The organism is Paenibacillus pabuli NBRC 13638 (assembly GCF_001514495.1).
Classification (GTDB): Bacteria; Bacillota; Bacilli; order Paenibacillales; family Paenibacillaceae; genus Paenibacillus; species Paenibacillus pabuli.
Window position 1 is genome coordinate 173,015 of record NZ_BCNM01000011.1, and the last position, 56,999, is coordinate 230,013.

The 56,999-nt window shown below is 47.5% G+C and carries 64 protein-coding genes and 1 pseudogene (2 of these 65 running past the window's edge); 57 read left to right on the forward strand and 8 right to left on the reverse strand.

What is annotated here, in order from left to right; genetic code table 11:
- From PPA03S_RS16310 to PPA03S_RS16330, 5 genes are all read left to right on the forward strand, one after another.
- Positions 1-564 carry the 3' portion of a YqhR family membrane protein gene (locus tag PPA03S_RS16310; RefSeq protein ID WP_082704180.1) on the forward strand. It extends 15 nt beyond the left edge of the window, so the window shows 564 of its 579 coding nt (coding positions 16-579); its start codon lies off the left edge, out of view; the stop codon is at positions 562-564.
- 76 nt (positions 565-640) lie between these two features.
- Entirely contained in the window at positions 641-1,084 is a 444-nt protein-coding gene (aroQ, locus tag PPA03S_RS16315) for a type II 3-dehydroquinate dehydratase (RefSeq protein ID WP_062324352.1), read from the forward strand.
- Between the two features lie 39 nt (positions 1,085-1,123).
- Positions 1,124-2,197, forward strand: a complete 1,074-nt coding sequence (locus PPA03S_RS16320) for a M24 family metallopeptidase (RefSeq protein WP_062324353.1) — start codon at positions 1,124-1,126, stop codon at positions 2,195-2,197.
- Between the two features lie 297 nt (positions 2,198-2,494).
- Entirely contained in the window at positions 2,495-3,052 is a 558-nt protein-coding gene (gene efp, locus PPA03S_RS16325; RefSeq protein WP_024631007.1) for an elongation factor P, read from the forward strand.
- A gap of 192 nt (positions 3,053-3,244) precedes the next feature.
- The gene (locus PPA03S_RS16330; RefSeq protein ID WP_062324354.1) at positions 3,245-4,498 is read left to right on the forward strand and encodes an aspartate kinase; all 1,254 of its coding nucleotides are present in this window, start codon (positions 3,245-3,247) and stop codon (positions 4,496-4,498) included.
- Positions 4,499-4,573: 75 nt separating this feature from the next.
- Here PPA03S_RS16330 and PPA03S_RS16335 read toward each other — a convergent pair whose 3' ends face one another.
- Complete coding sequence (locus PPA03S_RS16335) at positions 4,574-5,323, reverse strand: 2-phosphosulfolactate phosphatase (RefSeq protein ID WP_062324355.1); 750 nt, start codon at positions 5,321-5,323, stop codon at positions 4,574-4,576.
- A gap of 278 nt (positions 5,324-5,601) precedes the next feature.
- Here PPA03S_RS16335 and spoIIIAA point away from each other — a divergent pair, with 278 nt between their 5' ends.
- From spoIIIAA to spo0A, 25 genes are all read left to right on the forward strand, one after another.
- Positions 5,602-6,606 carry a stage III sporulation protein AA gene (spoIIIAA, locus tag PPA03S_RS16340; RefSeq protein WP_062324356.1) on the forward strand — a complete coding sequence of 335 codons (1,005 nt, stop codon included), beginning with the start codon at positions 5,602-5,604 and terminating at the stop codon, positions 6,604-6,606.
- Positions 6,599-7,117: a stage III sporulation protein SpoIIIAB gene (gene spoIIIAB, locus PPA03S_RS16345; RefSeq protein ID WP_062324357.1), complete on the forward strand. Its 519-nt coding sequence runs from the start codon at positions 6,599-6,601 to the stop codon at positions 7,115-7,117. The genes spoIIIAA and spoIIIAB overlap by 8 nt, the downstream gene beginning before the upstream one ends.
- Positions 7,118-7,146: 29 nt before the next feature.
- On the forward strand, positions 7,147-7,350 hold the full coding sequence (spoIIIAC, locus tag PPA03S_RS16350) for a stage III sporulation protein AC (RefSeq protein ID WP_017687585.1): 204 nt from the start codon (positions 7,147-7,149) through the stop codon (positions 7,348-7,350).
- A gap of 32 nt (positions 7,351-7,382) precedes the next feature.
- Positions 7,383-7,772, forward strand: coding sequence for a stage III sporulation protein AD (gene spoIIIAD, locus PPA03S_RS16355; RefSeq protein WP_062324358.1), 390 nt, complete (start codon positions 7,383-7,385; stop codon positions 7,770-7,772).
- A gap of 24 nt (positions 7,773-7,796) precedes the next feature.
- Positions 7,797-8,987 (forward strand): stage III sporulation protein AE, encoded by a 1,191-nt coding sequence (gene spoIIIAE, locus PPA03S_RS16360; protein WP_062324359.1) that lies wholly within the window; start codon positions 7,797-7,799, stop codon positions 8,985-8,987.
- A 31-nt stretch (positions 8,988-9,018) separates the two neighbouring features.
- Positions 9,019-9,897, forward strand: a complete 879-nt coding sequence (spoIIIAF, locus tag PPA03S_RS16365) for a stage III sporulation protein AF (protein ID WP_062324360.1) — start codon at positions 9,019-9,021, stop codon at positions 9,895-9,897.
- 15 nt (positions 9,898-9,912) lie between these two features.
- Positions 9,913-10,551, forward strand: a complete 639-nt coding sequence (gene spoIIIAG / locus PPA03S_RS16370) for a stage III sporulation protein AG (protein WP_062324361.1) — start codon at positions 9,913-9,915, stop codon at positions 10,549-10,551.
- Positions 10,552-10,635: 84 nt separating this feature from the next.
- Positions 10,636-11,475, forward strand: a complete 840-nt coding sequence (locus PPA03S_RS16375) for a SpoIIIAH-like family protein (RefSeq protein WP_062324362.1) — start codon at positions 10,636-10,638, stop codon at positions 11,473-11,475.
- A 139-nt stretch (positions 11,476-11,614) separates the two neighbouring features.
- The gene (accB, locus tag PPA03S_RS16380) at positions 11,615-12,079 is read left to right on the forward strand and encodes an acetyl-CoA carboxylase biotin carboxyl carrier protein (protein ID WP_062324438.1); all 465 of its coding nucleotides are present in this window, start codon (positions 11,615-11,617) and stop codon (positions 12,077-12,079) included.
- A 54-nt stretch (positions 12,080-12,133) separates the two neighbouring features.
- The gene (gene accC / locus PPA03S_RS16385; RefSeq protein WP_062324363.1) at positions 12,134-13,477 is read left to right on the forward strand and encodes an acetyl-CoA carboxylase biotin carboxylase subunit; all 1,344 of its coding nucleotides are present in this window, start codon (positions 12,134-12,136) and stop codon (positions 13,475-13,477) included.
- 224 nt (positions 13,478-13,701) lie between these two features.
- The gene (locus tag PPA03S_RS16390) at positions 13,702-14,112 is read left to right on the forward strand and encodes an Asp23/Gls24 family envelope stress response protein (protein WP_024630996.1); all 411 of its coding nucleotides are present in this window, start codon (positions 13,702-13,704) and stop codon (positions 14,110-14,112) included.
- A 147-nt stretch (positions 14,113-14,259) separates the two neighbouring features.
- Positions 14,260-14,799, forward strand: coding sequence for an alkaline shock response membrane anchor protein AmaP (gene amaP / locus PPA03S_RS16395; RefSeq protein ID WP_062324364.1), 540 nt, complete (start codon positions 14,260-14,262; stop codon positions 14,797-14,799).
- A gap of 14 nt (positions 14,800-14,813) precedes the next feature.
- Positions 14,814-15,047 carry a DUF2273 domain-containing protein gene (locus PPA03S_RS16400; protein ID WP_062324365.1) on the forward strand — a complete coding sequence of 78 codons (234 nt, stop codon included), beginning with the start codon at positions 14,814-14,816 and terminating at the stop codon, positions 15,045-15,047.
- 197 nt (positions 15,048-15,244) lie between these two features.
- On the forward strand, positions 15,245-15,697 hold the full coding sequence (nusB, locus tag PPA03S_RS16405; RefSeq protein ID WP_062324366.1) for a transcription antitermination factor NusB: 453 nt from the start codon (positions 15,245-15,247) through the stop codon (positions 15,695-15,697).
- 229 nt (positions 15,698-15,926) lie between these two features.
- Positions 15,927-16,784: a bifunctional methylenetetrahydrofolate dehydrogenase/methenyltetrahydrofolate cyclohydrolase FolD gene (gene folD, locus PPA03S_RS16410; RefSeq protein ID WP_062324367.1), complete on the forward strand. Its 858-nt coding sequence runs from the start codon at positions 15,927-15,929 to the stop codon at positions 16,782-16,784.
- A gap of 10 nt (positions 16,785-16,794) precedes the next feature.
- Entirely contained in the window at positions 16,795-18,159 is a 1,365-nt protein-coding gene (gene xseA, locus PPA03S_RS16415) for an exodeoxyribonuclease VII large subunit (RefSeq protein WP_082704181.1), read from the forward strand.
- Positions 18,149-18,406 (forward strand): exodeoxyribonuclease VII small subunit, encoded by a 258-nt coding sequence (xseB, locus tag PPA03S_RS16420; RefSeq protein ID WP_062324368.1) that lies wholly within the window; start codon positions 18,149-18,151, stop codon positions 18,404-18,406. The genes xseA and xseB overlap by 11 nt, the downstream gene beginning before the upstream one ends.
- A complete protein-coding gene (locus PPA03S_RS16425; protein WP_062324369.1) occupies positions 18,399-19,304 on the forward strand; it encodes a polyprenyl synthetase family protein in 906 nt (301 codons plus the stop codon). The genes xseB and PPA03S_RS16425 overlap by 8 nt, the downstream gene beginning before the upstream one ends.
- Positions 19,305-19,591: 287 nt before the next feature.
- Positions 19,592-21,499 carry a 1-deoxy-D-xylulose-5-phosphate synthase gene (gene dxs / locus PPA03S_RS16430; RefSeq protein ID WP_062324370.1) on the forward strand — a complete coding sequence of 636 codons (1,908 nt, stop codon included), beginning with the start codon at positions 19,592-19,594 and terminating at the stop codon, positions 21,497-21,499.
- 49 nt (positions 21,500-21,548) lie between these two features.
- Positions 21,549-22,394 (forward strand): TlyA family RNA methyltransferase, encoded by an 846-nt coding sequence (locus tag PPA03S_RS16435; protein WP_062324371.1) that lies wholly within the window; start codon positions 21,549-21,551, stop codon positions 22,392-22,394.
- A gap of 81 nt (positions 22,395-22,475) precedes the next feature.
- Complete coding sequence (locus PPA03S_RS16440) at positions 22,476-22,964, forward strand: hypothetical protein (RefSeq protein ID WP_245683640.1); 489 nt, start codon at positions 22,476-22,478, stop codon at positions 22,962-22,964.
- A 119-nt stretch (positions 22,965-23,083) separates the two neighbouring features.
- Entirely contained in the window at positions 23,084-23,533 is a 450-nt protein-coding gene (gene ahrC, locus PPA03S_RS16445) for a transcriptional regulator AhrC/ArgR (protein WP_062324373.1), read from the forward strand.
- A gap of 57 nt (positions 23,534-23,590) precedes the next feature.
- Positions 23,591-25,309: a DNA repair protein RecN gene (recN, locus tag PPA03S_RS16450; protein WP_062324374.1), complete on the forward strand. Its 1,719-nt coding sequence runs from the start codon at positions 23,591-23,593 to the stop codon at positions 25,307-25,309.
- 120 nt (positions 25,310-25,429) lie between these two features.
- Positions 25,430-26,761 carry a SpoIVB peptidase gene (gene spoIVB / locus PPA03S_RS16455; RefSeq protein ID WP_062324375.1) on the forward strand — a complete coding sequence of 444 codons (1,332 nt, stop codon included), beginning with the start codon at positions 25,430-25,432 and terminating at the stop codon, positions 26,759-26,761.
- Between the two features lie 192 nt (positions 26,762-26,953).
- Positions 26,954-27,769: a sporulation transcription factor Spo0A gene (gene spo0A, locus PPA03S_RS16460; RefSeq protein ID WP_062324440.1), complete on the forward strand. Its 816-nt coding sequence runs from the start codon at positions 26,954-26,956 to the stop codon at positions 27,767-27,769.
- Between the two features lie 184 nt (positions 27,770-27,953).
- Here spo0A and PPA03S_RS16465 read toward each other — a convergent pair whose 3' ends face one another.
- The gene (locus PPA03S_RS16465; protein WP_157284202.1) at positions 27,954-28,763 is read right to left on the reverse strand and encodes a FlxA-like family protein; all 810 of its coding nucleotides are present in this window, start codon (positions 28,761-28,763) and stop codon (positions 27,954-27,956) included.
- A gap of 362 nt (positions 28,764-29,125) precedes the next feature.
- Between PPA03S_RS16465 and PPA03S_RS16470 the strand changes: the two genes are divergently transcribed.
- From PPA03S_RS16470 to PPA03S_RS16485, 4 genes are all read left to right on the forward strand, one after another.
- Positions 29,126-31,102 (forward strand): AraC family transcriptional regulator, encoded by a 1,977-nt coding sequence (locus PPA03S_RS16470; protein WP_062324377.1) that lies wholly within the window; start codon positions 29,126-29,128, stop codon positions 31,100-31,102.
- A 157-nt stretch (positions 31,103-31,259) separates the two neighbouring features.
- On the forward strand, positions 31,260-32,297 hold the full coding sequence (locus tag PPA03S_RS16475) for an NAD(P)/FAD-dependent oxidoreductase (RefSeq protein WP_062324378.1): 1,038 nt from the start codon (positions 31,260-31,262) through the stop codon (positions 32,295-32,297).
- Between the two features lie 210 nt (positions 32,298-32,507).
- Positions 32,508-33,152: a hypothetical protein gene (locus tag PPA03S_RS16480; protein WP_062324379.1), complete on the forward strand. Its 645-nt coding sequence runs from the start codon at positions 32,508-32,510 to the stop codon at positions 33,150-33,152.
- A 542-nt stretch (positions 33,153-33,694) separates the two neighbouring features.
- Positions 33,695-34,171: a hypothetical protein gene (locus PPA03S_RS16485; RefSeq protein WP_062324380.1), complete on the forward strand. Its 477-nt coding sequence runs from the start codon at positions 33,695-33,697 to the stop codon at positions 34,169-34,171.
- A 225-nt stretch (positions 34,172-34,396) separates the two neighbouring features.
- On the opposite strand, the gene PPA03S_RS16490 is transcribed toward PPA03S_RS16485, so the two are convergent.
- Positions 34,397-34,990: a thymidine kinase gene (locus PPA03S_RS16490; protein WP_062324381.1), complete on the reverse strand. Its 594-nt coding sequence runs from the start codon at positions 34,988-34,990 to the stop codon at positions 34,397-34,399.
- A gap of 178 nt (positions 34,991-35,168) precedes the next feature.
- Between PPA03S_RS16490 and PPA03S_RS16495 the strand changes: the two genes are divergently transcribed.
- Positions 35,169-35,381, forward strand: coding sequence for a hypothetical protein (locus tag PPA03S_RS16495; RefSeq protein ID WP_062324382.1), 213 nt, complete (start codon positions 35,169-35,171; stop codon positions 35,379-35,381).
- 8 nt (positions 35,382-35,389) lie between these two features.
- Here PPA03S_RS16495 and PPA03S_RS16500 read toward each other — a convergent pair whose 3' ends face one another.
- Together PPA03S_RS16500 and PPA03S_RS16505 are read right to left on the reverse strand one after the other, a co-directional pair.
- On the reverse strand, positions 35,390-35,737 hold the full coding sequence (locus tag PPA03S_RS16500) for a potassium channel family protein (RefSeq protein WP_062324383.1): 348 nt from the start codon (positions 35,735-35,737) through the stop codon (positions 35,390-35,392).
- Positions 35,738-35,921: 184 nt separating this feature from the next.
- Positions 35,922-36,239 carry a DUF2627 domain-containing protein gene (locus tag PPA03S_RS16505; protein ID WP_062324384.1) on the reverse strand — a complete coding sequence of 106 codons (318 nt, stop codon included), beginning with the start codon at positions 36,237-36,239 and terminating at the stop codon, positions 35,922-35,924.
- Positions 36,240-36,483: 244 nt separating this feature from the next.
- On the opposite strand from PPA03S_RS16505, the gene lpdA reads away from it, so the two are divergent.
- From lpdA to lipB, 5 genes are all read left to right on the forward strand, one after another.
- Entirely contained in the window at positions 36,484-37,908 is a 1,425-nt protein-coding gene (gene lpdA / locus PPA03S_RS16510) for a dihydrolipoyl dehydrogenase (protein ID WP_062324385.1), read from the forward strand.
- 139 nt (positions 37,909-38,047) lie between these two features.
- Positions 38,048-39,076: a thiamine pyrophosphate-dependent dehydrogenase E1 component subunit alpha gene (locus PPA03S_RS16515; RefSeq protein ID WP_062324386.1), complete on the forward strand. Its 1,029-nt coding sequence runs from the start codon at positions 38,048-38,050 to the stop codon at positions 39,074-39,076.
- Positions 39,077-39,078: 2 nt separating this feature from the next.
- Positions 39,079-40,065: an alpha-ketoacid dehydrogenase subunit beta gene (locus tag PPA03S_RS16520; protein ID WP_053784434.1), complete on the forward strand. Its 987-nt coding sequence runs from the start codon at positions 39,079-39,081 to the stop codon at positions 40,063-40,065.
- Positions 40,066-40,113: 48 nt separating this feature from the next.
- Entirely contained in the window at positions 40,114-41,553 is a 1,440-nt protein-coding gene (locus tag PPA03S_RS16525; protein WP_062324387.1) for a dihydrolipoamide acetyltransferase family protein, read from the forward strand.
- Positions 41,554-41,716: 163 nt separating this feature from the next.
- Positions 41,717-42,424: a lipoyl(octanoyl) transferase LipB gene (gene lipB / locus PPA03S_RS16530; protein WP_062324388.1), complete on the forward strand. Its 708-nt coding sequence runs from the start codon at positions 41,717-41,719 to the stop codon at positions 42,422-42,424.
- A 26-nt stretch (positions 42,425-42,450) separates the two neighbouring features.
- Here lipB and prli42 read toward each other — a convergent pair whose 3' ends face one another.
- Complete coding sequence (gene prli42, locus PPA03S_RS32925; RefSeq protein ID WP_157284205.1) at positions 42,451-42,552, reverse strand: stressosome-associated protein Prli42; 102 nt, start codon at positions 42,550-42,552, stop codon at positions 42,451-42,453.
- Positions 42,553-42,634: 82 nt separating this feature from the next.
- Between prli42 and PPA03S_RS16535 the strand changes: the two genes are divergently transcribed.
- Positions 42,635-43,768, forward strand: a complete 1,134-nt coding sequence (locus PPA03S_RS16535) for a M20/M25/M40 family metallo-hydrolase (RefSeq protein WP_062324389.1) — start codon at positions 42,635-42,637, stop codon at positions 43,766-43,768.
- Positions 43,769-43,914: 146 nt separating this feature from the next.
- Here the strand turns inward: PPA03S_RS16535 and mciZ are convergent, their stop codons facing one another.
- The gene (mciZ, locus tag PPA03S_RS32930; protein ID WP_157284208.1) at positions 43,915-44,049 is read right to left on the reverse strand and encodes a Z-ring formation inhibitor MciZ; all 135 of its coding nucleotides are present in this window, start codon (positions 44,047-44,049) and stop codon (positions 43,915-43,917) included.
- 119 nt (positions 44,050-44,168) lie between these two features.
- Between mciZ and PPA03S_RS16540 the strand changes: the two genes are divergently transcribed.
- From PPA03S_RS16540 to sigF, 11 genes are all read left to right on the forward strand, one after another.
- Entirely contained in the window at positions 44,169-44,753 is a 585-nt protein-coding gene (locus PPA03S_RS16540) for an NUDIX domain-containing protein (protein ID WP_062324390.1), read from the forward strand.
- Positions 44,753-45,973 carry an endonuclease Q family protein gene (locus PPA03S_RS16545; protein ID WP_062324391.1) on the forward strand — a complete coding sequence of 407 codons (1,221 nt, stop codon included), beginning with the start codon at positions 44,753-44,755 and terminating at the stop codon, positions 45,971-45,973. Before PPA03S_RS16540 ends, PPA03S_RS16545 begins: the two co-directional genes overlap by 1 nt.
- Positions 45,974-46,161: 188 nt before the next feature.
- Positions 46,162-46,791, forward strand: a complete 630-nt coding sequence (gene spoIIM, locus PPA03S_RS16550; RefSeq protein WP_062324392.1) for a stage II sporulation protein M — start codon at positions 46,162-46,164, stop codon at positions 46,789-46,791.
- 107 nt (positions 46,792-46,898) lie between these two features.
- Complete coding sequence (gene fur, locus PPA03S_RS16555) at positions 46,899-47,366, forward strand: ferric iron uptake transcriptional regulator (RefSeq protein ID WP_024630961.1); 468 nt, start codon at positions 46,899-46,901, stop codon at positions 47,364-47,366.
- Between the two features lie 157 nt (positions 47,367-47,523).
- Complete coding sequence (locus tag PPA03S_RS16560; protein ID WP_062324393.1) at positions 47,524-47,766, forward strand: DUF4227 family protein; 243 nt, start codon at positions 47,524-47,526, stop codon at positions 47,764-47,766.
- Between the two features lie 74 nt (positions 47,767-47,840).
- Positions 47,841-48,731: a tyrosine recombinase gene (locus PPA03S_RS16565; protein WP_062324394.1), complete on the forward strand. Its 891-nt coding sequence runs from the start codon at positions 47,841-47,843 to the stop codon at positions 48,729-48,731.
- A 180-nt stretch (positions 48,732-48,911) separates the two neighbouring features.
- Entirely contained in the window at positions 48,912-49,736 is an 825-nt protein-coding gene (locus PPA03S_RS16570) for a purine-nucleoside phosphorylase (RefSeq protein WP_062324395.1), read from the forward strand.
- A gap of 303 nt (positions 49,737-50,039) precedes the next feature.
- Positions 50,040-51,161, forward strand: coding sequence for a D-alanyl-D-alanine carboxypeptidase family protein (locus PPA03S_RS16575; RefSeq protein ID WP_245683641.1), 1,122 nt, complete (start codon positions 50,040-50,042; stop codon positions 51,159-51,161).
- Between the two features lie 140 nt (positions 51,162-51,301).
- Positions 51,302-51,655: an anti-sigma F factor antagonist gene (spoIIAA, locus tag PPA03S_RS16580; RefSeq protein WP_036663380.1), complete on the forward strand. Its 354-nt coding sequence runs from the start codon at positions 51,302-51,304 to the stop codon at positions 51,653-51,655.
- Entirely contained in the window at positions 51,652-52,107 is a 456-nt protein-coding gene (gene spoIIAB / locus PPA03S_RS16585) for an anti-sigma F factor (RefSeq protein ID WP_062324397.1), read from the forward strand. The genes spoIIAA and spoIIAB overlap by 4 nt, the downstream gene beginning before the upstream one ends.
- Positions 52,108-52,121: 14 nt before the next feature.
- A complete protein-coding gene (sigF, locus tag PPA03S_RS16590) occupies positions 52,122-52,877 on the forward strand; it encodes an RNA polymerase sporulation sigma factor SigF (RefSeq protein WP_062324398.1) in 756 nt (251 codons plus the stop codon).
- A gap of 88 nt (positions 52,878-52,965) precedes the next feature.
- On the opposite strand, the pseudogene PPA03S_RS33960 reads toward sigF, so the two are convergent.
- Positions 52,966-53,118, reverse strand: a pseudogene (locus PPA03S_RS33960) (EamA family transporter); the annotation flags it as partial.
- On the opposite strand from PPA03S_RS33960, the gene PPA03S_RS16595 reads away from it, so the two are divergent.
- From PPA03S_RS16595 to PPA03S_RS16620, 5 genes are all read left to right on the forward strand, one after another.
- Positions 53,057-53,491 carry a helix-turn-helix domain-containing protein gene (locus tag PPA03S_RS16595; RefSeq protein ID WP_062324441.1) on the forward strand — a complete coding sequence of 145 codons (435 nt, stop codon included), beginning with the start codon at positions 53,057-53,059 and terminating at the stop codon, positions 53,489-53,491. The pseudogene PPA03S_RS33960 and the gene PPA03S_RS16595 sit on opposite strands and share 62 nt — an antisense overlap.
- The gene (locus tag PPA03S_RS16600; RefSeq protein WP_062324399.1) at positions 53,488-53,724 is read left to right on the forward strand and encodes a hypothetical protein; all 237 of its coding nucleotides are present in this window, start codon (positions 53,488-53,490) and stop codon (positions 53,722-53,724) included. Before PPA03S_RS16595 ends, PPA03S_RS16600 begins: the two co-directional genes overlap by 4 nt.
- Before the next feature lie 669 nt (positions 53,725-54,393).
- Entirely contained in the window at positions 54,394-55,050 is a 657-nt protein-coding gene (locus PPA03S_RS16610) for a stage V sporulation protein AA (RefSeq protein WP_062324401.1), read from the forward strand.
- Positions 55,031-55,459, forward strand: coding sequence for a stage V sporulation protein AB (locus PPA03S_RS16615; RefSeq protein ID WP_167666053.1), 429 nt, complete (start codon positions 55,031-55,033; stop codon positions 55,457-55,459). The genes PPA03S_RS16610 and PPA03S_RS16615 overlap by 20 nt, the downstream gene beginning before the upstream one ends.
- An 83-nt stretch (positions 55,460-55,542) precedes the next feature.
- Positions 55,543-56,999, forward strand: the 5' portion of a protein-coding gene (locus PPA03S_RS16620) for a spore germination protein (protein ID WP_157284214.1). It continues 154 nt past the right edge of the window; only the first 1,457 of its 1,611 coding nucleotides appear in the window; the start codon lies at positions 55,543-55,545; its stop codon lies off the right edge, out of view.

Here is a 56,999-nt window from a genome sequence, read left to right on the forward strand (position 1 = left end):
GATGAACGCACATCACGTATGGAAAATAAACGTTCTGATGAACGGAATCAAAAGGATCGGGGCAGCCGCCCTACCCAGCGTCAAGGCCAGGCCCATTACTTCACCAAGCCGTTTCCCTTTGCAGTGGAGCTCGGTTTTTTTGCAGGTTTTATCTGGGGAGGTCTGCACTGGTTATTCTATTTGCTCCATTTTACGATTGTGCCATTGGGTTTTTTGGCTGAACCTTTTTTTAAACATAAATTTATATACACTGCGGCAGGGCATCTGACCGGGTGGCTGTTTTTTATTGTATTTTCAGTCCTCGCATCCTTGATCTACACCTTCACGTTAAAAAAATGGGATGGCCCGCTTCCAGGCATGGGTTACGGAATTTTTTGGTGGCTCATTGTCTTTGTTCTGGTAGGTCCCAAACTGGATATGGTGAAACCCTTGAACCGTTTGACCTGGGATTCAATCATTACTGAAATTTGTTTCTTTTTGCTGTGGGGACTGTTTATTGGCTATACCGTGGCCATGGAGTTCACAGATGAACGGAAACGTGAGCCGGAGAAAGCGGGAGTATAGCGCAAAAAAGCTTCTCAATCCGGCAATGGCTGTGTTAAAATAGCAGATGGTTATTTGCAGAAAGGATGGAGCAGCTATGAAACGGATTGTAGTAATCAATGGCCCGAACCTGAACATGCTCGGCGTACGTGAACCCGGCATCTATGGAACGCTTAGTCTGAAGGATATTGAAGATAGAATTCGCAGACAGGCGGAGGATCTTGGCGTCTCCATCGCTTTTTATCAATCCAATCATGAAGGGGACATCATTGATCGTATTCATGCAGCGATGGGCGATGCGGATGGAATTATGCTGAATGCCGGAGCGCTGACTCATTACAGTTATGCAGTGCGTGATGCAATCAATGCCGTGAAAGTTCCTACAGTAGAAGTACATCTATCCAACATTCATGCACGCGAAGAATTCAGACATCATTCCGTAATTGCTGCTGAAACAATCGGGCAAATTGCCGGATTTGGCGAAGTAAGCTATGAACTGGGGCTGCTGGCTCTCGTGCGTCATCTGGACAAGCAAACCTGAGCCGGGGACCCGGGAATGTGAGAGAAAGAAGGGTTACCGATGGAAAACAAACGAGTAAATAAGTTGCGTGAGGCCATGCGTGAACATGAACTCACGGCTATGCTGATTACAAATCCGATAAACCGTCGTTACATGACAGGCTTTACAGGTTCAGCAGGATATGTGCTGATTACGGAACAAGAAGCATTCTTGCTGACCGATTTCCGTTATATGACACAGGCACCCCAACAAGCCAAAGGATTTACCGTTGTGGAACATGGACCGAAACCATTGGAATCCGTACGTGAACTACTGGCATCGGCGAATATCAAACAGGTTGGCTTTGAGCAGGATCATGTTACTTATGGTACGCATACTGCTTATGCTGAAGCACTTCAATCCATTGAATTAAAAGCTGTTTCCGGGATTGTGGAACAACTGCGCATATTCAAGGATGAAGATGAGATCGCTGTAATGCAAAGAGCTGCGGATCTGGCAGACGCAACCTTCAGTCATGTTTTACAATTTGCAAAACCGGGTATGACTGAACGTGAAGTGGATTTGGAGATGGAGTTTTTCATGCGCAAACATGGAGCAACCTCCTCTTCGTTCGACACAATCGTTGCATCGGGTGAACGTTCTGCTATGCCTCATGGTGTAGCAAGCAGCAAAGTCATCGGACAAAATGAGTTAATTACATTTGACTTTGGTGCACTGTTGGATGGATACTGTTCAGATCTGACACGTACCATCGCAACTGGCACGCCTGTACCTGAACTTCGTAAAATTTACGACATTGTACTGGAAGCCCAGTTACATACGCTGGCGAACCTGAAACCGGGTATGACCGGTCGGGAAGCGGATGCATTGGCACGTGATATCATTGCAGGATATGGATATGGAGAGCAATTCGGACACAGCACAGGCCATGGCCTGGGTATGGAAGTGCACGAGGCTCCTCGTTTATCCAAGCTGAGCGACGATGTACTGAAACCGGGCATGGTCGTAACCGTTGAACCGGGGATTTACATTGACGGCCTTGGCGGCGTGCGTATTGAGGATGACGTTGTGATTACCGAGACAGGTATTCACATTTTAACGAAATCAGACAAGAAGTTCACCGTAATCGGCTAATTTACAGCCACTGGTGATATAAGACGATTTTTAATTTATGCTTTTGAATAAGTAAACTTGAAATTCCACAATAACGGAGAGGGCAGAAAAAACCTGAAGAAGTGGAACGTTCGCCTTTATCACCGGATTTCTCCCTATTAGGATAGGGATTAAAAAGAAATCTGGGGATAACAGCGATCGGAAGGTTGTTCTGCCATCGTAGTGGTCTGTGTAATATGACGGTTTGACTTTTTCAAACTTAAATTAACCCATCGTCTTTTATCACCTACTTTTCAACCATATCAGGAGGGATTTTTTGTGATTTCAGTAAACGATTTTAAAACAGGCTTGACCGTACAAGTGGACAATGACATCTATACCGTACTTGATTTCCAACATGTTAAACCAGGTAAAGGTGCTGCCTTCGTACGTTCCAAACTGAAAAACCTGCGCAACGGTAACACCGTTGAGAAAACATTCCGTGCAGGTGAAACGATTGGCCGTGCCATCATCGAAAATCGTGGCGTGTCCTACCTGTATGCTAGCGGTACAGAGCACACGTTCATGGACAACGAAACGTATGACCAGTTCACACTGACAAGTGACCAACTGGAGTGGGAATTGAACTTCCTGAAAGAAAACATGAACGTAAAAATCGTCAGCTACCAAGGTGAAATCCTCGGTATCGACCTGCCAACAAGCGTAGAGTTGAAAGTTATCGAGACTGAGCCAAGCGTTAAAGGTAATACAGCTCAAGGTGCTACCAAAAACGCTAAAGTGGAAACTGGCCTGAACGTACAAGTGCCATTGTTCATCAACGAAGGCGACGTGCTGTTGATCGATACGCGTGAAGGTAAATACTCATCCCGCGCGTAACTCTCACAAGGTGTAAGTTAAAATGAAGCATGAATTCAACCCTCTGCCATTCTTTTGGCAGAGGGTTTTTTCGAAAAAAGATTAGCCTATCAGACACTTTCGTAATATACTGGGTTAAAGTCATTTTTCGGAGAGAATAATGACGGTGGACATCAATTATGCATACTGCACAAGGTAGGGAGTGGATTTGCGTTGTCATTGTACGTCATGAAATTTGGGGGCAGCTCGGTCGGAGATACAGAGCGCATGAAGCGTGTAGCCGGACGTGTTGTAGAAAAAGCGGATGAAGGACATCAGTGTGTAGTCGTGGTTTCGGCCATGGGGGATACCACGGATGATCTGATTGATCAGGCGAAACAGCTGAACAGTGAACTGCCTGCACGTGAGATGGATATGCTGTTGACTACGGGAGAACAGATCTCGATTTCATTGTTATCCATGGCCATTCAGGCGCTGGGACGCAAAGCCATTTCATTTACGGGCTGGCAAGCGGGATTCCGGACGGAGCCGGTACACGGCAAAGCTCGGATTAACGATATTCATCCGCACCGGGTGAATCAAGCGTTGGCTGAAGGTAATATCGTTATCGTTGCAGGTTTCCAGGGCATGACGGAAGACGGCGAGATTACGACACTTGGCCGTGGAGGCTCCGATACAACGGCAGTGGCCCTGGCAGCAGCCATCAAGGCAGACGCTTGCGAGATCTACACAGATGTGGACGGGATATATTCCACCGATCCGCGAATTGTGAAAGTTGCACGCAAGCTGAAGGAAATTTCGTACGACGAGATGCTGGAACTGGCCAACCTGGGAGCAGCAGTGCTGCATCCGCGTGCAGTAGAATACGCGAAGCACTCTGGTGTGCCTTTGATCGTAAGATCCAGCTTTAACCATAATGAAGGAACGGTTGTGAAGGAGGAAGCAACAATGGAACAAGGCGTGGTGGTTAGTGGAATTGCCTATGACAAAAATGTGGCTCGCATCAGTATTCTGGGTGTACCTGATGTACCGGGGGTTCTCGCTGAAGTATTTGGTGCCCTTGCATCAGAACAGCTGGATGTCGACATTATCGTACAGAGCGGTGTAATGGACGGTAAGGCTGACTTCTCGTTCTCTGTTGCGCTGTCTGACCGTGAGAACGCACTGCGCGTCATTGAAGCCCTTCACAGCCGCCTGCCTTACCGTGAAGTCACTTCCGAAGAAAACCTTGTTAAAGTCTCGATCGTTGGTGCGGGAATGGTTAGCCATCCGGGCGTTGCTGCCAAGATGTTCAAAGTCATCTCTGGTGAAGGCGTAAGCATCAAGATGGTCAGCACTTCCGAAATTAAGGTATCGTGTGTTATCGATGGAGAGAAACTTCATGATGTAATCAAGGCACTGCACACAGCGTATGACCTGGATACGGCAGAGCAGGCTGTGATTGGCGGACCGCAAGTTCGCAGATAAAAGCAGTAATATAGCCAGACATACCAAAGGTGTACTGAATCCCTATCAGGGGAAGCGGTACACCTTTTTTGTTTATTATAACAATCGAAATACCCGCTCTTTACGAGATCCTTTATAAGGCTGCATTCGGTGTCCTTCCCCCATCTCGGGAACACAGTCCAGCAAATTCAATTGTGTGCAGTAGGTTACATCATGCATCCTGCCCAGTCTCTCCAGCCTTCGCCCACCAGACGATACTCTAACCAGATCGGGCAATTTGTCCTCGGCGTTAGTGGCAGCCTGATGGAGCGCCAAGCCCAGATCATTCAGCATGATTGGAAAAGGGGATTGTTGGTACAGCTCTTCGATAATGCTGCCTGCACATAAACCATCTTCCAGCGCAAACTCATCCTGATCCCCGGCACATAACAACATGATGTCCCTTCGGAGTTCGCACAGAACAGCCGCCACAGCCTTAACATTGAGAAATGAGCCTGCGAACACATATCTGGCCTTGGATGCTTTGATCAGAGCACGTGTACCATCTGTCGTAGTCAGAATAATGGTCTTACCCGCGATACTGGGAGTCATATATTCATAAGGGGAATTGCCCACCTCGAATCCTGTAATTTTTTTATCAAAACGCTCCCCGCCACGAATGGCATCCTGCACGTTCAATTGTTTCGCTTGAGGAACGGTCTCTACAGCGATTATATCTGCCGCATCATAAGCCAGTGCCGTTACAATCGTGCTTGTCGTTCGCAACACATCAATCACCACCACACATCGGCCCGCAATATCCATTTTTCGCACTTCATTCACATTACCTACCACATCGACTCGCACTCCCCACAACTCCTTTCTGCATTTGGGGATAGTTGGTTCTGTCTTTCTAATATCCGCAAATGGATCACACCTGTCTGCAAGCACTATATGCAATTGGATCTAGACGGGTGCCTAGACCGCGAACAAGGAGCTGATCTATGATTTTCCAACTCTCATCCCTATTCTGAAGAAAATGATAGATTTCAGCGTCATAAAATCAATGTACACACATAAACTTGAGATATGAACAAGCACCAGAAACGCGATAAAACCGAATTCAAGGTTGGAGGGGCCTATTCATGATGGTGAACTGGAAGGATATCTTTCCGGAACCGATTCGAACCATTCTGGGAAGAATGCCGCCCGCTTTGTTGGAAAAAGTGGAGGAAGTACGTATCCGTGAAGGAAGGCCGCTGGAAATCAATGCAGGAGACACCTATCACTTCCTTACACCTCAGGGCAGTCCGACAGCGAAGCCTGATGAAGCCTATATACCCTTAAAAGAGGTAACCCACAGGCTGCTGGATCTGATTAGCAATCATTCGCTTTATACATTGGAAGAAGAGCTGCGCAAAGGGTTCATCACCATTCCTGGCGGTCATCGAATTGGGCTGGCCGGCCGAACGGTACTCAGCGGTGGTCGCGTGGAAAATTTGCGCGATATCAATGGATTTAATGTCAGGGTTGCGCGAGAGATACACGGGATTGCTGATCGGATCCTGCCCTATCTGCTGGACATGAAGAGTGGTCAGGTACTGCACACTTTAATTCTTTCGCCTCCCCAGCAAGGAAAAACCACATTGCTGCGTGATCTGGCGAGGCAGATCAGCAGTGGAACCAAACTTACGGGTGTCAGCGAGCTTGTTCAGGGTATACGGCCGCGGCTCAAGGTTGGCATCGTAGATGAGCGGTCTGAGATTGCAGGAAGTTACAAGGGTGTACCGGGATTCGATGTGGGGCCCCGTACCGATGTCATGGACGGTTGTCCGAAGGCTGAGGGCATGATGATGATGCTCCGCTCCATGTCTCCCGATGTCCTGATTGTGGACGAGATAGGCCGTCCAGAGGATGCTGAGGCAGTAATGGAAGCACTCCATGCAGGTGTATCCGTCATCGCCACGGCACACGGTCGTGATTTGGCCGAACTTTCTTCCAGACCTGCGTTGAGGACCCTGATTGTCGAGCAAATGTTTCAACGCTATGTTCAACTGCAGCGGACGAGCCGGGGCATGACCTTTCGACTGGCTGATGGCAAAATGCGTGGCCTCCAGCAGACGGAAGTGGGAGGTGAGGCATTTGCTTAACATGCTCGGAGCCGTCATTATTCTGCTGGCCAGCACGCTCGCCGGATTCTACAAGGCAAGGCAATTTGCTTTGCGGCCCAGACAACTGCGTGAGTTAATTGCCGCTCTCCAGCGGCTGATGACCGAAATTAACTATGGGCTTACCCCCTTGCCTGATGCCATGGGAAAAATGGGGGCTCAGACAAAAGAGCCTGTTCGGACGCTGTTTCTCCACGCAGCCAAGCAAATGGAACCCCCTCATGGACGCACTGCTCGTGAAAGTCTTCAGTCTGGCATTGAAGAGACGTGGGGAAAGTCAGCCATGAAGGCAGACGAGCGGGAGGTCATGCTGCAATTAAGCTTCAGCCTTGGCACCAGTGATCGTCAGGATCAGACCAAGCACATCTCGCTAGCCATTCAACAACTAATGCATGAGGAATCCCGTGCTCAGGCCGATCAAGTGAAATATGAACGAATGAGTCGTAGTCTCGGGATGCTTGTAGGAGCGTTAATCGTCATTCTGATCTTCTGAAATAGCCGGGATAGTGAGGTGCCAAGGTCATGAATTTAGAAGTGAACGCAATCTTTCAAATTGCGGGCATCGGAATCATTATTGCAATGATTCATACGGTGTTGAAACAAATGGGAAAGGAAGATATGGCTCACTGGGTGACCGTGATCGGATTTGTCGTTGTATTGTTCATGGTGGTCCGTATGTTGGACAGCCTGCTGCAAGAGATCAAATCGATATTTCTTTTTCAATGAAAACGGTCATGAAGCCGGGATGGTGGTGACCTGTGGAAATAATCCAAGTTGTAGGTCTGGCGCTCATCGCAACGGTTCTCATTCTAGTTATCAAGGAACAGAAGCCCATGTTCGCTTTTTTGATTGCTGCCGCTACCGGCATCGTGATCTTTATGATGCTAATTGGCAAGATTGGCGCAGTCATCGAGGTACTGAAACGGCTTGCCGAAAATTCGGGCATGGAGAGCATCTATCTGAAAACCGTGCTGAAAATTATAGGCATAGCCTACATTGCTGAATTTGGTGCACAGATTGTGAGGGACGCAGGTCAGGAGAGCATTGCTTCCAAGATTGAGCTCGCTGGCAAGGTGCTGATTCTTGTCCTCGCCATACCAATCATCAGCATTATAATCGAAACCGTCATGAAGCTAATGCCGGTGTAGAAGGAGGGGGCGTGCGGACTTCATATGAAAATAATGCTTCACAAGCCGCAGTGGCGCCTTACCTTCGTGCTGATGCTGTGCTTACTGTTTGCGATCATGGGACAGGTTGCTGCCGGCTCCCCTTCAGATGAATGGATGCACCAGCAGGCAGATCAGCTTCCCAAAGATCAGGTGGAAAAATATTGGGATCAACTGATGCAGCAATACGGAGGATTTTTCCCGGAAGGAAAGACGCCTTCCTTTATGGATATGTTAATTCCAGGCAATGAAGGATTCAGTCTGAAGTCCGTATTCATAGCCATTGGAACCTTTATGCTGCATGAGATTTTATATAACGGCAAGCTTCTGGTCACGATTGTGATGTTGAGCGTGCTAAGCATGATTCTGGAGACGCTCCAGACCGCTTTTGAGAAAAACAATATTAGCAAAATCGCCTACTCCATCTGTTACATGGTCATTATTATCATCGCCATAAACAGTTTCAGTGTGGCGATTGGGTACGCCAAGGATGCCATTGCCGGCATGATCAACTTTATGATGGCCATGGTGCCCCTACTCTTCACACTGCTGGCATCAATGGGAAATGTTATCACCGTATCAGTCACTCATCCGCTCATCATTTTCATGATTCATCTGGTGGGTACGTTGATTCACATACTGGTGTTCCCCCTGTTGTTTTTCTCGGCTGTATTGCATCTCGTCAGTTCCTTGTCTGACAAGTATAAGCTGACTCAGCTAGCGGACCTGTTACGCAACATTAGTGTGGCTCTGCTCGGTATATTACTTACGATGTTCTTGGGCGTAATTTCGGTGCAGGGCGCATCAGGCTCCGTAGCAGATGGAGTCAGTCTGAAAGCGGCGAAGTACATCGCCGGGAACTTTGTCCCCATCGTTGGCAGAACGTTTGCGGATGCAACCGATACAGTCATCACGGCTTCGCTGCTGGTCAAAAATGCAATCGGGCTAACCGGTGTCATCATTATCTTGTTTCTATGCGCTTTTCCAGCGCTTAAAATTCTGACCCTTGCCCTCATATACAACATTACAGGCGCTATTATGCAGCCCTTGGGTGAAACACCAATTGTAGGTTGCCTGCAGGCGATTGGCAAAAGCATGCTTTACGTATTTGCAGCACTGGCAGCTGTGGGATTGATGTTCTTTCTGGCCATCACGATCCTGCTAACTGCCGGTAATCTGACGGTTATGATGCGATGAGGGGATTGTTCGAGAGAAAGGGGCTGGAAGGATGGGGTGGCTGAGCAGCTGGCTCCGGGAATTGATCATGATCGTTCTGCTGGCGACCTTTGTGGATATGCTGTTGCCCAACCGATCCATGGAACGCTATGTCAAGCTTGTGCTGAGCCTTCTTATCCTGCTAACCCTTTTATCCCCCATAACAAAGCTCCTGCGGAGTGACCCGGTTGCCGAGCTGAAGCGGGCGATGACAGCCATGGACCCACCATCGGATGGAAGTGCAACACTGGAACAGATCCTGGCTCAGGGCAGGAAACTGCAATCGAACGAACAAGAACAATCCTTGCAATGGACAGCCAAAGAACTGGCTAACGTGATGAAGGGACAGATTGAAGAAACAACCGGGGAGCGAGTTCAGTCCGTCGAGGTGAAACTTGCCATGGATGCAGCCAAACCAGATAAGGATCTGGCATCCTCCGTGGAATTGCCCGCAATCCAGTATGTTCTGGTGGAGATGGCAGGTGAGGTAGCAGCAGGAAAAGCCAGCTCCAATACAGGACAAGTGGAGGAAGTGGCAAGTACAGATCCATTATTCAGTGCTGACCCCGAATCCGAACCTGCCGAATCGACTACAGCACAAGAGCCAATCCAGATCGGTCAGATTGAAGTGCCTGATGTACAGATTAAGGTGGACAGCGGCAGTAATTCTGATAGCAGCACGGACACCGGGAATGCGGGAGACTCTTCAAATCGGCGGGAGGCTGACTCCACACCTGTTTCGGCTGATCCGTCAGAAATAAACCCTCAGCAAGGGCAGTCGTCTTCCCGATCAGAACGAGCAGTACAAATTATTACGCTATTGACTGAGAAGTGGGATATTGATGCCAACAAAGTACAGGTGAAAGAAAAGAAAAGCGCCCCTGCGCTGTAAGAAGGAGGGTTTCCGATGAGGCAATGGCTTAAAAAGATGGAAAGCTGGCTCGGCGGCGGAGAAGGTGGACAACGGCGCAGTCAAACCTTTCGCTGGCTTATTATTCTCGGTTTGATCGGAGTAGGGATCATGCTGTTTAATTCCTTCGTCAATGTCAAAAAGATTGATTCCGAAAATATCGGTCGCGAACCTCCTGACCCGACTACATCCATGGCATCCATCCAGACGGATGCAGCGGATCAGAATCCTTTTCAGGCGATAGAGATCGCATTTGAAGACAAAATCAAGGGCGTACTGGAAAATATCGTTGGCGTGGGAACCGTTGATGTCATGGTTACCGTGGATTCGACAGAAGAACTCGTTGTGCAGCGCAATGTGAAGGATTCGCAACAGCTCACGGAAGAGACGGATGCCAGCGGGGGCAAGCGACATATGACGCAATATACCCGCGATGGCGAGATCATTACGTATGAAGTATCTGGGGATCAGACACCGATTGTCACCAAGAAGCTCAAACCGCAAATCCGGGGTGTGCTTGTCGTTGCCAAGGGAGCAGAGAACAAGGTGGTGAAGGACCTGATTACCGATGCTGTGGAAAAAGGACTGAATGTGGCGGCCTACCGAATCTCGGTTGTTCCGCGCAAGCAGGATTAAATCGGAATGTTGAAACCCAGGGTTCAATTCTTGCACAAGGTTCGATTCGCATAAGAATGAAGCTAATTCGAGGAGGAAGTTCTAATGAATAACAAACGTCAAACGGTGTGGCTTGTTTCCATGCTTAGCCTGATGGTCATTTTGTCCGCTTATTATTTGTTCACTGAAGATTCGGGTCCGGTTAATGCGCCTGTTGCTGATAGCCAGCAGGTGGATGGCATGAAGCAGGGAGAAGCGACGGAAACGGCCGGAATCCTTGATCCGACAGAAGGCCTGGTTGTAAATGAAGTTGTGAATAGCGGTGAAGTTACAGGGGGAGAAGGAGGAGAGCAGGCAGCTGAATCGGTTGATAATCCTGCCGTTGTAGACGGTAAAGAAGCCGGAGAAACCGAGAAATCACCTGCGGCAGAATCGGGAGAGAAGCAAGGTGAAGCAGGGAAAGACAGTGAGAAAGGCTCTGACAAAGGTGCAGCAACCAGTCCTGAGGCAAGTGGCGGGACAGACGGCAGCGTGACAAAAACCGATGAAGAAGTCCTCAAGGAAATGGAGGAGCAAAATACAGCAGCCTCCGCGAGCAGCCAGTTCCAGAACTATCAGTGGCAGCGTGAGGAAAGCAACAATCGCATATACGAGGAACTGATGACTGTTGCGGGGGATTTGAGCAAAACACCAGAGGAAAATGCCAAAGCAACCGAACAGCTCCGTGCGCTGGAAGAAAAAGAAGCCAAAATCAATGGCATTGAAGAAACTCTTTCACAGCAGTTCGCCAATGCCATCGTTCAAGAGGATGCCGACAAGTATAAAGTCGTTGTACTTAGTGACAAACTGGATGTAAAACAGGCGGTTTCCATTGTGGATCTGGTCATGAAAGAATTGGCAGTAACGCAAAATAAAATCAGCGTGCAATACGTGACAGAACAGTAATCCGAATCATGGAAAAGTAGCCCCGAGAGCTGGCTCAGATCTCGGGCTCTTTCCATTTTTAACGATTATGATATAATACATAAAGCCATATGACCGTCCTAGTGAGACTGGCATGATGCCGAAGGAGTGAATAATGGAAATGTTTAAATTGAGTGAAATCAAAGAACTGATTAAACTGGTTGATGAAAGTTCCGTTCAGGAGTTGGAAATTGAAAATGAAGGATCACGGTTGTCGATTCGCAAACCGGGTAAAACCGAATATGTTCAGGCAGCTGCTGTGCAACCGCAAATGATCGCTGCTCCACAGGTACAACCGGCTGCAGTGGTAACTGAGGCTGCTCCGCAAGTCGATACTACAAGCCATTTACATAAAATTGTATCTCCAATGGTGGGTACTTTTTACAGAGCTTCCTCACCGGAAGCGGGTCCTTTCGTAAGCGCTGGTGATAAAGTTGTTGAGAAAACAACGGTATGTATCATTGAAGCGATGAAGCTGATGAACGAGCTTGATGCCGACATCAAGGGAGAAATCGTTGAAGTGCTGGTTGAGAACGGACAGCTGGTTGAGTATGGACAACCCCTGTTCCTGGTGAAACCAGAATAACGGTTACAGCCGATAACGGTAACTGCATGAGCTTCGAAGGAGGACAATAACGAAATGAAATTTCAAAAAATACTGATTGCGAACCGTGGCGAAATTGCGGTACGTATTATTCGTGCCTGTCGTGAAATTGGCATTTCGACGGTAGCAGTTTATTCGGAAGCAGACAAAGACTCCCTGCATGTTCGTCTCGCAGATGAAGCATATTGTATCGGGCCAACACTTTCAAAAGACAGCTATTTAAACTTCACCAACCTGATGAGTGTAGCGACGCTGACGGATTGTGATGCGATTCACCCGGGGTACGGTTTCCTCGCAGAGAATGCCGATTTTGCAGAAATCTGTGGTTCCTGCAATATTACGTTCATCGGCCCTTCTCCAGAAGCCATTACCAAAATGGGCGACAAGGCTGTTGCCAAACAGACGATGAAAGATGCAGGTGTACCTGTCATTCCGGGGTCTGACGGTTTGGTTGAAAATATGAACGAAGCCATCATGATCGCTAGAGATATTGGATATCCTGTCATTATCAAAGCTACCGCTGGTGGTGGAGGCAAAGGGATTCGTATTGCTGAAGATGAGGAAACGCTGATCAAGCAGATTACAGCTGCCCAGCAGGAAGCACAGAAGGCTTTCGGCAATGCCGGAGTATATCTGGAGAAATTCCTGACGGGCATGAAACACGTGGAGATCCAGATTATTGCAGACAAACATGGAAATGCAGTGCATCTGGGCGAGCGTGATTGTTCTGTTCAACGTCGTCGTCAAAAGCTGGTGGAAGAAGCGCCATGTCCGATTCTCTCTGAAGATGTGCGTACATTGATGGGAGAAGCGGCAGTGCGGGCAGCGCTTGCCGTGAATTACTCGGGAGCAGGAACACTAGAGTTCTTGCTTAGCCCTAATGGCGAGTTCTACTTCATGGAAATGAATACTCGTATTCAGGTGGAACACCCTGTAACTGAGATGGTTACAGGTGTGGATTTGATCCGTGAAATGATCTCGGTAGCCGAAGGCAATCCGCTCTCTTTCCGTCAGGAAGACGTTGTGATCAATGGCTGGTCCATTGAATGCCGTATCAACGCAGAAGACCCGGATCGTAACTTCATGCCTTCACCAGGCAAAATTGGTTTCTATCTTGCCCCAGGAGGACCGGGGGTGCGTGTGGACAGTGCAGCTTATCCGGGATATACCATCTCTCCTTTTTACGACTCTATGATCGCCAAATTGATCGTATGGGGAGCGAACCGGGAAGAAGCTATTGCGAAGATGAAGCGTGCACTTGCTGAATTTGCGATTGAAGGCATATCCACAACGATCCCTTTTCATCAGAAATTGCTGGAGCACCCAACGTTCATTCGTGGTGACTTTGATATCAAATTTCTTGAGGAAAATGAGATTTAAAAGGCATATTGGGCTTGTTTGTCATAATGTAGCCCAAATGATATAGTATGTAATAATAAGAGCGCATGTCTCCTGCAGAGGATAAGCCGTCACAAAAGCGGATGAAGCTTGCAGGAGTTCCGGTAAAGCCGGACCGGAAGGGCATCTGAAGATCAATCGATCTGAATGCCAGCGCCCTGACGGATGGCCGCAAACTTATTTCGCGAAAGGTGTGTTGAACAGTTATGAGTACACTGCCGACAGAATTTGAACGAACGGATATCGGTGAAATCCAGATCGCACCTGAAGTTATTGAAGTGATCGCTGGACTGGCTACAGTAGAAGTGAAAGGTGTTGCAGGCATGAGCGGCGGATTCGCAGGTGGATTTGCTGAATTGCTTGGCCGCAAAAACCTATCCAAAGGCGTGAAGGTTGAAGTGGGTCAGCGTGAAGCTGCAGTGGATGTTTCCGTTATTATTGAATATGGTTACCGTCTGCCACAGGTGGCTACCGAAATTCAGCAGAACGTGAAGCGCTCCATCGAGAACATGACAGGATTGAATGTGAATGAAGTTAATGTGCACATTCATGACGTTCAGTTCAAGAGCACCGAGAAAGTGGAAGAAATCGACCTGAACAGTCAGCGCGTAAAATAAAAGAAGACAGATTCCCCCGGCATCACTGCCGGGGTTTATCCCGTCTTGGACAGGTCTTTGGGGCAATGGAAATGTGCACCTAAGGATCACCCTTTTGCCAATGGGCAGGTTAAGTAATGTTAGTGAGCAAGGGAGGCTGTGCAGTTCGTGGCTAAAATACTGGATCGGCTTCTGTTGTTTATATACAGCATAAGCGTTGGAGCAATATCGGCAGCAGTTATACTTCTTATCAGTGGTGTGCTGCCTTACGAATTGAATTACCAGCAGGAACAAAACGTCATTGTTGCGGCGGTTGTTGCAGCAGCGATTTTGTTTATCCTGAGTTTGCGATTTTTCTACATTTCGGTTCGGCGTGATCGTGCTTCGTTGCCATCTGTGGACCAACGTACAGAGTACGGGGATGTACAGATTTCAATGGAGACGATTGAAAATCTCTGTCTCAAAGCGACTTCCCGTTTCCGGGGAGTACGTGATGTCAAAGCACGTATTCGTGTAGTCGAGTCGGGACTGGAGATTATGATTCGCGCAGTAGTGGATGGCGAGTCGCCAATTCCAGCGTTGACGTCCGATCTGCAGAAGGCAATACATGATCACGTACAGGAGATTACGGGTATCCCGGTTTCTTTTGTCACTGTATATATTGCCAATGTTACCCAGTCACCTAACTACAAGAGTCGAGTGGAATGAGGTGAGTTTCACTGATGCTGTGGAGAGAGATTTGGGATAGTCACAAAGGCCGGATTACCGGAATTGCCGGCGGCATCTTTTTTGGATTTCTTTATGTATGGATCGGTTTTTGGGATATGTTGTTCTTTGCACTCTTGGTGTTCATCGGTTATACGTTAGGCAGACGAAGCGACTCGAAGCTGGGCTCGTTCATTCCCTGGAGGGAATGGGGACAATGGCTGGGTGACCGCTGGCGTCCGTTCAAGTGAGCCATCTGAACCCTGCAATATGTTTCTTCCGAAAATAAAACTGTAATTTAGGTTGCCCGTTTTTTGGAGGAAACGTAGTGCAGGTTTTTTTGTGAAAAGGGATAACAATATAATAAGATCTCTGATTCCATCAAAGGTTTTACTATTTTAAAATACGCATGATGACGCTCCAGAAGGAGCGCTGCAGGAGGCAGGACATGAAAAGACGTTTGGCAAGGGAAATTGCAGTACAAAGTCTGTATCAGATGGAAATGAATGAAGTGGGCGCATCCGAGGCTGTTAATATGCTGATCAATGAAGCCGCTGAAGACAATGAAACCGAAGTGGTTATTCACGATGCAGATGTAATGCGTAATTACGTAACCGAGATCGTACAGGGTGCATGGAACAATAAGGAAGCCATCGATGGTTTGCTTGTCGATTATTTGAAAGGCTGGCAGATTAGTCGTCTGTCGCGTGTAGACCGTCAGATTTTACGCCTTTCAACATATGAGATGGTGTTTCGTGATGACATCCCTGCAAAGGTATCCGTCAATGAAGCGATTGAATTGTCCAGATATTTTGGTACAGATGAGTCCGGGAAGTTCGTCAATGGCGTACTTGGACGCATGATTCAGGAAGTTGACGCCATCAAAGCAAAATTGTCTTAATTTATCATTAACTATAGTGCGTGTTCAAAAGGATCGGTTTTCAGTACCAAGAAGATGGGATGAAGCTAGAAATGGAGTAGCGGAGCGTAGATAGAGCTACGTGAGCAACGGACATTTCGGCTGAATGCCCTATTCGATGCTGATGATGCCGATAGGCATCATTCGTAATCAAAAGCGGTTTTTTTGAACAACCTCTAAATTTATATTCACATAAGGGAGAGAGAGTACAATGACAGCATCTATTATTAACGGCAAAGAAGTATCCCAAGAGCTCCGCGCAAGCATGACGACCGAAGTAAAACAGCTTAGCGAACAGGGGGTAGTACCTGGTCTGGCTGTTGTGCTCGTCGGGGAAGACCCGGCATCCCAGGTTTATGTGCGCAATAAAGAAAAAGCATGTCATGATCTTGGTTTTTATTCCGAGGTACATCGTCTGGATGCAAGCACGTCTCAGGAGGATCTGCTCGCTCTGGTGGACAAGCTGAACAAACAGGAAACCATTAACGGCATCTTGGTTCAGCTTCCACTACCGAAGCATATCGAGGAGAAAGCTGTTATTGATGCAATCGCCGTGGACAAAGACGTCGATGGGTTCCATCCGGTCAATGTGGGTAACCTTGTCATTGGTGACGACAGTCTGCTCCCATGTACTCCTGCGGGTGTAATTGAACTGATTAAGCGAACCGGGCTTGAAATGTCGGGCAAACATGCGGTAGTCATCGGACGCAGCAACATTGTTGGCAAACCGGTATCCCTACTGCTTCAGCGTGAGAATGCTACAGTAACCATGTGTCATTCCCGTACGGCGAACATGAAGGAAATCACGCGTCAGGCAGACATTCTTGTGGTTGCAATCGGTCGTGCAAACTTTGTGGATGCCGATTTTGTCAAACCGGGTGCAGTTGTCATTGATGTTGGGATGAATCGTCTGGATAACGGCAAGCTGGCAGGAGACGTGGATTTCGAGAGCGTGAAGACGGTATCTGGCCCCATTACACCGGTTCCTGGAGGCGTTGGTCCAATGACCATTACGATGTTGATGCAAAATACACTGATCGCTGCGAAGCGCGCTCACGGATTGGCCTAGGTAACTGTCTGTGGCAGATCAAAAGATCTACTCCATCAAAGATCTGAACCGATACATCCGTATGAAGCTGGAGTCGGATCAGGTCCTGTCGGACGTCTGGCTGCGCGGAGAGATTTCCAATTTTACACATCACTCCAGCGGTCATATGTATTTTACATTGAAAGACAAGGACAGCCGAATAAAGTCGATTATGTTTGCGTCTCATAATCAGCGATTGCCCTTTGTACCGAAGGAGGGTGCGAGGGTTATTGCTCGTGGTAATGTCTCCGTGTATGAGCGGGACGGACAGTATCAATTCTACGCAACGCACATGCAACCGGACGGTATTGGGAGTCTTTATCTAGCGTATGAGCAGTTGAAAAAAAAGCTGGAGGACGAGGGGCTGTTCTCTGCGTCACGTAAAAGGCAGATTCCCCGTTTTCCACAAAAGATCGGTGTGATTACTTCACCTACAGGAGCAGCGGTAAGGGATATCATGATCACATTGCAACGCAGATATCCTTCAGCTCAAGTAATTCTATATCCCGTTCTCGTTCAGGGTAAAGGATCGGCTCCGTCCATCGTCAAAGCTATCAACAACCTGAACCGCATGGGGGAAGCCGATGTATTGATTGTCGGGAGAGGCGGGGGATCACTAGAAGAATTGTGGGCTTTTAACGAGGAGATCGTAGCAAGGGCGATTGTCGCTTCGGCTATTCCGGTCATTTCTGCCGTGGGGCATGAAACGGATTTTACGATTGCCGATTTTGCTGCTGATCTGCGGGCGGCAACGCCTACAGCTGCTGCCGAGCTGGCAGTGCCTAACCGTGCTGAACTGCTTGATCAGATTGCTCAGCGCCAGCGTCAGCTCCAACACAGTTTACGTCAGCGTGCGGTTCACAATCGCGAGCGCCTGGCGAGATTGCAACGCTCACCTGTTCTTGTGCATCCCAGAAGGACCTTAATGCAGCATACGGAGCGATTGGATATGCTGAAACAGCGTCTACTGCGAACTGTAGATACACGTGTGAAATGGACGGCCGAGAAACAGGAGCGTTTGCGTGCAGCCCTGCAGCGGTTCAATCCTCGTGATCAGGTGAATGCCGCAAAGCGAGAGAATGCATCAGCCCGGCGTCAGCTGGAGGTTGCAATCCGATCCATTACAAGAGCGAAGCAGCAGCAGTGGAAATCATCCGTACGCCATCTGGATGCGCTTAGCCCGCTTAAAGTCATGTCAAGAGGGTACAGCCTTGTCTATGACGATCAGGAACAGCGTTTGATCAAATCGATAGAGGATGTACAGCCTGGAGATTCGATAAAGATTAAATTAACAGACGGGCAGCTGGACTGTCAGGTTTGGGGAATGAAGGAGGACGACAAAACCGATGGCGAATGAACCGGAATTGAATTTTGAAGAGGCAATGGCGGCATTGGAAGACATCGTAGGTCAGCTTGAGCATGGTGATGTTCCGTTGGAACAGGCCATCGATTTGTTTCAGCGCGGGATGAAATTATCACAACTATGTGGACTGAAGCTGGAACAAGTGGAACGCAAGATCGAAATGATCGTAGAAGAGGATGGGGAGCTTCGCAAGAAACCGTTCGGCACTGCCGTCGATGAAAGCGGTGAAATCAATGAGTAATCGTCCTTCGTTTGAAGTGTATCTTCAGGAAATCACAGCAGAGGTGACAGGAGAGTTGCAGCAGACTCTTCCTGTTCACTGGGAAGTACCCCAGTCACTGGTTGACGCGATGCAGTATTCTCTTATGGCCGGAGGCAAACGTCTCCGTCCGCTCCTGGTCGTTGCTGCGGCGGAAGCCTTCGGTGCACAGCGTAAAGCTGCACTGCCGGTAGCCTGCGCCGTGGAGATGGTTCATACGTATTCGTTGATCCACGACGACCTACCAGCGATGGATAATGACGATTATCGCAGGGGAAAATTAACGAATCACAAAGTATTTGGTGAAGCAACGGCCATTCTCGCTGGCGATGCTCTGTTGACGCATGCTTTCTACAGCATTGTGCAGGCAGGTCGCCGCTGTGGTGTTTCGGCAGACGCGTTGTTGTCCATAGTAGAGGAATTGTCCGAACTGGCTGGGGCAAGAGGCATGGTTGGTGGGCAAGTGGCTGATATGGAAGGTGAGCAAGGTATGACCGATCTGGCACAGCTGAAGTACATTCATTTGCACAAAACCGGAGACTTAATTGTGTTTTCCCTTCTTGCTGGAGCTCGAATCGGTGGTGCGACTGAAGGGCAATTGGAAGCGTTGCGCGTGTTCGGTAGAGACCTGGGGCTGGCTTTCCAAATTCAGGATGATATTCTGGACCTGACGGGTGACGAGCAAAAAATGGGCAAAAAAACGCAAAGTGATGTGAATCAGCATAAGGTGACGTATCCTTACTTTATTGGTATGGAAGCCTCACTTGCTGAGGTGAAGTCACTTACACAATCTGCGAAGGACGCACTTGGTAGAGCTGAGTTACCTGATGCGTCAAGACTGATGGAGATTGCTGACTATTTGATGAGGCGAGATCATTAAGCTTCCCTTTCGGATTACGCTCCCTGTTTCAAAATGCCCACACCGGTGTAATGCATTTAATGTCCTTTTTTTGCATTCTTAAAGCAGGTCTGCTCCGAGAAAACGGTGGAATACATCAGAGGAAGATCATAGAACCTTGCTGGCGAAAATGCTCGTTATCTGGAGTATAGTGCCGTAAATTATGATTCTTGTTCTTTTATGTTATAATGTTTTAATGTCATTTAATAAATTGTGTATATATAGATTACACCAACAATCAAACAATCTAGGAAAGCGGGGAGATTCTCGTGCTGCTTCCACAAATTAAACAACCCAGTGATCTAAAGTCGATGTCTCAGGATGATCTCGTTCTTTTGTCGGCAGAGATCCGGCAGTTTCTGATTGAGAAGCTGTCCGTTACAGGGGGCCATCTTGCACCCAACTTAGGAGTGGTTGAGCTCACGGTAGCCCTGCATTACTGTTATAACAGTCCAGTGGACAAAATGATTTTTGATGTAGGGCATCAGGCTTATGTGCATAAAATTCTGACAGGACGTATGGATCGCTTTGATACTTTGCGTCAGCACAATGGCTTGTGCGGATTTGTCAAACGTAACGAGAGTGAACATGATGTATGGGAAGCGGGTCACAGCAGTACGTCATTGTCTGCTGCAATGGGGATGGCGCTTGCGCGTGATCTCAAAGGCGAAGACAATCAGGTTATTGCGATGATCGGGGATGGAGCGCTTACAGGAGGTATGGCTTTTGAAGCACTCAATCACATTGGTCATGAGCAGAAAAAACTGATGGTCATTCTCAATGATAATGAAATGTCCATTGCTCCAAATGTCGGAGCTATGCATAAATATCTGAGCAAAATTCGTTCGGATCGCCATTATTTGAAAGCCAAAGATGACGTGGAAGGAATGCTCAAAAAAATTCCTGCCATTGGTGATCGTTTGGCAAAATCGGCGAGCTGGATTAAAGATAGTGTCAAATATATGGTGGTTCCAGGTGTTCTATTTGAAGAACTGGGCCTCACCTATTTGGGCCCCATTGATGGACATGACATTCCTAAGTTGATTGAAACGTTCAAACAGGCGGATAACGTGGATGGCCCTGTCATGGTTCATGTGCTTACAACCAAAGGCAAGGGCTATCAGCCGGCTGAGGCCGATTCACACAAATGGCACGGCATTTCTCCGTACAAGATTGAATCAGGTCAAGTGTTGAAGGCTGTAGGGAAACCGATGTACACGGAAGTGTTTGGTCAAACGCTAGTTGAACTTGCGAAGCAGGATAAGCGAATCGTGGCGGTAACGCCTGCAATGCCTACAGGATCAGGCCTTATTCCTTTAAGCAAGGAGTTTCCGGATCGCATGATTGACGTGGGTATTGCCGAAGAGCATGCGGCAACCATGTGTGCTGCACTGGCCATGGAGGGTTTGAAGCCGGTCTTTGCCGTCTATTCGACGTTTATGCAGCGAGCCTATGATCAGATTGTTCATGACATTTGCCGACATAACGCCAATGTGATGTTCGCTATCGACCGTGCAGGGTTTGTAGGCCCGGACGGCGAGACGCATCAGGGGGTATACGATGTGGCGTTTATGCGCCATATCCCAAATATCGTGCTGATGATGCCAAAAGATGAAAACGAACTGCGCCATATGATGAAGACAGCGCTTGAATATAATGAAGGTCCCATTGCTTATCGTTATCCACGAAATAATGTAGTAGGTGTGCCTCTTGATGATGAACTCATTCCCATTCCGATTGGCACATGGGAACAACTTCGACCATCTGAAGGCTATGCTGTTATCGCTTCGGGATCGATGGTACAGATTGCTGAAGAAGCTGCAGAGACCGTTAAAAGGGAAGGTATTACGGTTGGCGTCATTAATGCCCGTTTCCTTAAACCGCTGGATGAACAGATGCTTCGTGATTTGGCTGTTCGGGGTACAAAGCTGATCGTACTCGAAGAAGCATCCCAAGCGGGCAGTATGGGCAGTGCTGTACTGGAGTTTTACGCAGAACAAGGGCTGCATGATGTTCACGTGCAACTGATGGGGATTCCGGATCGTTTTATCGAACATGGCAGTATTGAGGATCAAAGGGAAGAAGTGGGACTTACCGTCGAGAATGTGAGCTCAGAGTTGCGCAGTATGGCGGCTCAATCTTCATACGGTATGTCCAGAACACGGTTCCCTTCCTAATTGGGACCCATTATTGAATATTAGGATTTCTACATGATAGGAGAAAGACATGTCACTCCCCAAAGAACGAATTGATGTTCTGCTGGTTGAGCAGGGATATTATGAAAGTCGTGAGAAGGCAAAGGCTGCAATCATGGCTGGACTGGTATATGCTAACAATGAGCGGATTGAAAAAGCGGGCATGAAGATTCCACGGGAAGCTGAACTCAAAGTAAAGGGTTCAGTACATCCCTATGTTGGCAGAGGCGGATTAAAGCTGGAAAAAGCGATCCGACACTTCGACCTCAAGATGAATGGACTTGTGATGCTTGATATTGGTTCGTCAACTGGCGGTTTTACCGATTGTGCCCTGCAGCATGGTGCATCTCATGTGTATGCAATCGATGTAGGTTATAATCAGCTGGATTGGTCCCTTCGTAATGATGAACGGGTTACTGTAATGGAACGAACGAATTTTCGATATGTGACTCCGGAAGATCTGGATGGACCTGTACCGAACTTTGCTAGTATCGATGTATCCTTTATTTCACTGAAAATAATATTGCCACCGCTGTTGGCACTTCTGAAGCAGCCGGCAGACATTGTAGCGCTTATTAAACCCCAGTTTGAAGCAGGTCGTGAGAAGGTCGGTAAGTCGGGCGTCGTTCGTGATTCAAAGGTTCACAAGGACGTCCTGCAGACGATGCTTCGTTTTGCTTATGAGCTTGGATTGAAGCTGCAGGGTTTAACATTCTCGCCGATTACAGGCGGAGAAGGTAATATTGAATTTCTCGCGCACTGGCGTCTGGAAGAACCAGAGCCAACACAACAAGAGAACGTTGGGGCTTCACTTGATGCACTAGCAGACCAAGTTGCAACGGAAGCCGCGCATACTTTTACAGGAAACTCATCATAGGATGGGTTTCTTTTCGCTGGAAAGGTGACAACATAAAAGGGAATTGGTTGTCGAACCTCGAATAAGTCTTCGAGGTGAGCGATGATGGATGGGCAATATGACACAATCGTTATTGGTGTATTTGCTGTCTGCTTGATTTTGTGGCTGTTCTTTGGCTTAAGAAATTGGGTTAACCGACCGATTCCGGTAAGCTTGTCCGGCATGCAATTGAATTCGGAAATTCAGGATTCACCTGCATTGGATCTGCTTGAGGCGGAAGGATATGAAGTCATCGGAGGTAAAATGAAAGTACCCTTAGCTTTTGAAGCGGATGATTCCATTTATTACAGCCGGCTGTTTATAGACTATATTGCAGAGCGGGATGATCTCAGGTACCTAGTAAAGACATCACGTCGCAGGCAGCCATTCGAACTTACTGGACCAGCGCTGCGGGATCGCTTCCTGTATTATTTACTGTTATACCCTGGCTGTGAAGGGTTGCTCTATGTAGACATGGAGGAATCGGATATCAAAGTAATTAGGCTTATGGACTATCAGGAAGATGTGTATGACGGAGATGGGCTGGACTAGTGACAACTAAAAACTGGAACCAGATTTTATAAAACGAATGACAAAATTGCTGGCAAAGGTCTCATGAAATAACTAACGGATTTGCTGGCTTACTGCAATACAATGAACTGGAGGCATGTATGAAAGGACAACGGCACATTAAGATACGTGAAATTATTAGTCAAAATGAAATTGAAACCCAGGATGATCTGGTTGAGGCACTGCGTCAGTCAGGATTCCAAGTGACGCAGGCCACGGTATCCCGGGATATCAAGGAACTCCTTTTAATCAAGATACCCATGGATGATGGAAGGTACAAATATTCGCTGCCTACAGACCAACGCTATAATCCGATTCAGAAATTGAAACGTGCTCTTGTAGACAACTTCTTGCACATTGATCATACGAATAATCTGGTCGTGATGAAGTGTTTACCTGGAACGGCAAATTCCATTGCTGCCTTACTCGATAATATTGAATGGACTGAAGTGATGGGCACCATCTGTGGAGACGACACCATACTCATCATTTGCCGGACCGAAGATAACAGTGTGACTGTAATCGAGCGAATTATGGGTTACATTTCGTAGATCTTAAGGGTTCAAAAACATAATTTCTGATTTAGCCATCCGGAGGTGTTTTTGCAGATGTTAGTTACATTATCGATTCGTAATCTGGCTGTTGTAGAGGAAGTTGATGTTGTTTTCCACCCGGGATTCCACGTTTTATCAGGTGAGACAGGAGCGGGTAAATCGATTATTATTGATGCCCTGGGTTTGATAGCAGGGGGACGAAGCTCCGCCGATCTCATCCGGTATGGTTGCGAGAAGGCCGAGATGGAGGCTCTATTCGAAATGGAGCCAAGCCATCCGGTATGGGAAACGCTGGAGAAGCTCGGTATCCATTGTGAGCCCGAGGAGCATCTCGTCATTCGCCGTGAACTGAATACCCAAGGCAAAAGTACATCTCGTATTAACGGCCAATTGGTCAATTTAACGATGCTTCGTGAGGTCGGAGAAAAATTAATTAATATTCACGGACAGCATGAACATCAAAGTTTGTTGCGCGCAGAAAGTCATCTGGGGCTTCTCGATACATACGGGGCAGCAATTATCGGTCCGGTCAAAACGGAATATCAGCAGCGCTACAGTAAATTTATTACTGCGGAAAAAGAACTGCGTGCACTTCAGGAATCCAGTCAGCGTGCATATCAATTGCTGGACATGTATCGCTTTCAACTTGAAGAGATTGCAGCTGCTTCTCTAACCCTGGGTGAGGATGAATTACTCGGAGAAGAACGGGTCAAACTATCCCATAGTGAGAAAATGATGGACAGTGTTGCCGGTGCATATGATCTGCTTAGTGGTCAACGCGGGCTGGAGGCTGTAAGTATTGCTTTGTCACGAATTGAGGATATTTCGGGATATGACAGCAAAGGACTACAGCCTATTGTGGAACAGCTCCAGTCTGCATTTTATCAGCTGGAAGACGCTACGTTTCAGTTACGCGATTATCGGGAGAAGATTGAATTTAATCCAGGCAGATTGGAAGAAGTGGAGCAGCGGCTGAATCTGATTTCTGGCCTCAGACGGAAATACGGGGACAGTGTCGAACTTATTCTGAATTATTATGAACAAATCAGCCATGAAACCGACCAGCTGGAGAACAAGGATGAACGGCTGGAGAAGCTGCGTAATGAACGTGACAAATTGCTCAAGTTGGTCATGGAGTCTGCTGAGGAGCTCAGCCGGGTTCGTAAACAATGTGCAGAGGAACTGGCAGCCCAGGTGGAAAGTGAGCTGAAGGATCTCCAGATGGAGAGAACAACGCTGCGGGTACAGATCACTCCTTTTGAAGATCAGAAGGGAATTGAATGGAATGGTCGACGTATTCGTCTTACTCGTCAGGGTGCAGATAATGCGGAATTCCTGATTTCTCCGAATCCTGGGGAGCCTTTACGTCCGCTTGGCAAGATTGCCTCAGGGGGTGAGTTGTCCCGGATGATGCTTGCGATGAAGAGTATCTTCGCACGTCATGACCGCATTCCCGTGTTGATCTTTGACGAGGTAGATACCGGTGTAAGCGGAAGAGCTGCACAGTCGATAGCGGAAAAATTATTCCGTCTGTCCTCCACTTGCCAAGTTTTTTCCATTACTCACTTACCACAAGTTGCTTGTATGGCAGACCATCAATATCTCATCGAGAAACATGTCGTTGACGGGCGTACAATGACACAAGTGGAATCGCTGTCAGACGAAGGCAGGGGGAAGGAATTGGCACGGATGCTGGGCGGCGTGGAAATTACAGAAAAAACGTTGCATCACGCACAGGAAATGCTGAATTTGGCGGAAGCCAAAAAAGGGTGAAACGAGCGGCTGGCGTAATGATTGACAGTAATAAAAGCCTGGGGGCGAGGTTATCTTATAGGTACGCAATTGGCGACCACCTTTCGTCAAGCGAAAGAAGCAAAGGGAGTGTGACAGCCATTGAATTCCCCCCTCAGGAAGAAATTGCTAGGTCTTTTATTTGCCTTCTTTCTATGTGTGATCAGCCAGGCGATCCAGCCTGTGCAAAGTTATGCCTCATTGCCTGATGAACTACAGGTGTTTGCAGGCAGACAGGCTGATGTTCGTCTTGCTGTACCGGCCGCTTCAAGTGCTGTTGTGGACCGCCCCGACATTGTTGGTTTCGATGGACAGGAGAATGCGGTGCACGTAACCAGGCAACAACCTTTGCATCTTCATCCCCAACAAACGGGACATGCCAAATTAACGTTGAAGTTGTGGGGCAAGATTCCGGTAAAAACGGTTAATGTAAACGTGATTCCGGACTTGCGCGTTGTACCCGGGGGTCAAACCATTGGCGTCAAAGTTAAATCTGCAGGTATTTTAGTTGTTGGACACCATCTGGTGCGTTCTGGACAAGACGAGCGCGTATCTCCTGGAGAATCAGCAGGCATCAAGCTCGGTGATCTGATTACCCACATGGATGGCAAACGTCTGGATGGGGTTGCTGGTGTAGCAGAAGCTGTAGAGCTTGCCGGCAAGAGCAAAAAAGGAATCGATGTAGTCTTAAAACGGGGTAAAGAAACAGTGAAAACTCGTTTGACTCCGGCTTATGATGCAGAAGATCAAGCCTGGAGGTTAGGGTTGTACATTCGTGACTCTGCTGCAGGTGTGGGTACTTTAACCTTCTATGCTCCAGATCAAGGCGTATACGGTGCACTGGGACATGTGATTACAGATATGAATACTCAGACCTCCATCGTTGTGGGTAGTGGTCAAATCGTTCAGTCTAATGTCACCTCTATCTCCAAAAGTGAATCCGGCGACCCAGGCGAGAAACGAGCGCATTTCTTAAAGGAAAGCAAAATATTAGGCAATATTGAACGCAATACGGCTTTTGGCATCTTTGGTAAAATGTCCGATAATCCTGAACATAGTCTGTATTCAAAAGGGATTCCAGTTGCGTTTTCGCATGAAGTAAAAGAAGGACCTGCTGAAATTCTTACCGTTGTTGAGGGTCAACAAGTGGAACGCTTCTCTATTGATATCGTCCATGTCGCAGATCAATCTGAACCGGCAACAAAAGGCTTGGTTCTTCGTATTACGGATCCGAAGCTGCTCGAAAAGACCGGAGGCATTGTGCAAGGGATGAGTGGCAGTCCCATCGTGCAGAATGGCAAATTGATTGGCGCGGTTACTCATGTATTTGTTAATGATCCAAAATCGGGTTATGGCTGTTTTATTGAGTGGATGTTACAGGATGCTGGAGTGATGATGAAAAAGGATCAAGACAAAAACCTTAAGGCGGGATAACCCGCGTTAAGGTTTTTTGTCGAACAGCAACGTAAATTATCAGATCATGAAATAAATTATTTATTATATAGCAATGCGAAAAAAAAATAAAGAAAAATAATTTTCGACAGAAGGAATTTCCTCGCCTGTGTCGAAAATTTAACCTGTAAGGAAATGTACGAAATGATGTTTAAATTAAAGGAGGATACCGTTTTGCAAAAAATTGAGGTATTGCTGGCCGATGATAATCGTGAATTTACGAATTTGCTTGCCGAATATATATCTGAACAGGAAGATATGGAAGTAACCGGAATTGCGTACAATGGTGAAGAAGTGCTGCAGTTGCTCGAGCAAACTCGCGATGTACCGGATGTATTGATTCTGGATATTATTATGCCTCACCTGGATGGACTGGGCGTCTTGGAGCGTCTGCGCAACCTGAATCTGTCTCCACAGCCCAAAGTCATTATGCTTACGGCTTTCGGACAAGAGAATATCACACAGCGTGCCGTGCAACTCGGAGCTTCTTATTACATCCTGAAACCGTTTGACATGGAAGTGCTTGCGAATCGTGTTCGTCAGCTGGTGGGCAACCAAACCACGATATCCACAGGTGGAGGAAGCGGCTCATCCATGTTTATGAACAAATCGAATGTGGTGCCTATGGGCAAACACAAAAATCTGGATGCAAGCATCACCTCGATCATACATGAAATCGGAGTTCCTGCGCATATTAAAGGATATCAGTATTTGCGCGAGGCCATTACGATGGTGTATAACAATATCGAAATTTTGGGGGCCATTACCAAAACATTGTATCCGGCTATCGCCGAAAAATTCAAAACGACGCCTTCTCGCGTCGAACGAGCGATCCGCCATGCGATTGAAGTGGCTTGGACACGCGGTAACATCGACAGCATCAGCCACCTGTTTGGCTATACAATCAACATCAGCAAGTCGAAACCGACGAACTCTGAGTTCATCGCGATGGTTGCTGACAAGCTGAGAATTGAGCATAAGGTGTCCTGAAAGGATCAGGAATGATACAGAACAATTCTTGATTAATGATGTATGAACAGACTGAACTTTATGATCTAACATAAATAATGCAACCTAAAAAACCGTTACAATCGGGCTTAAATAGCCTTTTTGTAACGGTTTTTTAAACATGTAGAGGCGTTTACAACCTCTACTCCTCACCTCTGTCACCTGGTCAAATCCGAATGTCGAGCGATGTATAGGAAGGGGCGGGGGTTGCATTTGATTGCGTCTCTTGAACTTTTCCTGGATCTTTATCATTCTGCGTACCATTGGAATTCTTCGATTTATTTTCTGCCTTATTTTCCTCAACGACTTCCTCATTATCCTCTTCTTTAGAGGCGGAGGGGGAGTGGACAGCTTCTTTAGGTGCGGGCTGTTGGATCTCTTTCACCAGATCCCCGATCTTCTGATCCAACTTGTTCAACTGTGTGTTGATGTCCTGAACGACTTCTCGCTTTGCCTGAAATACGGTGCGCTCTGAGTTTTCCAGCATCATTGATTTGCCGAGATCGAGATCATTTCCCGGAGGATTGATCTCCAGGACGAGTCGGTCGAAGCGGGTTTCTCCTTCCGTGGTCTGAATGGACCCATTCATACGATCACGCAATCCGACTAATTTCCCTAACTGATCATACGTCTGGCTGTGCTTGATTAGATGATCCATTGAAGGGGCCTGATTCTCGTCCGTACGTTGAGGTGGTTGCTGTTTCGTTGGCTCAGACTGTTTTAATTTGTTCTTTTCTTGAATTTCCTCGGCTTTGATCTGGGCGATCTGGCTGTCAATCTGCGTAATGGAGCTCGTTAATGATTTAATTCGTGCTACTTTGGTTTTGGTATCCAGTTCATCATTGGTTTTTACAGCCTGTACTTCTTCATTAAGTCTAACCTTCTGCTGCATAAGGCTCTGTATTTCCTTTTCTCTATTAGAGACTTGACTCCCGGGGGTGAAGCTGCTTTTAGATGCTGACGAAATCGAATTCATACCCTTTGCTCCTTCTTCGTTATATCGTGGTTCTACTTACATATATCGGAGTTACAAGAAGTAAATGAAGATGCTCTGTCCTGTCCAAATCGGTTCATTTTATATCTATATTGCTTTCAGACTGAGGGACTCGCAGCGTGGTTTACAAAGATATCAGATAAGAAGTAATCGAAGCAGATATCTAAATTTGATGAAATCCAATCCAAGTCCAAATTTCAGTTGATAATGAAAATTATTATCATTTATAATAAAAGGATAGAAGACACCTCTGTAATGATCCGTGAGGATTGCGGTTTGCAGGATAATGACCTGTTCAGGGTCTGTGTCTTTGTACCGGTGAGACTGGGATTGGAGAGTAATCAATGCAATTAAATGAACAGATGCAGTACTGGAATCGTGCGGCTGTCAAAATTCTGGATATACGCCGGATCGTCATGGAGGCAGGGGAGATCCTGGATACCTATTTGCTGCCTGCAAACGGTTATATATACATCATTCGTGGTGCAGCTCAGCTGAAAATGGATGGAAAAGCTTATGAAGCACAGCGATTTTATATTCTTCACGGTGGTAAAGGATCATCGCTCAATATCCGGGCTAGCGAAAAATTTGAATATGTTTTGCTGTTCTACAGGGCATTCCTTGCATTTCCCAGTCATCGTAAAACGTTGAGGCTGACACCCCCTCAGATCACGACGAACTCTTTACAATATGGGTTTACACCAAGTGATCCCCTTGCTTTATTACGTCATCTGGGTGAGCTGGAGAAAGCGTGGGATCAGGCAGAAAGTCTGGAGCTGCTTCAAGTAAAGAGTTTGTTTTACCAATTTATCCATGAACTCATGTTTCAATTAGCGGAGCAGGAGGTCAGTACAGTGTTACCAGATCCAGTGCAACAAACTCTCCGTTACATACAGAAACATTATAGGGAACAAGTGACTCTGGATGTGTTGGCCGAACAATTCAACTACAGCTCTCGCCATTTATCCATGCAATTCAAACGTAAGACGGGATACAGTCCGATTGATTATCTGATTCAAACCAGACTGACTGAGGCTCGAAATTTACTTGTGCGTTCGGATGCAACCTTGCGCGAAATCGCAGCAGAAGTGGGTTATTCGGATGTGTATTATTTTAGTCGCATTTTCAAAAAACATGTGGGCCTCTCTCCGACCCTCTACCAGCAAAGGGTAAGAGATGAGAGCCAGGCAGAAGATCGTCCATTGCTAATCTCCGAATCGTCCATTGGCTGGAGATGGAAGCGAGGATATATTGATTATGAGAATCATTATCAATATATTGACGGAGGGTCTACACAGATGAAAAGAAGAAAAACAAGTTCCAGCATAGTTATGGTTGCACTTTTAAGCATTACCATGCTCTTATCGGCCTGTTCAGCCGGATCTGCAACAACACCAACAGCGGGAGATGGCTCGAATGGCAGCTCCACTTCCAGCACGGCCGTATCTTCATCATCAGATTCAGGCAGCCAAACGAACAATGAAAATGGAACACGTACGGTTTCCACGGTTAAAGGTGATGTCGTTGTTCCGGCAAATCCTAAACGGGTTGTTGTGCTTTATCTTCAGGGGGATGTCGTTGCACTTGGAATTAAGCCAATCGCTACCTCAGAAGTATTCGCTGGGGCCGCATACAAGGGTGAACTTGAAGGTGTAAATTCATTGGGCGCCTGGTTCGAACCGAATCCTGAAGCGGTTATAGACCTTGATCCGGATCTTATTATTGCGCCTTCTGAGGAGACTTACACGTTATTAAAAGATATTGCACCAACGGTGTATGTCCCATATGAGAAAATGACAACGGAAGAAAGACTTCACAGTATAGCTAGCATTTTCGGCAAAGAGCAGGAAGCCGATACATTAATTGCTAATCTCAATAGCAAAGTTGAAGAGAGCAAAAAAACTCTAGCAGATGCTGGCATATTGGACAAAACGGTTTCCATAGTGGAGGGCGGTTTGAAAAGTATGGTCGTTGTAGAGAGCAAGCAATATGGCCGAGGATCTCAGGCACTATATGAGTACTTGGGCATGAAAGCACCTGAAGTAGTACAGAAAAAAATTGATGTGGTTTCGGAAGCAGGAGGCTCCAACTTATCCATGGAAGTACTGCCTGAATATATCGGAGACTACGTGTTTCGTTCGATGTATGAAGGGGCGGATAACCTTACGAATGATCCAATATGGAGCAGCATACCGGCTGTTAAGGAAGGCCGTCTGATTGAGATTGATTTTGAATTCTTCTATTATTCCGATATCTATTCAGTCAACAAACAGATCGATTTCGTTGTTGAGCATTTGCTGGCAGCTCCCAAAGTGAAGTAAGCAGCAAATAAATAACCGATGGTAGTTTTGTATAAGAAATGTTTGAATTTTAGCCATTGTAATTTGATAAGTTTCCCATTAGACTAGAAAAAGAGTGATAATGAGAATCGATATCAAATAGTCGAGTGCTTTGGATCGAACTTGTGGAGGTAACGAAATGGATCAGCATTTGGAATTATATGATGTAACAATTATCGGCGGCGGACCTGCCGGCATGTATTCTGCATTTTACAGCGGGATGCGTGATATGAAGACCAAGTTGATTGAGGCAAGGGATAAATTGGGTGGTCGCATGCTCTTTTATCCAGAGAAAATGATCTGGGACGTCGGCGGTGTCACCCCGATTCTATGTGAGAATCTGATTAAACAGCTGGAAGAACAGGCGAGAACGTTTGAACCAACGATTGTGTTTGAACAGCAAATCGAAGGATTTGAGCGTCAACCGGATGGCACGATTCTGCTGACATCGGCTACAGGAGAACAACACTGGACACGTACCGTCATATTGGCGATCGGGTATGGTATATATAAAATGGCCAAGCTGGAGCTTGAAGGAGCTGACCGTTATGAGGTTACCAATCTTCACTATACGGTACAGGAGTTGGAACCATTCCGCGGCAAGCGGGTATTAATCTCAGGTGGAGGAGACTCCGCTGTGGATTGGGCAAATGAACTTGAGGCACTGGCAGAGCAAGTCACGGTGGTACATCGTCGTGACCGCTTTGGCGGACTGGAGCGCAATGTACTGCGTATGAGAGAATCTTCGGTCGATATTCGTACACCATATGCTGTGGACACCTTGCATAGTCAAAGTGGGGAAATGATCGAACAGGTAACGATATCCCATGTTGAGACGGGCGAAAGTGAACAGCTGGATGTGGATGCCATTATCGTTAACCACGGTATGAAGAGTGATTTTGGCCCGATCCGGGATTGGGGACTTGATCTTGGAGAATGGCATGTCAGCACGACAGAGAAGCTGCAAACGAATATTCCAGGCGTTTTTGCCGCAGGAGACTTTGTCGATTACGGAAGCAAACTGTATCTTATTGCCGGTACATTTACGGATGCGGCGCTGGCGGTCAACAGTGCGAAATTGTATATGGACCCTGAGGCGGATAAAGTTGCCTATGTATCTTCTCATAACAGTCGTTTTAAAGAAAAAAACAAGGCACTTGGTGTTGTGGAAGAGTAGAATAACAAAAAAGTTTTGTTTGTATACTGTGGAAAAGGTTTCGGATAAATCCGAGGCCTTTTTTTGCATAAACATGGTATGAAGTAGGCATATATGCACAATATAGAACAGGGAGCCAAATTGAACATACATCATCGAATGACTATAATGAGCCTTAGAAGAGAGAAAAACATCAAAAAATGTCAAACAGATCAGAGTGGAGTGCAGAATATGAGAAAAGCTTTTCAACGTATATCCACATTTACCCGACGGTGGCTTAAAGGTACTGAGAAAAAACGAATCAAGTTATCCGCAATCTATCTTGCACTTGCAGGGATGCTTCACCGACTGTTGGTGGAAGGACGCCGTGCTCGTTCAGCAGCCAAGAGGATGTATCAGGACTTGCCCGTTACAGCTTTGGGCGAGATGAAGCTGGAGCCAGGAGATATTGTTTATACACCGAGCTCGGAATCAACCTACTATGCAGGGCATATGGGGATCATCGGACTGGATGGGAAAGTATATCATGTCCATCCTTACGGGCCGGTGTTTGCCGATTCCTTGGATTGGTATATCACCCGCTTTTATGAAGGGGATCGTTTCATTATATTTCGTTCCCGCTTGAATCAGGCTGGTGTAAAGGCAGCGGAGTGGGTACAGGAACACTATAAGCAGGTGAAATGGTATCGTTTGCAGACGAATCTGCGCAGCATCGAACGGAACTATTGTTCCAAATTTGTGTATCAGGCGTATCAATTTACATCTGGGCTTGACCTGTGGAGCCGCAAGTTTACCAAGCTGAATCAGGGATATATCTATCCGTTTCGAATTGAGCGCTCACCCGAGCTGGAAGTTCTTGGGACGTTTTACAAATAAGACACACGAACCGACGGAGTATGTTTCCTCTCTCTTTTACAAAAGTTTGGAGCAGGTTCTGTCGGTTTTTTTTGTATGTGTAGGGATTAAAAACAGGAAAAAGACGCCAAACGTCGAATAGATTATGAGATAGGCATGCACAACTTGGAATCGTATACATAACCATTGCACGATCATATTTTGCCTGAGTTAAGCAAGTGACACTCTTAGAAGGCAACAAGGAAGAGAGAACGGTATGAGATGGCTGAGCTTCTTGCGCAGATTCAAATCAAACTCAAACGTAGTTAACCTATCCGATTACATTCCAACGAAGGAAAGGAGGCACTATTGTTCCCTCTGTAGTAAAAAAGTTAATTCCGTCGTTTTTTATGCATCCTCCCAGGGAAATGTTACAGGTGTATGCAGTTCTTGTAAAACATTGGCGGATCAACGAGGAATGTTACCCATTTAATGAAGGAAGAGATACGCTCAGGAAATAACATTGCTTTGATTTATGAGCGTTTTTGTAGTACATTAGCAAATGTATTCGAAGGAGGATTCTAATGTACTCAGGTAGACAAGACGATACTTTATACATCATGACCTACACCTTAAACAGCGGTATCAAGGGTACGGTTCCACTGTCTAATAAGCAGATTATTGAGTGGCTGGATTGCTACAGAAATGAGAAGCGCTTCGTGACCGAGATCGGCAAGGAGTTTTTTGGATTGAATGCAGGTTTGGTAGCAGACTTCAAGGTTCAGAATCATTTATCGGATTATCAGCAGACCATTATGCCTGCACAGCAGCAGGATAACCTGGAACGGTTGTCCAGCGCCTATAAATCAACCGAGTTATTAATGAAGATTGATTGTAAATGTGGCACGGCGTATGTAACGGAATCTCCATATAAGCGCACCAAATGGTACTGCACCAAGTGCAAAGAAATTGTATTTTTGGATGCCAAAAAAGGAATGGTAGAAACGTCGCGTGGTGACGCTTACTACATGACCAACAAATATTTTGTTTCCCGTGATTAACGGGAAGTGACCTATGGAAGCATCGCTGGAAAGCGGTGCTTTTTTGTGCTTACAGATAGATTGAAAACCCGAGCCTAGATAGGGTGAAGTGGAAATTAGGTATACTGATGTTAAAATAGATATATAGAAAAAAAGCCCCTTAAGGGCTTTTTCAAAAAAATCTCAGGAACCTGTAGCAGCAGATACCGCCGATCAGAACCTATACATTGTATATCGATAGCTGCCTCAGCATTCTACTTTGTGAGGAGGAATGAAACAGCAGCGGCAGCGCGGCTCGTAAGCTTCTGAATCGCCAATCATAACAACCGGGCCGAGGGTGACCGGCTCACCATTAACGATCCGTTGGGTAAAGGCCGCATCCGGGCTTCCGCATACGGCGCAGAATGCCGAGAGTTTCTCTATGTCATCTGCCATGGCGAGTAAGCCGCCAACATATCCGAATTCCTTGCCACGGTAATCCATATTCAGTCCATCCACAATGACATGTTTGCCGCAATAGGCAAGCTCGGAGACCAGCTCCATAATGGCACTGCTGAAAAATTGAACTTCATCAAATGCAACAACATCAGCATCCTTGGTCTGAGTCAGGATCAACTCTACAGATTCCGGGGTCAATTGCCGGGGAATGGAATGGGCAGGCAGGCGGTAGCCGATACGGCTAACGATCTCGTCCTGGGCAAACCGGTCATCTTCAGCAGGTTTGTAGGCAACGACCTTTTTACGGCCGAATTGAATTAATTTCTGACAACGGCGAATGAGTTCACCGGATTTTTCACTAAACATAGGTCCTGTAATTACGGTAATACGTCCTGTTTGCACGTGCTGCTACTCCTCTCACATACGGGATTCAACAAAAAAAGCGACCATTACAGAGTACCACAAAATCTTTGGTAAGAGCCAGAACTAATCTAAGCGGCTTTGTGTTACTATATGGATGGTTAAGTTGTTGGTTACGGCAGATGACCAACCGGGAGCTGATTGAAAAGAGGTGTTAACGATGAGTGAAATATTATCCGAATTGCAGGTGCGATATGATCGTTTGAAAGGACAAGCTGTTCTTGATGAGGCTGCACAGGCCTTGATTGCAGATTTGTTTGCTGAAGCTGAGCGGCTGCAAGCCAGTAATCTGACCTTGCGCCGAACGATTCTGAAGTCTTCTTCCAAAGAATCACGCATGTCTACCAAGCTGCGGGATGCACTATACGAATAACCCGGAGACTACTCCGGGTTATCTTCTGTCTCTATTTTGCGGGAGAATAGAATACCTGCTGTAATTCTGGCAATCATGGCGAAGGTAAGGCCAATGCCTGCAAACATGTAGATGACCGTAAATGCTTTGCCGAATCCAGTCGATGGTACAAAATCAGGGTGCCCCACCGTGGTTAAGGTAACTGCGCAAAAGTAGAGGGCATCCATCCAGTGCAGCCCTTCAACACGGGTGTAGAATAATGTGCCCGAGAGCAGTGTTGCCGCAGTCAGTACAAACAAAGCCAGAAACTTCTGGTCCTTAAAGGCATGAAAAATGCCTTTGAGCAATCTTTTCAGCGTAATGATAAAAGATACCATGTTGATCCATCCTGTCTATGTAAGAGTAGGCATGGTGCATATTCAAGACTTTATTTCTGAATTGATGCAAAATACGGTTTGAATAAATAAGCATTATACCTGATCGTACACGGTATATAAAGGCAGATATCAGATGGATGATGGAAGCAGACGGTTTTCCGAATAAACGACAAAAAGCCCGGACTCAGGAAGTCGTACCGGGCGTCTCTGCCTTTTCGGCTGAGGGAGTGCTCTTGGAGCGAAAACGCGGCCCTACATAATTACGCTTGCGATCACGGAACAGAATCCAGCCTCCCAGAAAACTCATGCCTGCGGCAAACAGGACAAGTCCTCCGCCAAAGGAGAGCCACTGAAAGCCTGGTGAGATCTGCTCATTCCCATGTTCGGCATAATACAGGAAAAGTGCGTCTTTCATCATCAGAAAACCCTTCATTGCCATTAACCCGGGAATGACCAGAACAACAATCGCCACAAATCGTGCAAAGACAAGTCTAGTATTCATCTACTATTGAACTCCTTCTGCCTGAAGTCGACGTCAAATAAAGGTTACGCTTACAAGTCATGCCTGATTCCATCATAGCTTGGTTTCCAGAAGCTGTCCATGCGTTTTTATGAGACAAACTTTGAGTTGGCTGTGCAAGGGGAGTACAATGGAGTGTAGAGGAACGGTTATTTGAAAAAGAGAAACATCGGGATTATCATCTTGCAATATATTGAAATTATAGGGATAGAGGAGAACATAAGAGATGCCAATTACATGTGATGTTGCCATTCTTGGAGGCGGCACCGGAGGGTACGTTGCTGCCATCCGTGCTGCACAGTTAGGAAAACAGGTTGTTATTATCGAAAAAGATAAGCTCGGAGGAACATGCCTGCATCGTGGCTGTATTCCGAGCAAGGCATTGCTGAGAAGTGCGGAAGTATACGCAGAGATACAAGAGAGCGAAATGTACGGGATTGAAACGGCTGGAGCAACACTTGTCTTTCCGAAGGTACAGGCGCGGAAGGATGCCATTGTGGAACAGCTTCACCAGGGTGTGCAGTATTTAATGAAAAAAAATAAAATTCAGGTGGTACATGCCAAAGGACGCGTGATCGGACCCTCCATTTTCTCGCCTCAGAGCGGTGCAGTTGCTGTCGAGTTCGAAGATGGTGAGATGGATACGGTTGTGCCGACCAACCTTATTATTGCTACCGGGTCTCGCCCACGTGTGCTGACAGGTCTGGAGCCAGACGGGCAGTACATCATGAGCAGTGACGAGGCTCTGCGAATGGACGAACTTCCGGCATCCGTGATCATTGTTGGTGGTGGCGTGATTGGCCTCGAATGGGCCTCCATGCTGAATGATTTTGGTGTCGAAATTACCGTTGTTGAAGCCGCCGCTCACGTATTGCCAGCAGAGGACGAAGATGTAGCCAAGGAAATGCAGAGACTACTTGGGAAACGCGGAGTTCGCTTCCTGACAGGCGCCAGCGTTCTCACAGAGACATATCGCGCGGAGAAAGATGGTATTCAGATTGACGTCAAACTGGGGGACGAGAAGCAAGAAACCCTGAAAGCGGACAAGATGCTGGTATCCGTTGGTCGTCAGGCCAATGTTGAAAATATCGGTTTGGAAAACACGGATATCAAACTCGAACGCGGCTTTATCGCTGTGAATCAACATTTGCAAACCGGTGAGGGACATATTTATGCGATCGGGGATGTCATCGGAGGGTTACAGCTTGCCCATGCAGCCAGTCACGAAGGCATCCTGGCTGTGAATCATCTGGCGGGTGAAACGGTACACGCCGTCGATTCTCATCGTATCCCGCGCTGTGTCTATACACGACCGGAAGCAGCAAGTATCGGGTTTACGGAGCGTGAAGCCAAAGAGCGTGGTCATGAAGTGAAAACAGGCAAGTTTCCGTTTCAGGCCATTGGAAAATCGTTGGTTCATGGAAGTCGGGATGGATTCGTGAAGGTAATCGCTGACGCCAAGACGAATGATATATTGGGTGTACATATGATCGGTACCCATGTGACGGAACTGATCGCTGAGGCCTCCCTGGCTCAGATGCTGGATGCGACACCTTGGGAAGTGGGGCAGACGATTCATCCTCACCCTACTTTATCGGAAATCATGGGTGAAGCCATGTTGGCCGTAGACGGAAAAGCAATTGGAATGTAGGCCGGACAGGCTTATGAGAATGGTCCTTTCCTTTTTTGGGCAAAAGGGATTATAATAAGGTTAAGCCAAGTCTTAGTACCAGGTTATAAGATCGGGTTGTAAGGCAGGCATAGGCTCTGATTAAAAGGAGGTACCTCATATGAGTTCACAAGGTACTGCAGACGCGGTCCATCGGCATGAACAGCTGGGACTTAGCGATGGTGAAGTATTGGATATGTACAAATACATGCTGCTCGCACGCAAGTTTGACGAGCGCTGCTTGCTCTTACAGCGGGCCGGCAAAATTAACTTTCACGTATCCGGTGTAGGACAGGAAGCTGCCCAAGTTGGCGCTGCTTTTGGTCTGGATCGGGATCACGATTATTACTTACCGTATTACCGCGACTATGGCTTTGTACTGGCGGTCGGCATGACTCCGCGTGAGTTGATGCTGTCTGCTTTTGCGAAGGCAGAAGATCCGAATAGTGGCGGACGGCAAATGCCGGGTCATTTCGGTCACAAAAAGCTGCGGATTGTTACGGGCTCCAGCCCGGTTACCACACAGGTTCCGCACGCTGTAGGATTTGCACTGGCTGCCAAAATGAAGAAGCAAGAATTTGTTTCTTTTGTTACCTTTGGTGAAGGTTCAAGCAACCAGGGCGATTTCCATGAAGGTGCCAATTTCGCAGGTGTTCACAAACTTCCTGTGATCATTATGTGTGAGAACAATCAGTATGCCATCTCGGTTCCGATCCACAAGCAGCTTAGTGGTAAAATATCGGACCGTGCACTTGGATACGGGTTCCCCGGACTGCGTGTAGACGGAAACGATGCGCTGGAAGTGTACGGTGCGGTCAAGGAAGCTCGCCGCCGCGCAATCGCTGGTGAAGGACCTACGCTTATTGAAGCAATGATGTATCGTCTCTCTCCTCACTCTACTTCCGACAATGATCTGGCATACCGGACCAAGGAAGAGGTTGAAGAGAACTGGAAGAAGGACGGCGTGCTTCGCATGAAGAATTATCTGATCGATTGCGGCATCTGGGACGAAGCCCGGGATGCGGATCTGGCTTCCCAGCTTGCGCTTGAAATGAAAGAAGCAACTGAATATGCAGACAATGCGCCATATCCGAAACCTGAGGACACTCTGACGCATGTGTATGCGGACAGCGAAGAAGGGGGGCGGTAATCATGGCGGTTATGGAATATATTGATGCAATCCGTCTCGCGATGAAGGAAGAGATGGAGCGGGATGAAAATGTCTTTATCCTTGGTGAAGACGTAGGTCTCAAAGGTGGTGTGTTTACCACGACCAAAGGGTTGCAGGATCAGTTCGGCGAGATGCGTGTCATGGACACACCTTTGTCCGAATCAGCCATTGCAGGTGTAGCCATTGGCGCAGCGATGTACGGCATGAAACCTATTGCCGAGATGCAATATTCGGACTTCATGTTACCGGCAACGAACCAGATCATTAGTGAAGCGGCCAAAATCCGCTATCGTTCCAACAATGACTGGAGCTGCCCGATTGTGATTCGTGCACCGATTGGCGGGGGAATCTTTGGCGGGCTGTATCACTCCCAATGTCCGGAATCCATCTTTTTTGGCACACCAGGTTTGAAAATTATAGCTCCTTACTCGGCATACGATGCCAAAGGATTGCTCAAGGCAGCCATTCGTGACCCGGACCCGGTTCTCTTCTTTGAGAATAAAAAATGTTACAAGCTGATCAAGGAAGATGTGCCAGAAGATGATTACATTGTTCCAATTGGTAAAGCGAACGTGCTTCGTGAAGGGGCAGATATTACGGTTATCGGTTATAGTCAGCCACTTCATTTTGTCATGCAGGCTGCCGAGGAGCTGGAGCGTGAAGAAGGCATTACTGCCCATGTACTGGATCTGCGCACGTTGCAGCCGCTTGATCGCGAAGCCATTATTGCCTCTGCTCGTCTAACGGGTAAAGTGCTGATTGTGCATGAAGACAACAAAACCGGTGGTGTAGGTGCCGAAGTAGCGGCCATTATCAGCGAAGAATGTCTGTTTGAACTGGATGCGCCGATTCAGCGTCTCTGCGGTCCGGATGTACCGGCCATGCCCATCAGCCCAACATTGGAGAAATTCTATATGCTGAGCAAGGATAAAGCCAAAGAAGCGATGCGTACGCTCGCCGAGTATTAATTCTTGTAGTGAGATCGTTTAAAAGCTAAGTTTGGAGTGATATAACCAATGAGTATGAAATGGATCGAGGTCATCATGCCGCAGCTGGCGGAATCGCTGGTCTCGGCTACCATAGCCAAATGGTTAAAAAAACCGGGCGACCGTGTGGAACAGTACGAGCCGATCTGTGAAGTGATAACCGATAAAGTAAACGCTGAAATTCCATCCACTGTTGATGGGATTATGGGTGATCTTTTGGTGGAAGAGGGCACAACCATTGCTGTTGGTGAAGCCATCTGCCGTATGCAGGTGGCTGCTTCTGATGAGGAAGCGGCAGAGCAGGCCACACCAATTGCGCAGCAGCAGAGCAATGCACAGCACAGCGAAACCTACACACCGGCTGATGCAGCGAGCACAACAGGCCATGATCCCAATCAGCCGATGCGTAATCGATATTCTCCTGCGGTTCAATCCCTTGCAGCAGAACACGGTCTGAACCTGCAGACCATTCAGGGCACTGGAGCAGGCGGTCGGATTACACGCAAGGATGTACTGGCAGTGATTGCACAGGGTGGAAACGCGGGTGCAGCTTCTGTACAGTCTTCTGCTGCAGTTGGACCGCATGCTTCTTCGGGAGTGCCTTCAGGTTCTCCTTTCAGCGGATTGAACCGGGGGAATGCAGACTTGGGAGCATCTGCGGGAGAAACAGTCCCGGCAGCCGATGCAGGCGTTCCTGTAAGACATTCCGGCATACATCTCACCGAAAGTCCGAAAATTCCACAAATCGAAGTTGAGGGCGGCGGACAGGGAAGATCCGAATACTTCATCGATGTTACCCCAGTACGTAACGCCATTGCTCGTAATATGCGTCAAAGCGTATCCGAAATTCCGCATGCCTGGACGATGATTGAAGTAGACGTAACGAATCTGGTCATGCTGCGCAACAAACTCAAGGATGAGTTCAAGCGTAAGGAAGGAATCAACCTGACGTACCTGTCCTTCATGATGAAGGGTGTCGTCAACGCCATTAAAGACTATCCAATCATGAATTCCGTCTGGGCTGTTGACAAAATTATTGTCAAACGGGATATCAACCTGTCCATGGCAGTAGGTACCGAAGATTCTGTATTGACGCCAGTGATCAAGCACGCCGATCAGCGTAATATCGCAGGTCTTGCCCGTGAAGTGGATGAACTGGCACGTAAAACACGTGAAGGCACATTGAAGCTGGACCATATGCAAGGTGGTACGTTCACGGTTAACAATACGGGATCATTTGGTTCGATTCTGTCCCAACCAATCATTAACTATCCGCAGGCGGCCATTCTAACGTTTGAATCGATCGTGAAGAAGCCGGTCGTCATCAACGATATGATCGCGGTACGTTCCATGGCGAATTTGTGTCTGTCTCTGGATCATCGAATCCTGGATGGCGTAATCAGTGGTCGTTTCTTGCAACGTGTAAAAGAAAACCTTGAAGGCTACACAATGGATACCAAAGTGTATTAAACAGAGCATTTCATCATTTTGGAAATCCGTTAAATGATGCGATTTGCTGAATAGATGGATAACGGGAAAGTGTATGAGCCTCTGGCCGTGCACTTTTCCCGCTTTTTCAATGAAAGGCTGTCTTACAGCACATTAAACATTGAACCAGAAGGGTGGAGGAATCATGAGCAAGCCGCTGGATGTTGCCTACATACCGATGCTTGATTATGAAGAAGCTTGGAACCGCCAGAAAGCAATTGTGCAGTTACTGGACGAGGGAGAAGGAGCGGAACAGATGCTGCTGCTCCAGCATCCGCCTACGTATACGATTGGTTCACAGAATCACCCGGAGCACCTGCTTCTTAGTCAGGAGGAACTGCGGGAGCAAGGGATCTCCTTGTTTCAAATTGATCGCGGCGGGGATATTACTTATCATGGCCCAGGCCAGCTGGTAGGTTACCCGTTACTCGTGCTCGGGCGGGATGAAGCTTTGGATCTGCATGGCTATTTACGCAGGCTGGAACAGATGATCATTGATTATCTGGCCGATCAGGGGATCGAAGCAGGACGTAAAGACGCGTATACGGGGGTATGGATCGGAGATATGAAAATTGCCGCCATTGGCATTAAGTTCAATCGGTGCAAACATCGTCGCGGTTTCGTGACGAGTCACGGATTCGCTTTTAATATCACCTCGGGTATTCAGCACGCAGGTTTTCAGGGGATTGTTCCTTGCGGGATTGAGGAGTATGGTGTAACGTCCCTTGAGGACATCACAGGCAGAGCCTACACGGTGGAACAGGTTGCTCAGGATATTATTCCATACTTTAGCCGAGTTTTTCCGTATGAGATCCGTTGGGTCACAGAAAAAGAAGCCCTTCACCGTCTGTGATTCAGACAGTCAAAGACTTCAGGGTTCTATCCGAACAGTAAAGGTTCGAGTGCGATGAAAAGGGTGGACCCAATCATGGCGATTAGCATGAGATAGATGATGATGCGGAACCATTTCTTTCTTTGCATGATGAGAGAACTCCTTTCAACAAATGTATAACAAACCACATTAACTGTATTGTACCGTATCCATGAAAGGGAGGAAAGTCCTATGATTAAACAGCAGCGTGTCATTGATCAGTTTATGGAGCTGGTTCAGATCGACAGTGAAACCAAGAATGAACACCATATCTCCAACGTGTTAAAAGAACAGTTTTCCCAATTAGGCCTCAGCGTATATGAGGATGATACGACGGAAAAAACCGGACATGGTGCAGGTAATCTCGTGATTACCTGGGAAGCCGAGGGTGCGGAAGAAGCGGCGCCAATCTTTTTCACATGTCATATGGATACCGTAACGCCTGGACAGGGAATTAAACCTGAGCTGGGTGATGACGGCTGGATTCGCAGTGATGGCACGACGATTCTGGGTGCAGATGATAAGGCTGGGATTGCCGCTTTGTTTGAAGCCATTCGGGTCATCCAGGAGAACAACATACCGCATGGTAAAATTCAGTTTGTAATCACTGTGGGTGAAGAGTCGGGCCTGGTTGGAGCACGTGCCATGAATCCGAAGGATATTGAAGCCGAGTTCGGTTATGCGCTGGATTCCAACGGAGCCGTGGGTACAATCTGTGTAGCAGCACCGGCCAGAGCAGAAATTCAAATGAAGATCTATGGGAAATCCGCACATGCGGGCGTGAATCCGGAGGATGGCATCAGCGCCATTCAGGTCGCTGCCAAGGCGATTGCGGCGATGAAGCTGGGACGGATTGATGAAGAGACTACAGCGAACATCGGCAAATTTCAGGGCGGCTCAGCGCTGAATGTCGTTTGCGATTTTGTGCAGATTGAGGCTGAAGCTCGCAGCATTGTGCAGGAAAAAGTGGAACTGCAACTTGCCCAGATGCGTGAAGCGCTGGAAACCACATGCCGCAAATACGGTGCAACAGCTGAATTCCGCAGTGAGATCCTGTATCCTGCATTTGGCTTCCATGATGAGCATGAGGTTGTTCAGCTTGCACAGCGTGCCATTCGCAGCCTGGGGCTGGAGACCAGCACGTTTGCATCCGGTGGCGGCAGTGATGCCAACATCTTCAATGGTTTCAACATTCCTACGGTTAATCTGGCCGTAGGTTATGAAGATATTCATACCACAAAAGAACGCATTCGCGCTGAAGATATTGTGAAGCTGTCTGAAGTGGTCGTGGCGATTATTCAAGAAACGGCTGCAGGCAAGAAGTGAAAAGTGTTTTTCGCAAAAAGGGGTAAAGGTCCCCGGCTTATAACTGAAAAGTCCGAATTCGGTACACACCGTGTTCGGACTTTTTGGCAAAAAAATGATATTTGAAATATATTTTCATGGATATGAATAACCACTCATGACCAGCATTATTTGCGTCCAGCAAGCATGTCGCTTAATTTGGCATCCGGACCCCACTCGCGTAGCCATTGTTTGAGTATGAGCCGGACTTGTCTGGCTTGTCCGACCACGTGCGCGGATTGCGGTGTTAAATAACTGTTCATTGGTTGTCCCCCTGATTCGCTATTTTTACTTAAAAGCGCTATAAGCCCACCATATGCCAAAAAACAGAGGTTTATACGTAACGAGACCAAAATTTCTAGGAAGCGGAGTTGAAAAATATATGAACCCAACGAATTCAACCAATCCAATACACCCGGCTAATCCGAAACTGGATGAAGAGACGATATCCACACAGCCGATTTTTGAAGGTAAAGTTATTTCACTTCAGGTCGACACGGTTAAGCTGCCTAATGGGCAGAACGCCACCCGAGAAATTATTCGTCACCCTGGAGCGGTTGCTGTCCTTGCCCTGAATGGAGATCGCATGCTGGTGGTTGATCAATATCGTCAGGCGATGGGACGTACCGAAGTGGAAATTCCAGCCGGAAAACTGGATCCGGGGGAAGAGCCTGAAGCTGCAGCAGCACGTGAATTGCGTGAAGAAACAGGGTATGTGGCCAAATCACTGCGACACCTGCGTTCGTTCTACACTTCGCCAGGATTCGCGGATGAGATCATCCATTTATACATCGCCGAGGAGCTCGAATCCGGGAACATGGCTCTGGATGAAGACGAATTTCTGGAAGTATCCGAAATTACGATTGAAGAAGCATACCAGCTGATGGATGAGAACCGGATTAGTGATGCCAAAACGATGATGGCTGTATACGCGTGGGATCTGTACAGAACAACGGGACGGTTTTAATGATGGACGAGCAACGGACATCATCCGCAGTGTGGGAGCCGTGTTATGCGGACCTCCATATTCATATTGGACGAACTTCCCGCGGGGATGCTGTCAAAATTAGTGGCAGCCGGGATCTGACATTTGAGAACATTGCTCGGGAAGCTTCGGATCGCAAAGGCATTCATCTACTCGGCGTCATTGATTGTCATTCTCCCGTGGTACAGATGGATATCGAGCAGCTGCTGGAGAACGGCACCATGTCCGAGCTTGAGGGCGGAGGGATTGCATATCAGGATACAACGATCCTGCTGGGTACGGAATTGGAACTGCGCGAACCGGGGATGCGGGAATTTCATATGCTCGCCTATTTCAGGGATCTGAGGACGATGAAGTCTTTTACGGACTGGATGAAACGATATATGAAAAATGTGAACCTGAGTTCACAGCGAGTATATGTACCCGCACTTGAGATGCAGACTGAAATTAAGGCAAGAGGTGGGCTTATTGTGCCAGCACATGCTTTCACCCCGCATAAAGGTATATATGGCAGCACGGCCCCTCGTATGGCTGATGTGTTGGATACTAGCCTGATCGATGCAGTCGAGCTCGGCCTAAGCTCCGACTCATCCATGGCCAGTTACATTCGGGAACTGGATCAGGTTCCCTTTTTGACCAACTCAGACGCACATTCTCTGGGCAAGATCGGACGAGAGTATAACGAGTTGCAACTAGCGAAGCCTTCCTTTGACGAATTCAACCTGGCACTTCAAGGAGAGGAAGGCAGAAGAATTACGGCTAATTACGGCTTGAATCCAAGACTCGGCAAATATCACCGTACCTATTGTGCATCCTGTGGAAGCATTATGGACGAGCATGCAATGTCAGCAGAACGCTGTCCGCACTGTGGCAGTGTGAAGCTAGTACAAGGCGTACTTGACCGCATATTGGCGATCGCGGACAGGGAGAATCCGCATGTGCCTGCGAGCAGGCCAGCCTATCATTATCAGGTTCCGTTGGAATTCATCCCAGGACTGGGTAAAGCCAAACTGCGCCTGCTGCTGGACCATTTTGGCACGGAAATGAACGTATTACATCGGACAAGGGAAGATGAACTTGCAGCAGTGGTTGGACCCGTCCTGGCAGGACTTATCGTTGCTGCGCGAAATGGTGAACTGGTGCTCTCTTCTGGCGGTGGAGGTAATTACGGAAAGGTGTCCAGCAAAGAGAGAGCGGAATAGAAAAGTACAGATGTAGAGGTAAAGATCATAAGGCGAGAAGGCACAAGTTGGGATTGGAATGAGTTGCATGAGGGAGAACCAATCTGGACAAGAAGTCATACGTGTGCGTTCCGGTTCATAAGAATGACTATGAGGATTTCACTCGACATCCTTGCAGCATGATAACCGGAAAGGGGACTCGTACCTGTATGCGTTCTGCCTACTTCACATTTAAAGGTCAAACCTCGTTATATGTATTTGTGGCCGTCTTGTTTCTGGTCGGAGTCATTTTTGGGGCCCTAATGGTCAACGCCTTGTCTCTTGAGCAGCGTCAGGATCTGGAGGGATACCTCGGTAACTTCTTTATGACGGTGCAGCACAGTGGGCAGGTGACTGAAACGGGAACCTATTGGGATATTGCCATGCTTCATTTGAAATGGGTGGGGCTCATTTTCATTTTGGGTTTATCGGTCATTGGCCTGCCGGGCATTTTGGTTCTCGATTTTTTGAAAGGTGTGCTCATTGGTTTTACAGTAGGTTATCTTGTTGGACAGTACTCCTGGAAAGGGCTTCTTTTTGCCTTGGTATCGGTTGCGCCACATAATCTATTCGTGATCCCTGTCCTGCTGATATGCAGTGTGTCAGCCATGACCTTTTCATTATATATCATTCGGAACCGTGTATTGATGCAGCGGACCACAGGCAACCAGAGACCTTTTGCTTCTTATATGGTGTTGACTATCGTGATGGCTGCGTTGTTGTTAGGTGTCGCCTCTTTTGAAACCTGGGTCACTCCTGCGATGATGCGTTGGGTCACGCCGATGCTGCTGCCCGCCTAGGTTGCATGCAACAGTGTAAAATGTTGACTTTAATTATGTACTCCCCCTATAATGAAAGAAGTGGGTTAAGTTGCAGTGTGCAGTGATTTCCTAGGGGGAGGGAGAAAATGGAAGCACGGATCGATAAAATCAAGCAGCAACTACAGTCCCAAGGATATAAATTAACGCCCCAGCGGGAAGCCACCGTAAGAGTACTTCTTGAGAATGAAGAAGATCATCTGAGCGCAGAGGACGTATTCATGCTCGTGAAAGAAAAGGCTCCCGAAATCGGTCTGGCAACCGTGTACCGTACCCTCGAACTGCTGAGTGAGCTGCATGTTGTAGAGAAAATCAACTTCGGCGACGGTGTAGCGCGTTATGATCTGCGCGGAGATACATCCAAGCATCACCATCATCACTTAATCTGTGTTCAATGCGGAAGTATGGATGAAATACGTGAAGACTGGCTTGGACCGCTTGAAGAGCGACTGGAGCGGGAATTTAATTTTTCGGTAGTAGATCACCGATTGGATTTTCATGGGATTTGTTACCGTTGTAAAGCTAAAAATGACCAGAAGCCCAAAGATGAAGAATAACATAGCATATCTTCAAGCTCTCACCGGCGGTTTTGACGGGAGAGCTTTTTTGGTACCGCATGTGATGTGAGGTTTACCCAGAATGTCATATTTCTGTGTTGGTGGACATACCCTGATTCTAGACGAACCGGATTCGAATCAGAAGGGGGTACGACCCATGATCATATCACTGCGGAGAGGACTCCGTTTTATTCGATTTATCGTATTTTTTGCTGCCTTAGTTTATCTGTTCTATCATGTCCTGGATTTGTTCAACGGCTGGATCTCGCCTGTGGACCAATATCAGATGCCAACCGGAAATGCAGTTAAGGTATTTCAGGAAAACGTGTGGCAAGGCGACGGAGAAGGGCGTCCTACGATGGCAGAGCGTCTCCGTTTATTCTACTGGTACGGAGAGTAGCCTGGACAACCAGGGATGCAAATACGGAAGCAGGCTGCCAGCAAGGCAGTCCTGTCAGATGAGGAGCGTTGTGCATGAAGCAGACGATACACGCCTATGCCTTATACTTGGAAGAGGATAAAGGGATGTCGAGCAGTACGTTGGAGTCGTATCTTCGGGACGTGGACAAGTTCATCGAATTTGCGGACAAAGAATACGGTATCCGGGAGGCGGAACAGGTGCGTCGTACGCATGTCATCCTGTTTATCGGTCAGCTGAAACAGGCAGGACGTGCGAATGCAACCATCGCTCGCAGCGTGGTATCCCTGCGTTCCTATTTTCATTTTTTGATGCGGCGAGGGGAGATCGTACAAGATCCTACCTTTGATGTGGAAGCGCCAAAAGCAGACAAAACACCGCCGCAGGTGTTAACCATCCAAGAGATTGAGCTGCTGCTTGCGGCGCCGGATACCAGTTCACCACAAGGTGTACGTGACAGGGCCATGCTGGAATTGTTGTATGCGACAGGCATCCGGGTGTCGGAGCTGATTGCGCTGGATGTTCGGGATGTGCAGCCTGGCATGCGCTTTATCCGCTGTGGAGGGGCTGGCAAGGAACGCATTCTGCCGATTGGTGCGCCAGCTGCACATTGGGCGAGTGTCTACATAGATCAGTACCGCAACTTGTTGACCAAGAACGAATTGGACGAGCAGGCGTTATTCGTCAATGTATCCGGTCGACGATTAACAAGGCAGGGCTTTTGGAAGCTGCTCAAAAAGGCGGCATTGGATGCAGGAATTTCAGGTGAAATTACACCGCATACGCTGCGTCATTCCTTTGCCGCTCACCTGATCGCGAGTGGGGCAGATACCCGTGCGGTGCAGGATATGCTCGGGCATGTGGAGCAACCTGGGCAGCAATATGGCCATCATGGCCGCAAAACGATGAAAGAAGTCTACGAATCACATCATCCGCGTGCAAGATAGTTTTAGAGTGCGGTTCAATCTGCAAAAAAATGCGGAACATTAAGGCGATTTAGGATAAAATAAATAGTACACAGGTAAACGCCGTTATACATAAGCAAATGCATCTTTAGCGTGAAATATTGCGATTGATGACATTTGCTCAATACAGACGGATCGTTTCAACTCAAGGGGGAACATCTTATGACAGCATTAAACCAACAGATGATTTTGGAAGCGGCATCCTACATTCAAAGTAAAAGTTCAACTAAACCGGAGGTCGGTTTGATTTTGGGTTCAGGTCTTGGCATTTTGGCAGAACTGATTGAAGATGGTGTAAGCATCGCGTATCAGGATATCCCGCATTTCCCGGTGTCCACCGTCGAGGGGCACGAAGGCGAATTGCTGGTGGGAACCATCAAAGGCCGTCCGGTCGTCATGATGAAAGGTCGTTTCCACATGTACGAAGGATACGGTCCGGAACTGACAGCCTTCCCGGTACGTGTGATGAAAGAACTGGGCGTGACCTCCTTGCTCGTCACCAACGCAGCAGGCGGTGTGAATACCTCGTATGAGGCGGGTGATCTGATGCTGATCTCGGATCATCTGAATCTTACAGGCAAGAATCCGTTAATCGGACCGAATGACTCTGCCATGGGCGTGCGTTTCCCGGATCTGTCTGAAGCCTACAGCCGTCGCCTGCGTGCGCTGGCGAAGGACACGGCAGCATCACAAGGCTTTAACGTGCGAGAAGGCGTATACGCGGGCATGCTTGGTCCAAACTACGAGACACCGGCTGAGATTGTGATGCTGCGTACGCTCGGTGCAGATGCAGTAGGCATGTCAACTGTTTCCGAAGTCATCGTGGCACGCCACGCAGGACTGGAAGTACTCGGTATCTCTTGTATCAGCAACATGGCTGCCGGAATTCTGGACCAGCCATTATCTCATGATGAGGTGATGGAAACGACTGAACGTGTTCGTGAATCATTCCTGGCGCTTGTATTGGCTGTCATTCCGCAAATGTAACTAGTAATTTAGAAGAGGCAATCTGCTCTAATGTGAACATTGGGGGCAGGTTGCCTTTTTATTTTTTCTTGTAAAGTGCCACTCAGGGAACAGGTGAGTACAGGTGCATTTGGTCTTCAGCCTCTTTTTACACAAAAAGTTCGGGAAATCATTCTTTTCATGGAATAATTTACTTCAATCGGGCCGACAATGATTAGCAGTACATGCATGGAACATGCTGTAAGCAAGTCATTTGAGGAGGTAACCCTTGTGAAGAAACGAATAATGGCATCGTTCATGACCCTTTGTATCCTGCTGCCCCTGATGGCGTCCACAGCGCTGGCTGAAGAAACACCCAAAGCAGCGGCTGGAGCAGATTTGGCCCCGTCGGCACGCTCTGCCATTTTGATGGATGCAGACACAGGCACCGTTATTTTTGAGAAAAACAGTCATGATCAGCTGCCTCCCGCGAGCATTACGAAGATTATGACCATGCTGCTCACCATTGAAGCGATTGACTCTGGCAAGCTTAAGCTGACGGATAAAGTGAGAACGAGTGAATATGCCGCATCCATGGGTGGATCACAGATTTTTCTGGAGCCTGGGGAAGAAATGTCGGTCGACGACATGTTAAAAGGAATCGCCATGGCTTCCGGCAATGATGCTTCTGTCGCGATGGCAGAGAAAATTGCGGGCTCGGAGGAAGCTTTTGTGCAACTGATGAATGAGCGTGCGAAGGAGCTTGGCATGAAGGATACTCATTTTGCCAACTGTAACGGTCTTCCGGTTGAAAACCATTATTCTTCCGCCCATGATATTGCGTTGATGAGCCGTGAGTTGCTGAAGCATTCCGGGATTACAAAATATACAGGTGCTTACCAGGACTATCTTCGTAAAGATAGCGAAAAGCCCTTCTGGTTGGTGAATACGAACAAGCTGGTTCGTTTTTATTCTGGCGCAGACGGTTTGAAAACGGGCTATACGTCTGAAGCGAAATTCTGTCTTTCGGCTACTGCGATGAAGGACGGACTGCGTACCGTTGCTGTGGTCTTGGGAGAACCCAATACGAAAACAAGGAATGCTGAAGTCTCTTCGATGTTCGATTATGCATTCGGACAATACACCATGAAACCTTTGTACAAAGCAGGAGATCTGCTCGGCAGTCTCAAAATTGAAAAAGGTGAGGTTGCGGAATTGCCGCTCAATGCAACGCAAAATTATAGTGTGTTAATGCGTAAAGGTGCCAAGTCCAACGAGATCCGTCATGAATTGTTGATGGCCAAGGAAATCAAAGCACCGGTTAAAGCAGGTCAGAGTATCGGGAAGCTTGTGGTGTACCAAGGCAATGAAGTGATTAAGGAATTCGACATTCAGGCGCCGCAGGATGTGGCCAAGGCTGGCTGGTGGAAGCTGTTCAAACGCACGACCTCTACCCTCTTTGATTAAAGCTCCCTATGCAGATCAGTTCGGAGACTGAACATATTTTGTAGTTAAATAGGGGTTTTCTTCTAGTTTTGTCGGGGGGCAGGAAAAGCCTTCGGGAACGTAGAAATCCTTGTTCAAGACAGGGAGGAGAGTGAGCAAACGTGAACTTGCATGTGGAAATGGAACATCACCGCGGGATTCTGATTGTGCGATTATCCGGGGAGCTGGATCACCATACAGCTGACATGGTACGGATGCAGATGGATGAAGCCATCCAGCGCAGACAATGCGAGCATCTGGTACTCAGCCTGAAAGATCTGCAATTCATGGACAGTTCGGGTTTGGGTGTTATTTTGGGAAGATACAAGCTCATTAAGAATAAAGGCGGCAAGATGGTTGTCTGTGATGTCAATCCGCCAGTGTATCGTTTACTGGAAATGTCGGGGTTGTTCAAGATTATGCCGATTTACGAAAATGAGGGAACTGCTCTCTCGGGTCTGGAGGTCGTCTCATGAATGAAGGAACGGGGACAAATTTCATGAATCTGCAATTCGCGGCCAAGTCGGAGAACGAATCGTTCGCACGGGTGACTGTTGCTGCTTTCATCTCCCAGCTTGATCCTACAATGGACGAGCTAAGCGATCTGAAGACGGTGATTTCGGAAGCGGTAACCAACAGTATTATCCACGGTTATAACAACAATCCGGAAGGTGTCGTGTCCATTCAAGCCGAAATTCGGGACGACATGATTACCATCATTGTGGAGGACCGCGGTGAAGGCATTGAAGATCTTGAACTGGCGAAACAGCCGCTATATACATCCAAACCCGAACTTGAGCGCTCGGGCATGGGCTTCACCATTATGGAAAACTTCATGGATGAATTCGAAGTCAGCAGTGAGCCCGGCAGAGGCACCTCCATCAAGATGAAGAAAAGGATTGAATCCAAGAAAGCATTGTATAATTAGGGGTTGGTGGTCTTATGGATGCTGAAGTGAAACAGTCTTCACAGACCTATTTGGACGATGCCGAGGTCAAACGGCTGATTGCGCTCAGTCAGTCGGGTGACCATGTCGCGCGGGATACGCTGGTGAACTGCAACATCAGACTCGTCTGGTCCGTCGTACAACGTTTTATGAACAGGGGATATGAACCGGAAGATCTGTTCCAGATTGGTTGTATCGGTTTGCTCAAATCCGTTGATAAATTTGATCTCAGTTACGATGTGAAATTCTCCACCTACGCGGTACCGATGATTATCGGAGAGATCCAGCGTTTCCTGCGTGATGACGGTACACTCAAGGTCAGTCGTTCACTCAAGGAAATGGCGAATAAAGTACGCAAGAAAAGGGATGAGCTGTCCAAAACTCTGGACCGTTTGCCAACGATCAAGGAAGTAGCTGAAGAGCTGGGGGTTACCCCGGAGGAAGTCGTATTTGCGCAGGAAGCGAACAAACCGCCGACATCCATACACGAGACGGTGTTTGAAAATGACGGCGATCCGATTACACTGATGGATCAGATTGCCGACGAATCTCAGGAGCGGTGGTTTGACAAGCTCGCGCTGAACGAAGCGATCGGTGGTCTTAGTGAACGGGAACGACTGATTGTGTACCTCCGGTACTACCGGGATCAGACCCAGTCCGAGGTCGCAAGCAGGCTGGGGATATCCCAGGTGCAGGTGTCACGGTTGGAGAAAAAAATACTTCAATCCATCCGCGACCAGATCGCACAATGATTTTGGATTGCAGTCTACAATATTGGTGCTAAACCACCAATATACGACAACTAACAACCTTCTATCGCGCTTTAATGTGCGGAGAAGGTTATTTGTCGTTAGCCCATGCGGATCGGGGCGGCTTCAACTGCAACAGTAATATCAATCCAATAATACATGCGGTCCCCAGCCACTGGAACATACCGAAAGGTTCATGCAGCCAGACGACTGTTGTTCCGACAGCAGCAAGCGGCTCCGCGCTGGAATATGATTCATCCGAAATCATCAGAAGCAGACGAATGAAGGATATGGTCGAATGGATTCACCTGCACTTTGCCGATCCAATCCAATTGGAGGACATTGCAAGGGTCGGTCAGTTAAGCCGCTCGGAAACATGCCGTTATTTCAAGCAAATGTTGAAGACATCACCTATGCAGTATGTTATTGAGTATCGTATCCAAAAGAGTGTGGAGCTGTTGCAACTCCAGGAACGCAGCATTACCGAGATTGCTTATGAAGTTGGATTTAATAGCACGAGCTATTTTATTAATCAGTTTCGCAAAACCATGCAAATCACCCCGTTAAAGTTTAGAAGAGAAGTGGAGTTGAAGAATAAGGAGGGTATTGAGCAGTGAATAAAAAAATGAAGGTATTGTTATCCGTCCTGCTCATAGTTACGGCTTTTGTTTTTGTTTACATGCGTTATTACCACCCGTTCCCCAAAGATATTGGAGTAACCCAAGTCACTCCTTCTTCAGATATAACATCTTCACAGGAAGTCCTGACAACGATGCGTAAGGCTTTCCCAAACATACCCGATCCCCAAGTTTCTTACCAGTCAATCCATAAGATTTTCTCTTCTCAATGAGTCGCTATATTAGCGGCTTTTTTTCTTTTGTTCCTTAGTCATAAAAGAGAAAAGCTGTAATTAAACCCGCTTATAAAATCTCCTACTACCCGCCTTCCAGCTTATTTATTGCAGGACTTTGGAAAAAAGGGGACCCGTGCAGTGGAGGGATGGAATCGGACAAAGGAGCGGAGCGTGAGGGCTCGTCAAGGATACACATAAGCAACGCAGGCGGCAGATTAGACCTGAAGAAGCGAAGCGTTCGCCTAAAAGCTTTCTGGAAGAAAGCTACTTCGAAAGCATACACAGTCTCCGAATTTCTACAGTTAGTAGAAATGAACCAAGAAAATTTGGAGACAACAGCGATCAGAAGGTTGGTCTGCCGTCGGAGTGCTTGGATGCTTCTCCTACTACTGCCTCCCAGCATATGTATTACAGGCGTTTGGAAAAGAGGGACCCATGCAGTGGAGGGATGGAATCGGACAAAGGAGCGGAGCGTTCGCCTTTAGCACCGGATTTCCTCCTTGATAAAGGAGATTCAAGAAATCCGGGGATAACAGCGACCTATGGCCGATCCATCCCGAAGCGTCCGCAGGGTCCCCCCCCGCCAACCTTTTTCCAACCAGAATGTAATAAATTTGCACATTCTTCAAATACTAACCTAAATTACGCAGTAAAGGAGTGTTTCGGATGTCCATGACACCCACTCCAACGGTCTACGTTCGCTTGCGCAGTCGTATTCGCATCCAGAGGGGACGGGGCGTCAAGCTTGGGGATGTAGCTCATCTGCTAACCTCTCCAGAGGAACAGGAAGGGAGGCTGCTTGAGCTTGAACTGCTGCGCCCTGGACCGGAGGACGGTAATCTGATCCTCATAGACATATTACAGATTATTCCCCAGATCCGTATGGCTTTGCCTGGTGTCACCGTTGAATTAATCGGATCGGGTCATACGCTTGTTGAGGTCATTGCGGGAAATGGCAAGGCATCGATATCTTTGTTCATTCTGGTATGGTTGCTGCTATTTTTCGGATCAGCTCTGACCATTATGAATTTTCATGCAGACGTAAACATGCAGGAAGTACAGATTCGAATTGTCGAAATGATTACGGGACGCCGGGATGAGCATCCCTATCTGTTCCAAGTGGCCTATTCCATTGGGATTGGATTTGGCATGGCGGTGTTTTTCAATCATTTATTTAAGAAGAAATGGAATGAAGAACCTACCCCTTTGGAAGTGGAAATGTTCCTATATCAGCAAAATGTAGACAAATATGTGGTGATTGAAGAAACCGAACGTATGCATGATGAGGAACGCAGGGAGATGAATGCGGATGAGCGTTCTTAATGGAGCGATCAGTATCGTACTGGGTGTTGCGGGGGGAGTCGCTGTAGGAAGCGGTGTGATTGCGCTTATTCTCGTGCTCGATATGATCCCCAGATTGGCCCAGCTAACGCGTTCCTATGATAAAACCCATTGGTATGAAGGGGCATTGATTGGCGGTTCGCTGGTCGGTACCGTTGCGGACTTCTGGCACTGGAAAGTGCACGGCGTGTTGTTGCTCAGCCCGATCATTGGATGGTTTTGCGGTGTGTTCATCGGTCTGCTCGCTGCCGCGCTTACGGAAGTATTGAATGTGCTGCCTGTACTCGCAAAACGATTGGGCATGAAGTCTTATTTATTCGGATTATTGCTCGCCATGATTTTGGGGAAAATGACAGGTTCCCTGTTTGACTTTTTTGTATATCAGCGTTAAAACGTAAGGCCAAAGGAGGCTGGGACATGGATGTAAGATCGGACAACGACGGGCATAACTCCGACGAATCAGCATCGGAAGAGATGATGCATAAAACTCCTTATGAGATCCAGGAGGAAGAAGAAAAAAAGGCGTACGAAAAAAAGAAGCAAGATGAAATGTCCGACAGCATTGAGGAGTCGGTAGAATATTGGCAGGAAAATGATGATATCTCCCCTCGCATGAGTGATAACAAATATACATTGCAGCAGGTATTGGGTCTTGGCGAATCCTTCGATGTCAATATGAGAGAAATGGTTCTGGGCGGAAAGCATGTGGGATTGCTGTTATTAACCGGTTTTGCAAAAGATGAGATTCTGCTCGAAGTGTTAAAACGGTTAACCTATCTTACACCGGACCAGGTATCCGGACATGCACTAAAGTCATACTTTGAATGTTACATCCCTCATATCCAGGTTGAGCGAGTGGAAAAAATGAGTGCTGTAATCAACAAGGTCCTCACGGGTATGAGCGCTATGTTTGTTGAAGGGGATCGTTCCGTTATTATTATGGATACGCGCAGTTATCCAGTGCGTTCACCGGAAGAACCTTCGCTGGAACGAGTGGTGCGCGGCTCTAGAGACGGTTTTACCGAGACACTCCTCACCAACGTTGCGCTAGTACGCCGCAGAATACGAGACCCTGGTTTAAAATTCGAAATTATGCAGGTCGGCCGGAGATCCCAAACGGATGTCTGCGTTGTGTATATTGATGATATCGTGGATAAGGTCCAGGTGGATTCGGTTCGCGAAAAAATCAAGCGGGTGAATATAGACGGGATCCCCGCTGCCGACAAGCAGCTTGAAGAAGCCATTATTAATAAGGGGTGGCACCCATATCCATTAGTTCGTTATTCGGAACGGCCGGACGTTACAGCTTCCCATCTGATGGAAGGACGAGTTGTTATATTTGTAGATACTTCACCTAGTGTGATGATTCTGCCCACGACCTTTTTTGACCTGTGTGAACACGCAGAAGAGAACAGACAGACCGCCTTTATGGGAACCTATCTGCGCTGGGTACGTTTTGGGGGCATTTTGATTTCGCTTTTCTTGTTACCTTTGTGGTTATTGATGGTGATTGATCCGGGGATCAAGCCGGCTGGAATGGAGTTCATCGGTCCTCATGAGAATGCCGAGCTTCCGCTGATTCTACAGTTCCTGCTCATTGAATTCGGGGTCGATTTATTACGGATGGCAGCTGTCCATACCCCCACACCACTCGCTTCGGCTATGGGTTTGATTGCCGCCATTCTGGTTGGCGATATCGCTGTGAAAACAGGCTATTTTGTGAATGAAGTTGTACTTTACATGGCGATCGCTGCGATTGGTATGTTTGCAACTCCCAGTTATGAGCTTGGACTCGCGAATCGATTAGTCAGGTTGTTTTTGCTCGTGGCAGTAGCGATATTCAAGGTTCCTGGGTTCGTTGTCGGAACCACGTTCATTATTGTGGCCCTTACGTTGCATCGCTCGTATAACTCTTCTTATCTCTGGCCATT

Excerpts from the sequence above, each read along its gene's own strand:
- aroQ (WP_062324352.1), top strand. The coding sequence starts at position 641 with ATGAAACGGATTGTAGTAATCAATGGCCCGAACCTGAACATGCTCGGC.
- PPA03S_RS16320 (WP_062324353.1), top strand. The coding sequence starts at position 1,124 with ATGGAAAACAAACGAGTAAATAAGTTGCGTGAGGCCATGCGTGAACAT.
- spoIIIAA (WP_062324356.1), top strand. The coding sequence starts at position 5,602 with ATGATGGTGAACTGGAAGGATATCTTTCCGGAACCGATTCGAACCATT.
- spoIIIAC (WP_017687585.1), top strand. The coding sequence starts at position 7,147 with ATGAATTTAGAAGTGAACGCAATCTTTCAAATTGCGGGCATCGGAATC.
- spoIIIAE (WP_062324359.1), top strand. The coding sequence starts at position 7,797 with ATGAAAATAATGCTTCACAAGCCGCAGTGGCGCCTTACCTTCGTGCTG.
- spoIIIAF (WP_062324360.1), top strand. The coding sequence starts at position 9,019 with ATGGGGTGGCTGAGCAGCTGGCTCCGGGAATTGATCATGATCGTTCTG.
- spoIIIAG (WP_062324361.1), top strand. The coding sequence starts at position 9,913 with ATGAGGCAATGGCTTAAAAAGATGGAAAGCTGGCTCGGCGGCGGAGAA.
- PPA03S_RS16375 (WP_062324362.1), top strand. The coding sequence starts at position 10,636 with ATGAATAACAAACGTCAAACGGTGTGGCTTGTTTCCATGCTTAGCCTG.
- accB (WP_062324438.1), top strand. The coding sequence starts at position 11,615 with ATGTTTAAATTGAGTGAAATCAAAGAACTGATTAAACTGGTTGATGAA.
- accC (WP_062324363.1), top strand. The coding sequence starts at position 12,134 with ATGAAATTTCAAAAAATACTGATTGCGAACCGTGGCGAAATTGCGGTA.
- PPA03S_RS16390 (WP_024630996.1), top strand. The coding sequence starts at position 13,702 with ATGAGTACACTGCCGACAGAATTTGAACGAACGGATATCGGTGAAATC.
- PPA03S_RS16400 (WP_062324365.1), top strand. The coding sequence starts at position 14,814 with ATGCTGTGGAGAGAGATTTGGGATAGTCACAAAGGCCGGATTACCGGA.
- nusB (WP_062324366.1), top strand. The coding sequence starts at position 15,245 with ATGAAAAGACGTTTGGCAAGGGAAATTGCAGTACAAAGTCTGTATCAG.
- folD (WP_062324367.1), top strand. The coding sequence starts at position 15,927 with ATGACAGCATCTATTATTAACGGCAAAGAAGTATCCCAAGAGCTCCGC.
- xseB (WP_062324368.1), top strand. The coding sequence starts at position 18,149 with ATGGCGAATGAACCGGAATTGAATTTTGAAGAGGCAATGGCGGCATTG.
- PPA03S_RS16425 (WP_062324369.1), top strand. The coding sequence starts at position 18,399 with ATGAGTAATCGTCCTTCGTTTGAAGTGTATCTTCAGGAAATCACAGCA.
- PPA03S_RS16435 (WP_062324371.1), top strand. The coding sequence starts at position 21,549 with ATGTCACTCCCCAAAGAACGAATTGATGTTCTGCTGGTTGAGCAGGGA.
- PPA03S_RS16440 (WP_245683640.1), top strand. The coding sequence starts at position 22,476 with ATGATGGATGGGCAATATGACACAATCGTTATTGGTGTATTTGCTGTC.
- ahrC (WP_062324373.1), top strand. The coding sequence starts at position 23,084 with ATGAAAGGACAACGGCACATTAAGATACGTGAAATTATTAGTCAAAAT.
- recN (WP_062324374.1), top strand. The coding sequence starts at position 23,591 with ATGTTAGTTACATTATCGATTCGTAATCTGGCTGTTGTAGAGGAAGTT.
- PPA03S_RS16465 (WP_157284202.1), bottom strand. The coding sequence starts at position 28,763 with ATGAATTCGATTTCGTCAGCATCTAAAAGCAGCTTCACCCCCGGGAGT.
- PPA03S_RS16470 (WP_062324377.1), top strand. The coding sequence starts at position 29,126 with ATGCAATTAAATGAACAGATGCAGTACTGGAATCGTGCGGCTGTCAAA.
- PPA03S_RS16475 (WP_062324378.1), top strand. The coding sequence starts at position 31,260 with ATGGATCAGCATTTGGAATTATATGATGTAACAATTATCGGCGGCGGA.
- PPA03S_RS16480 (WP_062324379.1), top strand. The coding sequence starts at position 32,508 with ATGAGAAAAGCTTTTCAACGTATATCCACATTTACCCGACGGTGGCTT.
- PPA03S_RS16485 (WP_062324380.1), top strand. The coding sequence starts at position 33,695 with ATGTACTCAGGTAGACAAGACGATACTTTATACATCATGACCTACACC.
- PPA03S_RS16495 (WP_062324382.1), top strand. The coding sequence starts at position 35,169 with ATGAGTGAAATATTATCCGAATTGCAGGTGCGATATGATCGTTTGAAA.
- PPA03S_RS16500 (WP_062324383.1), bottom strand. The coding sequence starts at position 35,737 with ATGGTATCTTTTATCATTACGCTGAAAAGATTGCTCAAAGGCATTTTT.
- PPA03S_RS16505 (WP_062324384.1), bottom strand. The coding sequence starts at position 36,239 with ATGAATACTAGACTTGTCTTTGCACGATTTGTGGCGATTGTTGTTCTG.
- lpdA (WP_062324385.1), top strand. The coding sequence starts at position 36,484 with ATGCCAATTACATGTGATGTTGCCATTCTTGGAGGCGGCACCGGAGGG.
- PPA03S_RS16515 (WP_062324386.1), top strand. The coding sequence starts at position 38,048 with ATGAGTTCACAAGGTACTGCAGACGCGGTCCATCGGCATGAACAGCTG.
- PPA03S_RS16520 (WP_053784434.1), top strand. The coding sequence starts at position 39,079 with ATGGCGGTTATGGAATATATTGATGCAATCCGTCTCGCGATGAAGGAA.
- PPA03S_RS16525 (WP_062324387.1), top strand. The coding sequence starts at position 40,114 with ATGAGTATGAAATGGATCGAGGTCATCATGCCGCAGCTGGCGGAATCG.
- lipB (WP_062324388.1), top strand. The coding sequence starts at position 41,717 with ATGAGCAAGCCGCTGGATGTTGCCTACATACCGATGCTTGATTATGAA.
- prli42 (WP_157284205.1), bottom strand. The coding sequence starts at position 42,552 with ATGCAAAGAAAGAAATGGTTCCGCATCATCATCTATCTCATGCTAATC.
- PPA03S_RS16535 (WP_062324389.1), top strand. The coding sequence starts at position 42,635 with ATGATTAAACAGCAGCGTGTCATTGATCAGTTTATGGAGCTGGTTCAG.
- mciZ (WP_157284208.1), bottom strand. The coding sequence starts at position 44,049 with ATGAACAGTTATTTAACACCGCAATCCGCGCACGTGGTCGGACAAGCC.
- PPA03S_RS16540 (WP_062324390.1), top strand. The coding sequence starts at position 44,169 with ATGAACCCAACGAATTCAACCAATCCAATACACCCGGCTAATCCGAAA.
- PPA03S_RS16545 (WP_062324391.1), top strand. The coding sequence starts at position 44,753 with ATGATGGACGAGCAACGGACATCATCCGCAGTGTGGGAGCCGTGTTAT.
- spoIIM (WP_062324392.1), top strand. The coding sequence starts at position 46,162 with ATGCGTTCTGCCTACTTCACATTTAAAGGTCAAACCTCGTTATATGTA.
- fur (WP_024630961.1), top strand. The coding sequence starts at position 46,899 with ATGGAAGCACGGATCGATAAAATCAAGCAGCAACTACAGTCCCAAGGA.
- PPA03S_RS16560 (WP_062324393.1), top strand. The coding sequence starts at position 47,524 with ATGATCATATCACTGCGGAGAGGACTCCGTTTTATTCGATTTATCGTA.
- PPA03S_RS16565 (WP_062324394.1), top strand. The coding sequence starts at position 47,841 with ATGAAGCAGACGATACACGCCTATGCCTTATACTTGGAAGAGGATAAA.
- PPA03S_RS16570 (WP_062324395.1), top strand. The coding sequence starts at position 48,912 with ATGACAGCATTAAACCAACAGATGATTTTGGAAGCGGCATCCTACATT.
- PPA03S_RS16575 (WP_245683641.1), top strand. The coding sequence starts at position 50,040 with ATGGCGTCCACAGCGCTGGCTGAAGAAACACCCAAAGCAGCGGCTGGA.
- spoIIAB (WP_062324397.1), top strand. The coding sequence starts at position 51,652 with ATGAATGAAGGAACGGGGACAAATTTCATGAATCTGCAATTCGCGGCC.
- sigF (WP_062324398.1), top strand. The coding sequence starts at position 52,122 with ATGGATGCTGAAGTGAAACAGTCTTCACAGACCTATTTGGACGATGCC.
- PPA03S_RS16610 (WP_062324401.1), top strand. The coding sequence starts at position 54,394 with ATGTCCATGACACCCACTCCAACGGTCTACGTTCGCTTGCGCAGTCGT.
- PPA03S_RS16615 (WP_167666053.1), top strand. The coding sequence starts at position 55,031 with ATGCGGATGAGCGTTCTTAATGGAGCGATCAGTATCGTACTGGGTGTT.